This is a genomic window from Brevibacillus parabrevis, from assembly GCF_022701015.1.
GTDB lineage: Bacteria > Bacillota > Bacilli > Brevibacillales > Brevibacillaceae > Brevibacillus > Brevibacillus parabrevis.
In genome coordinates this window covers 4,739,865-4,796,192 of the sequence record NZ_CP064090.1, presented here as the reverse complement: position 1 = coordinate 4,796,192, position 56,328 = coordinate 4,739,865, and the positions used below count along the sequence as shown (strand labels likewise).

Below are 56,328 nucleotides of genomic sequence, written 5' to 3'. Positions count from 1 at the left end.
AGATGAGTCAAAGCCTCGATGGGCACAGCGGCAAGGTAACCTTGCTCTGCCATGCTTTGCAGTTGGGCTTGCAGCAGTTGCATGCTGTGTTCCTCGTCCATTTTCCGCCAAGCTTCCCAGCCGAGAACGGAAGGGCCGTCAATGAGCAAAATCCGTCTGTTGCGATGTTCGACGGCTGACGTGACAAAGGCGCGGCAACCGTTCAACAGCTGTTCCCACGGGTCCTGGCTTTTGGCAGCTTCCGTCTCTACTTGTTCTGCGATTTCTTTTTGCACGGATTCGAGCACGGCGCGGAACAGCCCTTCTTTGTTGCCAAAATGATGGTACAAGGCTCCTCGCGTCAGTCCCGCTTCCTTGACCATGTCCTCTGTTGCGGCATGGGCGTACCCTTGGGTGGAAAAATGCTCCCTCGCTATTTCCAGCAGCTTCGCGATCGTTTCTTGCCTTTGTTGTGCTTTCGATACTTTCATGCTGTTTCTCTTGCTCCTATCTGATCTGATCGAGGATGAGGCCAACCGTCAGTTTTGATCGACGTACTGGCTGCTGAACGCTTCCGTGGGAGGAATGACGGTGATGACGTCGATCAGGACGCCATTTGGATCAGAGGTAATGAAGTGACGCTGCCCAAACGGTTCATCCCGGATATCCAGGTGCACGGGAAGCCCGGCTTTTTGGATGAGTTTGTCATATTCCGCATCAACATCATTTACTTCGAAGTTGAGAATCAGACCTTGGGTAGAGGTTCGATACCCGGACGGTATAGTGTCGTGATCGGGATGCAAAATAGCCAGCTCAAAAGGGAAGTCGCCCTTGCTGTGCTTCAAGCTCACGTACCAATCCGCTTCAAAAACGAGGTCAAATCCAAAGTGTTCCACATAAAAACGGGCACTAACGCCCACTTGCCGAGACAGGATAACCGGATAAAAACTGGATACTTTCACAACAATCTCTCCCTTCCGTTCGTAATGAAAATTTAACATACAGACTGTATGTATGTAAAGTTGTTATTGGCATTTCCTCTGCACTTTGCCCGGGGGAAATCGGCTGCGGACAAACCCTCCTGTGGTATAATAAAGAAATCTTGGTATTAAAGGAGCTAGGGAATGGCAGAAGAATGGTTTGAACGCAGCTTTCGCGAAGATTACGTGCTTGTCTACCAGCATCGGGACGATTCGGCAGCCGATGAAGAGATCGCCAACCTGTTGGAGCGATTGCCTGTCAAAGACACGGGACGCGTACTGGATCTTTGCTGTGGGAGCGGGCGGCATTCGCGTGCGTTGGTTCGCAGGGGATACGAGGTGGTCGGAGTCGACTTGTCTCCTGTATTATTGCAGCTGGCCGAAGAACAAAACAACGATCCGCGGCTCAGCTTCGCCCGCTGTGACATGCGCAATATTCCCTATCGGGACGAATTTGATATCGTGGTTAACCTCTTTACCAGTTTCGGCTACTTCTCTTCTGATGAGGAAAACGCGCAGGTCATTCGCAATATGGCGCAAGCATTGAAAACGAACGGCGAGGTCGTCATCGATTACTTGAATCCAGCCTACGTCACGAGCCATCTCGTCCCGCATTCCACGAAGCACGTCAATGGAATGTTCATTGAGGAAAAACGGTGGATCGAGGACGGAGCCGTAAAGAAACGGATATGGATTACAGACGATACGGACAAAGAAAAGCGTGAATACTTGGAGCAAGTCCGGCTTTTTTCTGTCGAACAGATGATCGCGATGTTGGAGCAGGCCGGATTCGGACAGATTCAAGTTTTTGGCAACTACCAATTCGAACCGTATATAGCCAGTCAATCGCCACGCATGATTTTTTATGCGATCAAGCAATAAGTCGTGCGGATAAGCGTGACTAACCTTTCTGTCAGGTGAATATGATGGTGTTACAACCGTTCATCGGACAAAAGGGGGGCGATGTGAGTGAGCAAGCTGTCTTTGGAGCAGGTCAAACTGTATTTGAGCAAGGTTCCGGGCTGGAAGCTGGTAGAGGACAGGATGGCGCTGTCGCGCACATACCACTGTAGAGACTTCGCCACGGCCGTAAGCTTCGTGAATCGCGTGGCGGAGATGCTTGAGCACGACAGTCAGCATGTGGAGATTCATTTGGCTGGCGGGACTGTCACCTTTACGCTCGCGACCCGTGAAGCAAAAGGGCTGACGGGCAAGGACTTCGCCCTGGCACAAACGATCAGCAAAGTAAGCTAGAACGGGACGACACACGACCGCTTCTTCGGGGAAGCGGTTTTCTTTTGGCATTTTCGCCTCACTTTGCTATGATGGGCAGTAATGAAACTTTCGGAGGGATCAAGAAATGGACATTCAACAACACGAGCAATTGCTGCGCTTGCTGACAGACGAATTTGCCAGCAAAACGGCATCTGTCACATTTACACAGTGGGATACAGACAGCGAAGAGGAAGAAGAGGTAACACAATTTCAGGGACAACTGACAGAAGTCAAGTTGACTGATAATGAATTTGAGGAAAAAGACTTGCTGCTGGTGTTTGTGTCGGAAGCGGAAGGCGAGCTGGAAATTTTGATGGAAATCCCTGGCGATGAAGTGGACCTCGCCACATTTGCAGACGGAAAGCTGAGCATTTTCGGTACGGAAGCGGAGATTGTTTTGGAGAAATGAAGAAAAAGCATTCCTTTCGCTACGTAGGCACCCCTGATCCGATGAGCGACAAAGAGGTGTACTGCTGCGAAAAATATATAAAAAAGCACAGAGCGGCGATGATCAGGGCAGGTCAGTATATAGTCGACGTCCCGGCCTTGCTCGCCCTGTTTCATCTTGACTGTTGGAACTGCCGTGCGGTTCATCGCGAGACTTGTTGCGAGGGTGGACAACCTTACGCGGTGGAGCCGTGGCAAATTCCGATCATGGAAAAAGAACTGCCGGAAATCACAGCCCGCTTGCAGTCAGCAAGCGAACGGGAAAATTGGGAGCGGCACGGCGTCTGGGACCGGGGGCAGCTGCCAGGCACGATCCGCATGCGCCACGGCAACTGCCTGTTTTATCAGGAAAACAACGGCCGCCTCGGCTGTGCGATCCATGCGTACGCCGAAGAGGCAGGACATGTGGTGGAGCCGCTAAAGCCGTTCAGTTGCCAGTTGTATCCGCTTGATCTGATCGATACGGGCGAGGCGATTTTGCTGACGGCGGTGACGGAGGAGACGTCGTCCTTTTCGCGCTGGGGAACAGACTATTTGGAGCAATTTTACTGTGCCAGCCCACAGCGCAGGAAACTGGCAACGCATCTGGATGAAAATGTGTTCGCACTCGCCGGGTACCGTCCGGCGTATGAGTGGAACTTGCCGATGCTGCGCTATTTTTTGCAGGAGGAAGCGCACGGGGTGCTTGAACACTTGCAAGCACACAACCAACTGGGAACTGTCAGGATGTAATTGGAACAGTGGATGCCTTGTGATATGATGGGGAAGGCATGAACATGATTGACAAAGGAGCAACAGTGATGAACGTCAAGACTACTCAAGAATCCCGCACGATTCAGGCATCCCTGGTTCAACCGTCCGATACCAATTACCACGGCACGATTTTTGGCGGCACGATGATGGCTTATATAGATGAGGTTGCGGCAATTGCTGCGATGAGACATTCCCGCAGGCCCGTCGTGACTGCTTCCATAGACTCCATCGATTTTCTCGCTCCGGTGAAAATGGGGCACTCGATTTGCCTGGAAGCTTTTGTTTCTTCGACAGGGCGCACTTCGATGGAAGTGTTTGTCAAAATCGTTTCGGAAAACTTGCAAACAGGGCAACGCGTGCTGACAGCTACTTCGTTTTTGACTTTTGTCGCCCTGGATGAAGCTGGAAATCCGACCGAGGTTCCTGGCATTGTCCCGCAAACCGAGGAAGAGCAAAAACTGATGGCCTCCGCAGAAGAGCGCAAAAAAATGCGCAAGGAGCGAAAAGGAAGCCTGCAAGCTTTTGTCAGCCAGTTGAACGTGGAAAAAACGATTTGATTTTCGCATGCTTTCTCCCTGAGCGACAGTTCGCTCAGGGGCTTTTCTACATAGTGGCACGAGGAGGAATCGGCGATGAAGTACCGCAGACTAGGCAAGACGGAACTGAATGTTTCGGTCATCGGCGTGGGAACGTGGCAGTTCGGCGGAGAGTGGGGGCAAGACTTCACTCAGCCTGAGGTCGACGCGATTTTGGACACGGCCAAAGAACTTGGAATCAACTTGATTGACACGGCGGAATGCTACGGAGATCATCTCTCGGAGCAACTGATCGGGGGCTATTTGAAAAAGGGCGGTCGCGCAGACTGGATTATCGCAACGAAGTTCGGGCATCATTTTCACGACAAGTTTTCCCGCACGGACGAGTATGGGGCAGCGCAAGTACAAGTGCAGCTAGAGAACTCGTTGCGAGCTTTGCAGACGGACTACATCGATTTGTACCAGTTCCATTCCGGGCCGGACGCAGCGTTCGACAACGACGAGTTGTGGACGTATTTGGACAAGCAAGTACAGGCAGGAACGATTCGCCACCTCGGTTTGTCGATTGCGAAAAATGACAACATGCATCAAGTTGCGAATGCAAGCTCCGTGCAGGCGAAGACGATTCAGGTCGTGTACAACCGACTGGACCGGAAGCCGGAGGAAGCGGTTTTTGCTTCGTGTACCGAACAAGACTTGGGCGTACTTGCGCGGGTGCCTTTGGCAAGCGGATTTTTGAGCGGCAAGTACAAGCCCGGTGTCGTTTTTGCCGGAAACGATGTGCGGCATCGCCGCGACCCGCAGCAAGTGGCGGAGTTGCTTGCAGAAGTAGCCAACATCAAGGAAACCGAAGTGCCGGAAGGAATGGACATGGCGCAGTGGGCGCTTGCCTGGTGCCTGAAGCATCCCGCCGTCACGGCGGTAATTCCGGGCAGCAAAAGTCCGGCGCAAGTGGAAGCGAATGCGAAAGCGGCAGCATACGCCGCGGACGACCATCCGCAAGCGCAAAAATAACAGCAAAAAGAGGAGCCGACGCCAAGTGCCGGCTCCTCTTTTTTATGGGCGGTCAATCGAGAAAACGCGCCTTGATTTCGCGGGTCGGCAGCATGCACTGCTCTTGCTTGCCAAACCAGCGGTAACGATTCCGGGCGACCCAGTCGTAAATGAAATCGCGGGCAGGACGGGGGAGGAAGCGGCTGAGGTAAAAGCACAGCGGCCACGCTCCAGACAGTTTGCGCGCGACCTGCGAAACCGCGTCCGATTTGGTATACAAGCGACCGTTGGCCAAAAAGACGACAGATGAAAGCTGCGTGGCATCGTACTGATGCGACGACAAAATCTGTTTCGCCGTCTCTGACTGCAAGGAAGCGAAGTGAATCGCGCCGGACGAGTCGCGTTTCAAAACAAATTGTACGGCGCTGTTGCACATATGGCATTCGCCGTCAAAAAACAGCAGATTGTCAGGGTGTTGCAACGGCGTGGATATCGGTTTCATCAGCCAGCCCTCCATGCTTCAAAGGCGAGTGAGTTGGAAATCACTCTTCTCTCTTAGGATAGCAAAGAACGGAGGGCATTCCCAGTGGCATGATGCTTTTTAGGAGCGTGGATGTGACCCGCTTGTGGTAAAAGCTCCTGTCTCCCAAAGCGGGTACAACGGTCAACGCTCAACAGTCGTGCCCCTTTTGTTTACACGATCACGAGTGTCCCTTTTTTGATCAATTCTTCGGCCTTGACCAAGTCCGGGTGCATCTCGCGGTCTTCGTGGAGACGAGGGATGACGCGGCGCAGTTCCGCGTATGCCTTGCTTGTGCCTGCTCCCAGATCGCCTGTTCCGAAGTCGATCGCTTGCGCTGCGGCCAAGTATTCGATGGCAAGCACCTTTGTTACGTTGGAGATCACGGTGCGCAGCTTGCGGGCAGCGGTAGTGCCCATGCTGACGTGATCTTCCTGGTTGGCCGAGGATGGAATCGAATCGACAGACGCAGGGTGGCACAGCACCTTGTTTTCGGACACGATGGAAGCGGCTACATATTGGGTGATCATAAAGCCGGAATGGAGTCCGCCGTTTTCAGTCAAAAACCCGGGCAAACCGCTAAGCTGCGGGTTCACAAGCCGCTCTGTCCGACGCTCGGAAATGTTCGCCAGCTCTGCCATGGCGATGGCGAGAAAATCGGCAGCGAATGCCATCGGCTGACCATGGAAGTTCCCGCCAGAGATGACATCGCCTGTCTCGGTAAAAAGAATCGGGTTGTCGGTCACGCTGTTGCACTCCCGGCTCACCGTCGTCCAGACGTACTCCAGCGTGTCGCGTGTCGCGCCGTGAACTTGCGGGAGGCAGCGCAGGCTGTAAGGGTCCTGGACGCGCAGCTCGCCCTGCTGCGAGGTGCGCTGGCTGCCGGACAAGTGTGCGAGCAGTCGTCTGGCCGATTCCTGTTGTCCGGGATGAGGACGAACGAGGTGCAGCTGTGGATCGAATGCTTTCGGGATTCCGCGCAAAGCTTCAATCGTCATCGAAGCGATCAGCTCTGCGCTTTCCAGCACTACCCGGGAATCATACAGCGCCAGGCAGAGCTGCGCGGTCATGGCTTGCGTGCCGTTGATCAGCGCGAGTCCTTCTTTCGCTTGCAGGCGAATCGGGGCCAGACCGACTGCTTTGAGCGCTTCGCTACCGCTCATTTGTTGCCCGTTTACATAAGCTTCCCCTTTGCCGAGCATGACCAACACCATGTGGGCGAGCGGCGCCAGGTCACCGCTGGCGCCAAGCGAGCCTTGCTGCGGGATGACCGGATGCACGCCGCGGTTGCACAGCTCTACAAGCTGGAGCAGCGTTTCTTCGCGGATGCCGGAATAGCCTTTTGCCAGAGCGTTGATGCGCAGTGCCATCATGGCGCGGACGACTTCTACCGGATACGGGTCGCCCATGCCGCACGCATGGCTCATGATCAAGTTTTCCTGAAGCTTGCTGACATCTTCGCCTTGAATCATCACATCGGAAAATTTGCCGAAGCCGGTAGTAATTCCGTACACGACTTTTTGTTGCTGGACCATCTCTTCCACCATGGCCCGGGAACGGCGCACATTTTCCAGTGCTTCCGAAGTCAATTCGATGTGGACGAACTCTCTGGCGATCAAGGCGACATCTTCAATGCGCAGTTGATCCCCGTTCATTTGGATAAGTGTTGGCTGATTCATGGATAGTTTCCTCCTTTAACAGAGCAGAGAACGAAAAGAGCGAGGGGTTAGGATACTAATATCCTAACCCCTCGCTCCTGGGTTCTATATGTGATTGAATGAAACGTGTAAGCCTGCTCGGCGGCTGCATACGTCTGTCCTCACTTTCGCTCTACAACTGTCAGATAATTTTTGTTATTAGTATTATTGTAACGGAAGTGAGCGCGCAGTCAAGAGCAAGATTGTCACGGCGGCTTCCCCAGGATAGAAAAAACGGGCTCAATCCATTTTTGGAAACTGGGCGAGTGTCGTTTCTTGAGCGGGATAAATGTCATACCATGTACTGTGTTATTTCATCAGAAAGGACGTGTTCGTTTCCGTGGAAAAGCGACGTAAGATGCCGCCAGTGCCGCCATCTTCTCCAAGGCGTCCAAAAGAAATGCCAAAACCGCCTTCCTCGATGATGCCGATGCCATCGCCATCGTTGCCGTCACCGAATGTGCCATCACCAAACGTGCCATCGCCGTCCAAACCAAATCCGCCGCAAAGCTCGGAGAATCCACAGCACAACATTCCGGCACGCCCGATGCCACAACGGCCAATCATGCCTTCGCCTAACCAGAATATGCCGAACATACCGAAGCCTATGCCACCAAAAGCGATGCCGTCGAATCCGATCCCGCCAAAAGCGATGCCGCCGAATCCAATGCCGCCAAACCGGATGCCAGCGAACCCGATGCCGCCAAACCGGATGCCAGCGAACCCGATGCCGCCGAACCGGATGCCAGAAAACCGGATGCCGGCGAACCCGATGCCGCCAAACCGGATGCCAGCGAATCCGATGCCGCCGAATCGCAGACCAGCGAATCCGATGCCGCCGAATCGCAGACCAGCCAATCCAATGCCGCCGAACTCCATGATGCCAAATCGGCGTCCGCCCAATTCTTCGCCGAACATGCGCCCGCCATCAGCGGAAAATGCACGTCCCGGAACGGAAATCGAGCTTTATTTGTTCAAATTCCATTTCCATATGGACCGGATGCAATACTTCCGCCACAAATGTGAGCAATACCGCGATCATCGCAAAAAGTACAGCGAGTACCGCAAGTATTACAAACACCATCAGCGCAGAATGAAGCATTATCACGATCGTTGCCAGGTTTGGCATCATAGGGGCGGCAGCAGTTCTTTTGGACGTGGCAGCTCCTCGTCTCATGGACATAGAGGATCTTCTTCCGGACATGGATGCGGCTGCGGTTGCGGCTGCGATTAAGCAAAGCCAAAAGGACGCCTGTTTCACCAGGGGCGTCCTTTTGTTTGTTGTTTCGCACGGAAATGGAAAGAACAGGCGTACTTTCTGGCGATCAAGGAGCGGAAGCGAACGCCTCGACTTCCAGCCCGCGCTTTTTCAAATGATGACGGAGCGACAGCAGGGCATCATCTTTGTTTTTGCATTCCAAAACAATGTCGACATGGTAATCGGCAAGGGCGCTGACAAAAGCGATAAACTCGTCGGGGTCAATATTGTCGGCATGGGCGCGAAATTCTTTGGCTGATTTTGGCGAGGACATATGCATTTTCGGAGTGCGCTTTCCCCATGTCTGGATGATGCGCGGAAGGTACTCCTTCCAATCTTCTCCATCCGAATGGCATTGATGGTGATGCATGTCAAACACCATAGGCACTCCGATTCGCTCGCATAGCCCCAGCACATCGAGCATCGTAAAAGACGTATCGTCGTTCTCGACGACCAGCCTGCGCTTTACGTGCTCGGGAAGACGCTCGAAGTTGGCGGCAAATCGATCGAGCGAAGACGCTTTATCCTCGAATACGCCGCCGACATGGGTGACCAGCACCGAGTTGTCGTCAAGCCCGAGCAGGTCGAAAACTTTGGCATGATAGGAAAAATCAGCGATGGTCGCTTCTACGACAGATGGCTTCTCGCTGTTTAAAATGCTGAAGTGGCCGGGATGCGCCGTCATGCGGATGCCGTTGTTGCGAATAAACTCCCCGGTTTTTTGAAAATCCCAGGCAAACTCTTTGGCCCAATCCCATTCTGCCGCAACCGGGTGAGTGGCGAGCGGTACAAACTCGGAAGGGAGGCGGTACAAAAAAATGCGGTTGTCCACGTTGTAGGCGAGCAAATCCATCAGGTTAAAGAAATTCGTCTGCAAAACTTGGCGAAGCTTTTTCAACCGCGCCTGCGGCTCCAGCTTGTTGATTTGGGCGACGGTCGTTTTTTTGTTCGGATTGTTTTTGAGCTTCACGCTGATGCAGGCATAGCCCAAACGGATCAAGGAAATCACCCCTAGGATCGTCGTCTTTCTGTAGTATCTCCCAAAAGCAGTCCCAAGGTCGGGATGAAAACTTCCCAGTGAAGGGAAACGAACCATGCAAGCAATCCCCCAAAGAAATATGTATGTGAGCAAAAGCAGACAGTGACTTGTTTCCGTCTGCTTTTTATGGAGAAAAAAACTTGGACGAGCCGTTAAACGGTCAGGTCGTCAAACATGTCCGCGATCAAGCCGATAGGTCTAGCTGTCAAACTGGCACGTAAAATGTACTGATCCTGTCATTTGTTATGAGTAGGAAGGGAGGTGACGAAGACATGCTGGTACTGGGCATCATCCTGATTTTGCTGACGGTTGCCGTTGCCATTGCCATTGGCTACAGGGCGAATGAAAGCGTGCGGAAATTTGACGAAAACGAGCATGAAAGCTTTATCGGTTCCAGGACTAATTCGTGACAGGGGGAAGGAGGGAGGCAATATGCAGCAGGATAAAGAACATCAGTTGCTTGAGGATAAAAAAGACTTGAACAAGTTCGGCTATGCCCAGGAGCTGCTGCGGGATATGGGCGGATTTTCGAACTTTGCGATTTCTTTTTCGATCATTTCGATTTTGACAGGGGCTGTTTCTTTATACGGGCACGGGCTGTTGTACGGCGGGCCAGGCATGATGGGGTTTGGCTGGACGATCGTCGCCTTGTTTGTCATCCTCATCGCGGCTTCGATGTCAGAGCTGGCATCCGCGATTCCCACAGCAGGGGCGCTGTATCACTGGGCGGCTATTTTGGGCAGCAAACGCTGGGGCTGGTACACCGCCTGGATCAACCTGATCGGACAAATCGGAATCGTAGCGGGAATCGACTATTCTTTTTCCTTGTTTGCCGATCCGCTGTTAGCCAGCGCGTTTGGCTATACTTCGACCGAGACGACCACCTTGATCTTGTTTGGCATCACTTTGCTTTTACACGGCATTTTCAATCATATTGGCATACGGCTTGTAGCGAGATTGAACGATTTTTCCGCCTGGTATCATATTGGCGTTGTCGTTGTGCTTGTAGGCAGTCTTGTGTTTTTCTCGCGCAATGAGTTGCAGCCGCTCGACTATTTGTTTCAGGTCGGACAAACGTTTTCCGACAAACCGTACGCCATCGCATTCCTGATCGGACTGTTGCAGGCGCAGTGGACGTTCACGGGCTATGATGCTTCTGCCCATACGATCGAAGAAACGATCAACCCAAGGGTTCGCGCCGCTTGGGGCATTTTCACTTCTGTGGCCTTTTCCTTTATTTTTGGCTTTATTATGCTTGCTTTTGTCACGCTGTCCATTCACGATGCAGCAGCTGCCAGCGCCGCGGACAATGCCTTTATTTACGTGATCAGCGCCGCGCTGGGTGGAACGTTCGGTTCCGTTGTACTGTGGCTGGTCACCTTTGCGATGTGGTTTTGCGGCCTTGCTTCGATCACTTCCTTTTCCCGCATGCTGTACGCTTTTTCCCGGGATAAAGGCATGCCGTGGAGCAGACAGTGGGCCGAAATCTCCAGGAAATACAGAACGCCTGCAAAAGCGATCTGGCTGGTGGTCATCCTCTCGTTTGCCCTTGCCCTGTTTGACTACATTTTGAAGCGGATCAACCCTGATGCCGAATACACGACGTTGGCTTTTCTCACCGCAGTAAGCGTGGTCGGACTGTATGTCGCTTACGGAATCCCGCTCTATCTCAAGCTGCGCGCCGAGTCGCGAGGGGTGTTCCAGCGAAAGCATTTTGGCCCGTGGAACCTCGGCAACTGGAGCAAGCCAATCAACGTGCTCAGCTTGCTCTGGATCGTGTTTATTTCGATCATGATGGTAATTCCTCCGAACCAGACAGCAGCGTATGCGCTGATCGCCATGTTTGTCGTCCTGATCATTATGGATCTCGCTTACTACCGCAAACATTTTGCGGGTCCGCAGGCGGCGCTCTCGACTTCGGCAGAGGAAATCAAACGCCAGGAAGCGAAATTCCGCGAGTAACTCGCGCCGATTCCAATGGAAAATCGTTACGAATATCAGCAAGCCCCCGCTCATGTGCGAGCCGAGGGGCTTTTTTGCAATCATCAGCGCTCATAACGGACGCACGCAGGAGAAAAGCTAGTTGTATCCCGGCAAAATGAATGAAAAGGAGCAGCAGATCATGCAAAAAATGAAAAGCGCGATAGCGACTGTGACGGGGATCGTCATTTTGGCCCAACTGTCGGTACCAGCAGCAGCGTGGCAAGGCATGGAGATGGGGAAGCGAGCCATCCATACGATGATCAAACAAGCTTCGGAGAAAGTGCACAACCGCTATGAAGCCGCTGGCATTACCGATCCGGTTGCCTTTGAAGCCTTTTTCCGAAAGCTGCAGGAGGCAGTACAGGCGGGAGATAAGCGCCAGGTAGCCAAAAAAGTACACTTCCCGCTGCGGATCAACAAAGACGGGAGCAGCCGCTACGTCCGGGATGAGCAGCAATTTTTGGCGGAGTACGACCAGATTTTTGGCGATAAAGTCAAAAAAGCGTTGCTCGCGCAAAACGTCCAGGAGACGTTCGTCAACGCGGAGGGCGTGATGGTCGGCAACGGCGAGTTGTGGCTGGGGCAAATCGGCGGGAAATACGTGCTGTTTGCTGTCAATGAATAAACGGAAGGAGGAGGGCTTTTTTGCGGAAAAGCCCTAAAGTTTCATCAAAAAAATTTTATTGAACATTGTGTATATTTTACGTGGACATTATAGATAGAAAATTCTAAAATAACTAATAAATAGACAAGGATTGGGGTGGATTCGACAGAGAATGTCCGCTCCGAATGGACATTTGTAATTTTAGTTAATACGTGGTAAGATTCACGAAAAGCTGATTTGTTTAATTAAACTTAACTGAACATGAACGTAGAGAGAAAAGGAGTGGTTACAGTGAGTTTGGATACAAAACGATTGGCGGACGAGCTGGCAGAACAGGTCGTTGCGTGGCGCAGACATCTCCACCAACATCCGGAATTGTCATTCGAAGAAGAGCAGACGTCTCAATACGTCTATGAAACGTTGCAATCTTTCGGAAATTTGGAACTGTCGCGTCCGACAAAGACGAGCGTGGTTGCCCGTTTGATTGGTTCCCAGCCAGGGCCAGTGCTCGGGATGCGCGCCGATATGGACGCCTTGCCGATTCATGAGGAAAACGCAGTGCCTTACGCTTCCGGCAAAGCTGGCGTCATGCACGCATGCGGACACGATGGACATACGGCCATGCTGCTTGGAGCGGCCAAAATATTGTCGCAATACAAAGACAAAATCAAAGGAGAAGTGCGCTTCTTCTTCCAGCACGCAGAGGAACTGCCGCCGGGTGGTGCCGTGGAGATCGTCCGGGCTGGAGCAGCGGACGGGCTGGATTCCATCATCGGCATCCACCTGGCCTCGTACATGCCAGTAGGAAAATTCGGTGTGCTGTACGGAGCGCTTACCTCTTCCACAGACCGGTTTGATATCAAAATCCAGGGCAAGGGCGGGCACTCCTCGCAGCCAGAGTCGGCGATCGACCCGGTTGTCATCGGCGCTCAGGTGATTACGGCCCTGCAACAAATCGTGTCCCGCAATGTCAGCGCGTTGGACAAGGTGGTCCTGTCCGTCACGATGCTGAATGCAGGCACAGCGTACAACATCATCCCGGATTCGATGACGCTGACTGGCTCAACCCGTTGCTTCGACGCCAAGATTCGCGAAAATCTCCCGGTATGGATCGAGCGGATCGTCAAAGGAACGACGGAAGCGCACGGAGCCAGCTACGAATTTTCGTTCTCCCACGGCTACACATCGGTCGTCAACGACCAGCAAGTGACCAAGCTGATGGAAGACACGATTCGCGAGAGATGGGGCGAGGAAGACATTATTTACATCGATCCGCTGATGCCGGGCGAAGACTTCTCCGAATACTTGAAAAAAGCGCCAGGCTGCTTCATTCAACTGGGAGCCGGCAATCCGGAAAAAGGCTTTGTTTACCCGCACCATCATCCACGCTTTGATTTCGATGAAGATGCACTTGCTCGAGGTGTAGAGTTGTTTGTTCGGGCCGCACAAAAAGTAGTCATGGAATAACAGACAGGAACGAGACCGAACAGGGGGAAACATTATGACTGAGGGACGCGTGAATGTGTTCAAGCTGCATTTCTTGGTGCTTATACTGGTTGCTTTGACAGAGTTTATCGGCACGAAAAAAATTAACATCGGTATCGGGGTAATCGCTTTGTTTCCAATGCTGTACGCACTTGTTTTGGGCGGTGTGATCAGTTGGCCTTCATTTAAATTTTTGAAAGAAAAAGACATGAATGTCGCTGCGAATATTTTGGGAGTTTCGTTCTTGCTCTTCGTATGCAAGCTGGGTGCGAATATTGGGCCGGAGCTGCCAAAGCTGTGGGGAGCGGGTGTGTCTCTGCTCGTGCAGGAGGTAGGGCACATCGTCGGAACGATCATTTTGGGCTTGCCGGTAGCGCTCTTGCTTGGACTCAAGCGTGAATCGATCGGGGCCACTTATTCGCTCGACCGCGAGCCGAACTTGGCCATTGTTGTGGACAAGTTTGGCGCGAGTTCTCCTGAAGCGCGCGGCGCGCTGGGCGTCTACATTTGCGGTACGCTGTTCGGCGCGATTTTCATGTCGCTTTTGGCAAGCATTTTGGGAAGCAGCGGACTGTTCCATCCGATTTCCCTCGCGATGGGCGCGGCAGTTGGCTCAGGCAGCATGATGGCCGCAGCGACAGGATCACTGGCTGTTATTTTCCCGGAAGCACAGCAAGACATCGCCTTTTACTCAGGTGCGGCCAACCTGATGATGAGCATCATCGGCACGTATGTATGTATTTTCGTGTCGTTGCCGCTGACTCAGCGCCTGTACGCATGGCTTGAACCGATTATTGGGCGTAAAAACGCTTCTTCGGAAACAGAAGGGGGGCAAAGAAGCGCATGAACCAAGTCCTGACGATTCTCATCATTGGTGCCATCACACTTGTCGGAAACTGGATCGGCTACAAGGTTCCCATCCTGGAATCCTTGCCAGGCATTGCGCTTTTGGCGGTCATTACCTTGATCGGGATGGGCTTCACGAAAATATTGCCGTTCAAATCTCCAGTCATCGTCTGGATTTCCTTGTTTGCCATGATTGCCACTTCGCCTTTTTTCCCAGGAAGCGCGTATACGGCTGCGGCGATTGCCAAAATCAATTTGCTGGCTCTCGCTACCCCGATTCTCGCCTATGCAGGTTTGTCGCTGGGCAAAGACATCCATCTGTTCAAGCAACTGAGCTGGCGGATCGTCGTCGTGTCCCTCGTTGTTTTCACTGGTACGTTCCTGTTCGCAACCTTGTTCGCGGAGATCGTATTCAAAATTCAAGGCAAGTTTTAACGCACAAAGCATGACCGAAAACCTTCGTGGCACATAGCGCGAAGGTTTTTTCGTCTCTACCCGGGGTGTACAAAAGAATTGATCGATCAGGATTAGACAGGTATACTCTTAATAATCAGAAAGATTACGGCATACGACAAAAAGAGAGAGTGGAGGCAGCACATGATCATTGACGTAAATCAGGTCACCTGGCAGCGGGACGACACAACGATCTTGAAAAACATTGATTGGCAAGTGCAAGAAAACGAACATTGGTGTCTTGTCGGCTTGAACGGTTCCGGCAAGACAAGCTTGTTGAAAATCATCTGCGGGTACACATGGCCGACGAAAGGACAAGTAAGCGTTCTCGGCGATTTGTACGGGACGGTTGATTTGCGTGAGGTGCGAAAATCGATTGGTTGGGTAAGCACGGCCTTGATCGCGCAGCTCCACGAACACGAAACGGCTTTTCGCGTGATTTTGAGCGGGCGGGAAGCGACGATTGGCTTGTACTCTGTTCCGAGTGAGGCAGATGTGCAAAAAGCGCAAGAGCTGCTGGAGACGTTTGGCTGCGCCGAGCTGAAGGACAGGCCGTTCGGTGCGCTGTCCCAGGGCGAGCGGCAAAAGATTTTGATTTCGCGGGCACTGATGGCATCTCCGCGTCTCTTGATTCTGGATGAGCCATGTACGGGGCTTGATTTGCTCTCCAGAGAGCAGCTTTTGTCGATGATTGAGCAGATTGCCAAACAGCCGGAGGGACCGACGCTTTTGTACGTCACCCATCACATCGAGGAGATTTTGCCGTGCTTTACTCACACGCTGCTGTTGAAATCAGGTGAGGTAGAGCGGGCTGGACGAACCGATGAGGTATTGACAGCCGAAGGGTTGACCCGCTTTTTCGGCGTTCCTGTCAACATCGCCCGTTCCCAGGGACGCTCCTGGGTCAGCCTGGGAGAAGAGGCATCTGTGCGTTAGCAGTCCATCATTTGGCAAGGATCGGCAATGTCGTGTATCATTGTGTATAATAATATCAATAGGAATAAAAAACTGGGAGGAGAGGAGAGATGGAAGCATGAACAACGCGATTGCGCCAATCACAGACTCCACCTGGGCGATCATCACTTATGAGGACGCATGGAACAGCTACGTGAACAGTTATGTGATCAAACAAGGTGACTCGTTTGTACTGATTGACTCCCATCAGCGAAAGCAACGGGCATATTTTCAACAGGCATTGGAGGGAATTGGCGCCAAGCCTGAGCGGATTGACTACGTGTACTTTACGCATCGACACGCTGACCATATCGGGAATGCCGACATGTTCCCGTCTCGCAACAACTGGATTCATCTGGACGATTACTACGAACTGGACGATTTTTCGCAGACGCTGTTCGGACACACCTTCACGGGGAGCGGAGGAGATTTGCCGTCCTTGCGATTTCGTCAGCTGGCCTTTCATACGGAAGGCTCTGTCGCTTTTTTTGACCCGCAGAGCAAAATTTGCTTTGTCGGCGATCATATTTGCTTTGAGAAAACCGAGCTGGGCGAAGTGATCGGGAAGGAAAGCGAATGCCGGGCCGCATATAGGCAGCAGCTCAAAACATGGGCAGGGGAAGAACCGGATCGCGTTCCTGAATATGTAGAAAGTCTCGAAGCCTTGCTGGATTGGCCGATTGAATTTTTGGCGACCGGACACGGCCCGATTTTGCAAGGGGAGATTGCGGATTACTTGCACGAGCTGATTGGGGTGCTCCGCACGTAATGGTCGGAAGCGAAGACGTGCAAAAAGACTTGTGAAGCCAGGAGGCGACACAAGTCTTTTTGCTATCCCGATTGGCGTATGGGAACTATTCTTGCTCCGGTTCGATCAGGACAGGGTCGGAAATTTGCACATTGTATTTTTTCTTGAGTTGAGTGATCCACTCGTCGACGTTTTTGCGCTTGTTCCGCTCTTGCAGCTTCTCGGCAATCTCTGGACGGGCTTCTTCCAGCGATTTTCCGAGTTTTTCCTTGTTTTTCTCGTAGTATTCCTTGATTTGCTCGTCTGTCACCGGATACGCTTTTTCAAGCAGCTTGTCGCGCAGCAAAATCATTTTGATACGTTCGCGCAGCTCTTTTTCGTTCGTAAAGTTTTTTTCCTTCAAGTATTGTTGGAATTTTTCCGGCGTTTTCAGCTTGTCCTTGATCGGATTGACTTTTGCGTCAACCTCCTGCTCGGATACGGTAATGCCTTGTGCGGCGCCTTCCTGTCGGCACAGCTCGATGGCGACCAGATCGGACATGACACTTGCGCCGGACTCTTTTTTCATCTGCTCGTACAGTTCGTGTTGCGAGATGGAGACGTCGCCGATCTTGGCTACTGCATTTGTATCGAGTGCAGCGGAATCTTTTGCTTGGGACACTCCGATGACTGCCAGCCCGGTCAGGAGCACGGCTACAGTCAGGATGGAAACATCAAACTTTTTCATAAAGAAACCTCTCTTTCTGGCGTACCTATGTGAAAATAGTATAGAGCAGCGATGCGGGGGAAAAATGGAACGACTTTTTACGAGAATCCCACATTTGCCTGCCAACCATGCCTAGAGCTTGGGGCGAAAAGGCGGCAATAGAAAACCGCACACCTGAATCATGTGCGGTGTTTGGTAAAATTCATGCAACGGCAAGGAGTGTTTAGCTGACGTGGGTCGATGCCTTTTGCCACTCTTCCAGGCGTTTTTCCAGCTCGGAACGGTTGAAGTGCAAGGAGCTGGCCGATTTGTCCAGCAGCTGGCGAAGATAGGTCAAAGCGTGTTCGTAATTCCCTTTGGCCGCCTCGATTTCAGCCAGGCAAAACAGCTTCCATTCCTTGGCGGAGCGCTTGCTGGCGATCAACTGGTACGCTTCCAGCGCGCTTTCGATTTCGCCCAGTCTGGCGTGCGAGCAGGCGATGAGCGCCAAAGAATCGGTCATTCCCTGGTCGCGCTGGTAAATGCGGAAAGCCACTTCGAGCGATTCGTTGTATCGGCCGGAAGAGTAGTACACGACCGCCAAATTGTAGAACAAGTAGTGAATCATCGCTTGGTTGAACAAAGAAGGGCGTTCCTTGCACACATTGATGCCGGAAACAATATATTTTTCAGCCAGTTCGTAATTGCCAATCATAATTTCATGAGTCGATTTATCCAGCATGGCTACTGCACGCGAACGGTTTTTTCGGTAGGAAGCCTCCAACCAGCTAAGCCGTACATCCAAACGGCGTTTGTACAAATTCGCCATATATTGAAAACGGAAGGGCCAGTGCAGGCGAATGAACATGACCAACAGCACGGCTGCCAAACCCGCCAGTGTCGAGGTCAAATTAAGACTCAAATACTCCACGTAGTGACACCCTCTCTTTTTGCGCTGCCTCTATTACCCCATCTTAGCACAGAACCTGTCCGGGTGACAGACCATTCCCTTTATTTCGTCAGAGTGAGTGTCCGCCCTGCTTTTGACCCGTCAAGCTGCTGGGTTTTGAGGATGTCGTCCGAGACGGTGTACAGCGTGCGGTCAATCGTCAGGATGCGTTTGATGTTTTTGCTGTTTTCGTACCAGCCTTCTCCAGCTTTGTTCAAATCTTCTTGGCTCAGGTGCGTGATCTTGTCGGTCAACGTGAAGCCTTTGGCCAAATCGAGATGATAGACGTAGGCGCCCTGGAAGGTGAAGTGGCCGTAATCGCGTATGTCCGGGCTTTGCTTTTGCTCCTCCGTTAATTCAAAGACAGTGACAGGGAAAGCGAGCAGTTCCTTTTCTTTGGAGAAAAGCAGCGCCTTGTGATTGTACAGAAGCTCGGAATCGGTGCCTCGGTCGCCAATCACGGTTTTGAACTTTTCTTTTGGCTTGCTGACGTCGCTGACATCGAACAGCGCGATTTTCATCCCTTGGTAATAGGCTCTGTCCTTGTCAGATTCGGCTTCCTTGCCAAACCCGATAATGTGATTCTCGTCGTACGGGTGCAAGTAGTCGCTGTAGCCGGGAATTTTTAGCGCTCCCAAAATGCGGGGTGCTGCGGGCTTCGACAAATCAAGTACAAACAGCGGGTCTACGTTTCTGAAAGTGACCATGTAGGCGCGCTTGCCCATGAACCGGACCGAGTAGATTCGTTCGGTAGGCGCGACGCCTTCCAGCTTGCCGTGCAGATCGAGCTTGCTGTCGAGGACGTAGACGTTGTTTTGCGAAGTGTTTTCATCGGTGCGCCAAATGTTCCCGCTCGTCGTCGCGAGCCGGAAATAGCCGTCGTACTCATCCATGGAAAACTGGTTGAGGATGCGCCCCGGCACGCTGCCTTTTGCTGCGTAGGTCACTTCCCCTTTGTTCATGCCAAAGCGATAGATGGTCGTGTCGGTTTGCATGGGCGGCGGAGTGAAGCTAGGGGCGATTGACTCTCCTTGCTTCATTTTCGTCGGCAGCACTTTTTGTTCGGTCACGGCAACATACAGACTCGTTGGCGAGGCGTAAATGTTCTCGCCTGCCCCCAAATAGGCGGACAGCGACATTTTTTGCTTCGGATCGTCGAGATTGACGCCTGCGACCATCAAGTAACTCGGCTGCACGTTTTCGGGAAAATAGCGGATGTCGTCATACGGGACTGTCAGGAACTTGTCGCCCGAGGCGCTGTCGCGATAGGCAGGGCCGGGCAGTTCATTGTTTTCCTGCAAAATCCGGTACGTGTCGATGTAGCGGTTCGCTGTCAGGTACAAGCTGCCGCCGATTTTGCGGGAAGACAAATACTGGCCTTCCACATCCAGCTGCCGGATCAGGCGAGGATGCGCTTTGTCCGCAATGTCGTAGACAAACGCTTTGACCAGTTGATTGTTTTGATAGTACGGAATGCCGCGCTTGGAAGCAGGGAGGGGGGCCATTTCGACGGTTTCATTCGCCTGGCCGATCACGATCAGCCTGCGGTCGTCGACGAACATTTCCAGCGGGGTGAACAAACCGTTTTCGTAGCCGATTCTGCTCACGACATGCATCTCGGTTGCAGGGTAAGCCTTGACGATTCGCACTTCCCGGTTCGTCGACTGGTACAGGTAGGTTCCGTCGGTTTTGACGATGTCGGCTTCATCTACGCCTTGTACCTGCGTGTTCGTCGTCGAAAAATCGCGGGATGCACCTGCTGCTGCATTGTCCGCAACCGCTTTCGACATCGGGGCTGCTGTTGGCATGCTTAAAGCCGATTCTGCGATGGCGTAGTTGTACTCCGTTGCTTTGAGCAGCTTTTTCAATTGCCCGTAGCTGCCGACGAGTGGCAATCCGTCTTTTTCTGCGGCCGCAGTCACTGTCGGCTCGTGGAGCGTGCCTGCCGGGAACAAGAGCGGCATGGCGCAAAGCACGATGACTGTCGCGAGCAGCCCGGCTGCTTTTCTCTTCATTTTCAATCCCCCGTTTCTCTATCTGGTCAGGATGTGGATTCAGTAGTAAGACGTGGCAAAAGGCAAGAACGTTTCACGGATGATGAAGTCTTTGCCCAGCGGTGTACGGACAGGGGGGAGAGCGTGTGCTATAATAATAGGCGGTTTAAGCTACCATTCACACTTACGTCAAAAGGGGCGTCTTAGATGGAAAACTTGAAGCAAAGCATTCTGGAACTGATCACGGATACTTCTACGAACTTGCCGCCAGACGTGCGTCGCGCCGTCAATGCTGCCAAGGTAAAAGAAGATCTCGGAACACGGGCAGCACTGTCTTTGTCCACCATCGCGCAAAACGTCGTCATGGCAGAAGAAAATGTTTCTCCGATCTGCCAAGATACGGGAATGCCGACATTTGAAGTGAAAACTCCGATTGGCGTTAACCAGCTCACGATCAAAAAAGCGATCAAGGAAGCGATTGTAGAGGCGACCAAAACAGGCAAGCTGCGTCCGAACTCCGTTGACTCTTTGACAGGGGCAAACAGCGGCGACAACCTGGGGCCAGGTACGCCTGTCATTCACTTCGAGCAATGGGAAGAGGATGAAGTTGAAATCAAGCTGATCTTGAAAGGCGGCGGCTGTGAGAACAAGAACATCCAATATTCCCTCCCCTGTGAGCTGGAAGGTCTGGGCAAAGCAGGCCGCAACCTGGATGGCGTGCGCAAGTGCATCCTGCATGCTGTTTACCAAGCCCAAGGCCAAGGCTGTAGCGCCGGCTTCATCGGCGTAGGGATCGGTGGCGATCGCACCTCCGGCTATGCGCTGGCGAAGCATCAACTGTTCCGTTCTGTGGACGATGTCAATCCAAACCCGGATTTGGCTGCCCTGGAAAACTACATTATGGAAACAGCCAATCAACTGGGCATCGGTACGATGGGCTTCGGCGGAAACTCCACTTTGCTCGGCTGTAAGGTGGGCGTGGAAAATCGCCTGCCAGCAAGCTTTTTCGTTTCCGTCGCCTACAACTGCTGGGCATTCCGCCGTCAAGGGGTTCGTCTGCATGCAGAAACAGGCGAAATTTTGCGCTATCTGTACAAGGATGAAGCTGTGGCAATGGATTTGGCTCCGACCGCAGCTGCGAGCGAAGCGGCTGAAGAGCGCCGCGAGGTTGTGCTCCAGGCGCCGATTTCCGAGGAACAAATCCGCAGCCTGAAAGTGGGCGACGTGGTCATCATCAACGGGGAAATGCACACAGGCCGCGATGCTTTGCACAGCTACCTGATGGACCATGACTGTCCGGTCGACCTCAATGGGGGCATTATTTACCATTGCGGTCCGGTAATGCTGAAAGACGAAGCAGGCGAGTGGCATGTAAAAGCGGCTGGACCGACAACCTCCATCCGCGAGGAGCCATACCAGGGTGACATTATCAAGAAATTCGGAATCCGCGCTGTTATCGGAAAAGGCGGAATGGGCGCAAAAACGTTGAAAGCGTTGAATGAGCATGGCGCTGTGTACCTGAATGCCATCGGCGGTGCCGCGCAATATTATGCGGAGTGCCTGGAAAAAGTCGAAGGCGTGGACTTCATGGAATTTGGAATCCCGGAAGCGATGTGGCACTTGCGCGTAAAAGGCTTCGCCGCGATTGTCACGATGGATTCGCACGGAAACAGCCTGCACGCAGATGTCGAGCAATCGTCTCTGGAAAAATTGGCGCAATTTGCCGAACCGGTATTTAAATAAGAATAACGAGATAGCCAAAAAAGCCTCTGGCGCCGCATTGTGCGCTGGGGGCGTTTTGCTTTTTTGCCGTGACTGTACGCACGCTGTACGCCGAGCTTTTGGCTCTGGCTGCCTTTAGCCTTTGCCGTGTTTTTTCGAGCCTGTCACGGCGAATATACTGGGTGAATGACCATTTTCGCAAAGATAGGTATTGGTTTATTTCCGTTGCTTGCGGGCGGGCATAGGTTAGTAACGAACAAAGAAACGATAGGAGGAGTGAGATTCGTGAACTACACAGTTCGTGCGGGAGATACATTGAACAGTATCGCGGCCCGCTTTGGCGTGCCGGTACAGGAATTGATCCGAGTGAATAACATTGCCTATCCGTACTACATTTACGTGGGTCAAAACTTGTACATCCCCGTCAGTACAACACCTGCCCCCACAAGCGATGTCGAGCGGAGACTGACTCGCGTGGAAAACCGGGTGGACGCGTTGCGCGACGATTATACCAAGCTCGACGATCGGGTAGATCGCCTGGAGACGCGCATGAACCGCCTGGAAGCCCGTGTAACCCGTCTGGAGCGAATTGTCCCGGCACCTCCGCCGACACCAACCGTCAGACCGACACCAAGACCAACTGCGACCCCGCGTCCGCGTTGATTGAACAAATAGCCCGGCTATCCTTTCTTTGCAAGGGGCAAAGAAAATTCCCGCTTCGCCATTTCCTCTTGGCCCCGATCTGCATAAGGTGGTACTAGAGGATTACGAGGAGGTGCGGCCATGCTAGGGTTTTTCAACGGTAAAAACGTCAGACACCATTTCATGGGCGTCTATGGGAAAGTGGTGCAAATTCGGGAGCTGGTAGAAGTGATCGACCAAGTGTTCGATTCCTTCCACAAAGTGAACAGCATCAGCAAGACGATGCTCGGGCCCCGGAAGCCGAGTGCGAAAAAACTCGACAAACTCAGATGACGACCAGCTATGAAGCTGGACAGCAAAAAAACCGCCTCCAATCTCGGGGCGGTTTTTTTTGTAAACAAGTATTCAGCGAGGCTTTTGCACGGAGTGTTTTTCTCCGGGATGCTCCTGATCCTCATCAGCCAGTCTGCCAGTCTGCTTTTGCTTTTGGGCAAGGCGCGGCTAATCGAAAAAAAGAACCCCGCCGCTTGATTTCATCAAAAGGCAGGGTTCCCAAAGCGTGAGACTGTTATGATTTTGGATTCATCGCTTGCGCAGCCATCCGCACCATTTCTTTGACCATGCTGCCGCCCAGTCTGCCGCCGATCCGGCCTGCATCGTGCGAAGTGAGCTGGCCGTTGTATCCGCGCTGCAAAGGGACGTGAAGCTCGGATGCCACTTCGTACTTGGCCTGGTTCGGGTCAGCGACATGGGCGACTCGTGCTTTCAACGCATCCAGCCCTTCTTGGGCACCCGGGACGAGAGGACGTTTTCGTCTGCTCATGGATCATCACCTCTCGTCTTAGCGTGCCCAACTAGACGAGTGCCTTGCGCATCGTGAAATTCGTCTCCGGGTAGTAAGTGTTGGCAACGAGCAGGTTTGGCCCTGCGCATTTGGCCGCTGGACAGAAGCAGTTGATTTTCTGGTTCATGGAATGTCCCTGCCAAGTGTCAAACATGCGTTGCAGCTCGTCTTTTTGAATATTGCCGAGCGGTTCCACGTCTCCGAAGTCTGTCACGATCACGTCGCCCGTAAAAATGTTGATATTCAAGCGATTCCGACCATCCGGATCGTTGCGGGTCGTGACATTTTTCGCCGTACGGAGCCGCTGGATCAACGCCCTGTCTGCTTCGTCCGCACTGCAAGCGAAAAACGGCAGCGTGCCGAACAGCATCCACAAATCTTCGTTACGGACATCGAGCATCCGGTGAATGGCTTGGCGCAGCTCATCGAGAGAAAGCACGTCGAGATCGCGGGCAAAATCACTCGCGTACATCGGGTGCACTTCGTGCCTGCGGCTGCCCATTTCCTGGATTTGCCGATGGAGCGTATCCAGCTTGGGCCAGGTGCGATGATTGAGCATCGTCTCCGCCGAGACAAACACGCCGGCCTCCGCGAGCTTGCGCGCGTTGTCCATCATCCGCTCAAACTGCACTTCTGCCTGTTTGCCTGAAACCGGCTGCTTGGCTTTTGCGTAAACAATATCATGAAACTCCTCCGGGGTAGACCAGTTCCAGGAAATATGCATGACATCTATGTAAGGCAAAACCAGTTCGTAGCGGGAAAAGGGCATGGACATGTTGGAGTTGATCTGGGTCCGCAGCCCGCGATCCGCCGCGTAGCGCAGGATGGGCTGGATGACTTCCTTGACAGTTCGTTCGCTGTACATCGGTTCTCCGCCTGTTATACTTAGCGTAAGCAAATCTTTGGCTTCGTCCAGGCGACGAAGGATGAGATCGACAGGCAGAGCGGGATCGTCTTTATATCGCAATGTATCGCCAACCGCACAATGCTCGCAGCGGAGATTGCACAGATTCGTTACAGTAAACTCGACGCTGGTCAATTTATAGGCGGGGGGTGTCGCATTAAACAACGGCTCCCATGGATCGTGTATCGGTGTTAGTGGTGTTGTTGGAACCATGCGGATCAATTGTGGAAACCTCCTTCATTCTGCGTACAACTCAACCTATTATAACGACATTAGAGCGGAAGGAGAATAGCTAACGACATGATTATGGGGATGTCTTTTGGGCGCGGTGTGCTTTTTCACGATCGCAATGTGCTGGCTTGTGCGGAAGTAAAAGACGGCGTTATCCACATGTGGGCGGAAAAAATCACACTCAAAACGATTGGAAAGCTATGGTATCGTATTTTTTTCTCCTTTCCCTGGTATTATCAGCTTTTTCACCTGCTCCTCGCCTGCTATGTAGTGGCGGCTCTGGTGCATCCGGCCTGGGCAGTCGTAGACCCGATGTGGGCGGCTGTCTATATCGGCGGCTTTCACTTTGTTTTTCCAAAAATGATGAAAAAGTTTCACGGTGCAGAACATAAAGTATTCAGCTATTCCGGAAGAAAATCGCTGGCCGCCTTGCCGCAAATTGCCAAGGCTGACATCGTCAATGACGGTTGCTCGACTAATCTGGTCGTCTGGTTTTTCGTTGGCTTTCTGCTCTCTGTCTGGTTTTTGCCGATGGAGTGGAGCATCGTCTGCGGCGTCGGCGGACTTTTGGTGGGAATGTTCGGAGATCGCTACGTGCGCAAATATTGCGGAGTTGTTTACAAGCTCTCGGCCTTTTTCCAAAAGCATTTTACGACGAAAGAACCGGATCGGCTGCATCTGGAGACGGCTATTCGCTCCTACATGCTGTTTGAGCACATACGCGATATGGAACGGCAGCACTCGGCATGAGAAGGAAAGAGAAGTGAGAAGCAACAAGCCTCCTGGGCAAAGGGGGCTTTTTGGGTCACGACAACGAAGGAGGCAGAGGGATATGAAAATAGCACCGCGAGATTTTGCTGGAAAAGGACTCGCTTATACGCTTCGTTCGGCCCAAGAGGAAGACGCGAGCGAGCTGGTAGCCGTACGACTGCAAATCGATGGGGAAACGGAAAATATGGACAGAGAAAAAGGCGAGGGGTTTCTGGATGAAGCTGCCTTTCGCGAATTGATCCGGGCTGACTCGGAAAGTGAGCGCAATCTGTTCCTGGTCGCGGTGGCGAACGGTCGCATCGTTGCCTTTTCGCGCTGTCAAGGAAGCTCGCTCAAGCGACTGGCGCACCGGGTTGAATTTGGCGTAGGCGTTTTGCAGGAATATTGGGGATACGGCATCGGGAAGCAGCTGCTTCAGGAAGCGATCGCCTGGGCAGATGAACAGGGCGTGAAAAAAATGACGCTGCAAGTTCTGGAGACGAATGAAAAGGCGATTGAGCTGTATCAACGGCTTGGCTTTGAGACAGAGGGCGTGCTGAAACAGGACAAGCTGTTATCGGACGGCAACTATTACAGCACGATCGTGATGGGGCGATTTGCAAAATAAAAAAGGTCGAGGGCATACGCATTGTCCTCGACCTTTCGCTTTATCTCTCCAGCGGGTTTTCTTCCAGCTGGCGGTACGTTTTTCCTTTGTCCACATAGGACTGGCGAATGCGCACCAGTTCCTTGAAGTCGGCTTCGGTCAGCTCGCGCTTTACTTTCGCGGGATTGCCGACGACGAGCGTGCGCGGTGGCACTTTCATTCCCGGAGGAACGAGCGCTCCGGCGGCGACCATCGCCTCTTCGCCGATTTCGGCCCGGTCCAAAATGATCGCTCCCATCCCGATTAACGCGCCGCGGCGCACCACGCAGCTGTGCAGGACGGCATTGTGCCCGACGGTGACTTCATCTTCGAGGATCAGCGGATTGTTCGGGCTTTGGTGCAAGGTGCTGTTGTCCTGCACGCTCACCCGTTTGCCGATCACGGTTGGCGCGATGTCACCGCGAATTACGGTGTTGTACCAAATGGAAGAGTCTTCGCCAATCTCAACGTCGCCTGTTACGACAGAGCCTTTGGCCAGAAAAACGCTGGGATGAATGGTAGGCTTGATGTTTTCAAAGGGAAGCAGTAGCATAAAAACCTCCTGGTCAGTGAGTAAGCGTGCAGCTGTTTTCTTGCGGACGGGGATGATGAATCGAGAATCGCCCCGTGACAGGGTCGCAGTCAATGACGGTGCCAATCAGCTTGTCCACATCTTGCGGTTGATAGAAGAAGCGGATGCTGTTGATTTCCTCAATCTGGTCGCGCTTGTCCGCTTCGGTAATGGCAATGCTGTAGGTGAAGCTGCCGCATCCGGTCGTGGTTGGAACAAGCTTGATTCCGAGCTTGTCTGCGTCGTGTTCTTCCGCAATCATCAGGGCAAGGCGCGCTGCCGCCTGCGAGGTAATGTTTATCACAATCAACCCTCCTTGTAGCCTCTCTATTGTACTACAGGTTTGCGATTGGATCGAATGCGAACATTCCAGCTTCTGTTAGTTGACCGCAAACGGCGCATGTGATAGAGTATGTAGTACTGATTCGTGAATGTGGGAAATGTGGGTAGTCGCTGCCGCAATCGCTTCGGCGGTTGGCGGTAGAGGAAAGTCCAGGCTCGCCCAAGCTGAGATGCTTGGAGTGTTCGTACCTGGCGCAAGCCAGGGCAGTGAGGCGCAAGCTTTGCTGACGGCGTGGAAAGGGCTCTCTCTGAGGCCCGAGTACGCTGAAAGTGCCACAGAAACGTAGCTTTTCTGGCGACAGAAAAGATGGAACGCGGTAAACCCTGCGAGCGAGAAACCCAAATTTGGTAGGGGAACCGTCCTGAAGGAACCAAACGGAAGGGACGGATGGCATCTTTGGATGCCATAGATAGATGGCTACCGCTCTTGGTGCGAGGGCTTGGCCCGTTTGAAGCACGGGAGAGACAGAACCTGGCTTACAGCATTTCCTGCTGGATATGATTGGAATACCGGGAGGCGCCAAGCTTTGGCGACGTTCCGGTTAAAAAGCAAAGACCGCCTTCATGCGAGGGCGGTCTTTTTGCATGCCAAAAGCAAGCGGCACAGCGGCAAGTGTGCTTTGGAGGAGCAAAAGACAACCTTCTGTGATAAGATAAAGGTATGTTTCTCGATCTGCTTACACGGAAAAAGGCTCGGGTGAGGGATCGAAGGAAAAAAGCGCAGACGAAAGAGGGATCGATCGTGAGCTTCACGACAGAGGAAAATGGGATTTTTCCAGCCGTTTGTTCGCTGGATTGTCCGGATCAATGCGGGTTGTTGCTTCACAAGCAGGATGGCAAGCTGGTCAAAGTAGTAGGCGATCCGAATCATCCTGTGACAAAAGGAAACATTTGCAACAAAGTGCGCAACATGGCGGCGCGATTGAATGATCCCAAGCGTCTGGCCTATCCGCTCAAGCGGGTCGGGAAAAAAGGCAGCGGCGAATTTGTCCGCATCAGCTGGGAGGAAGCCATCGATACGATCGTCTCCCGCTGGCGCAGTCTGATTGCCACAGACGGACCGGAAGCGATTTTGCCGTACAGCTTTTACGGGAACATGGGCAGAATCAATGTGGAGGGAATGGATCGGCGCTTTTTCCACCGGATGGGAGCGAGCCAGCTTGACCGGACGATTTGCAACAGTGCTGGCGGAGTTGGCTACAACTACACGATGGGCGGAGCTTTCGGGACCGACCCGGAGGATACCGTTCACGCCAAGCTGATGATCATGTGGGGGATCAACACGGTCAGCACGAACATGCACCAGGTAGTCCTGGCTGAACAAGCCCGGAAAAATGGCGCGAAGATCGTCGTCATCGACGTGCACAAAAACCAGACAGGGCGTTGGGCCGACTGGTTCATTCCGATCTTGCCGGGCACGGACACGGCGCTGGCCTTGGGACTGATGCATGTGTTGTTTGCAGAAAACTTGGTTGATTCCGCCTTTTTGCAATCGTATACGGTTGGACACGAAGAATTGCGAGAGCATGTGAAGGCATACGATCCGGCAACAGTCTCTGCCATTACAGGCGTTCCGGTTGACGATATTGACAAGCTGGCCAGATGGTATGGGGAGACGTCGCCTTCGTTTATTCGCATTGGCAACGGCATCCAGCATCATGACAACGGAGGAATGTGCGTCCGGGCGATTTCCTGTCTGCCGGCGCTCACCGGACAGTGGCTGGTCCGGGGCGGCGGCGCGATCAAAGGGAACAAAGGCTTTTTGGAACACAACAAAACGGCCGTGCAACGGCCCGACTTGTTAGCGAACAAAAACACGAGAGTCATCAACATGAATGAACTGGGCAAGGTGCTGCTTGAAGTACAGCCTCCCGTGAAGTCGCTGTTTGTGTACACGAGCAACCCGGCTCTTGTCGCACCGGAAGGCAACAAGGTCAGACAAGGGCTGGCAAGAGAAGATTTGTTCACGGTCGTGCACGATCTGTTTTTGACCGAGACAGCCAAGTATGCGGATATCGTTTTGCCCGCCACGTCTTCCTACGAAAACATGGACTTCTACACGAGCTACTGGCACCATTACATCCAGCTGCAACAGCCCGTCCTCGCCCCGTATGAAGAGAGCAAGTCCAATACGGAGTTGTTCCGGTTGTTGGCAGCCGCCATGGGCTATGATGAACCTGCCTTCCGCGATTCCGACGAAGACATGATTCGCCAGGCGCTGGAAGGGCACGGCAATCCGCATATGGAAGATATCACCTTCGAGTCGCTGGTGGAGCACAACTACCGCAAAGCCAAGGTCGACTCGTACTTTACGGGCCGCCTGTCCACGCCGAGCGGAAAAATCGAGCTGTACTCGCAGACGATGGCGGACAGAGGGTATCCGCCGTTGCCGACCTACTCGCCGCTCGCAAAAGACGGCGATTATCCGTATCAGTTCGTGCCCGGGCCGAACCATAACTTTTTGAACTCGACGTTTTCCAACAACGAGAAGCACATGAAGATGGAAAAAATACCGAAGCTGCACATGAACCAGGCGGACGCCCAGCAAGTCGGGATTGAGGATGGGGATACCGTCCGGGTGTGGAATGACCGCGGAGAGTGCGAACTGGTTGTCTCTGTTGGCGAAAATGTGCTGCCGGGCGTGGTTGTCAGCCAGGGCTTGTGGGCAGATGGACCAGAGTCCAAGCATTACGTGAACGCGTTGACCCCGGATCGGATTGCCGACATGGGCGGTGGAGCGACATTTTTCTCCGGACGGGTGGATGTAGCCCGGATCGCGCGGTAAATCGGGCGTAAAAGGGCGTACTAGCATAAGCCCTTCTCCATACGGTTTATGGAGGGGGTGAAAACGTTGGATGAATTGCGTATGTTCAAGCAGTTTATCAGTTCCGCCGAGCAAGTCTGGACGCAGATTGCCACCTCGCCCCGAGGGAAGGTTGTCTACACCGTGAACGGCGTCGATTACACGCCGTTGCCGGATAAGTACAACACCAAGCGAAAAATCTCCCGCATTTTTCGCAGGTATTGGGGAAAGCAGCTGACAGAAACGATGATCCGCAATCTCCAATTACGGCTGCTCAAAGGAAAGCTGTGCATCCCGTGTGGAACCATCCCTTCCGTACCTTGCGCGGTGCAATCCTTGCAAGTAAAGGCCAATCTGCCGAATCAGCGGACGATTGCCGCTACTTTGGTCGGGGGAGAAAAGAAGACAAAAGTAGACTATCGGTTGATCCGTTCGGGGGAGACGCAATCGTTTACGATCATGAAGCGCTCCGGTCGTGAGCTGGATGTGCGATACCGTCCGCCAGTCGCTCCCGCAACCGCACCGAAAGCCGCCGCAAAACCTGTTGCCAAGCCAGCGGCGAAAAAAGCAGCGCCGAAACCGTTGCTGAATCCAGCCGTGAAGCCGGAAGCAAGCTCAAAGCGGAAAAGCAAAGGCAAAGGGAAGCAAAAGCTCCTCAAAACCCCATGATGATGGGGTTCGGGGAGCTTTTGCCTTTTCCAAAAACGATTATGCCTTGATCGTCACGCGATATTCGCGCAGCCAGTAATCCATTTGGCCGAGGTAGGCGAACAGCTGCGGCGTGCTCATGAGCTGGCCGAAAAACGGAATGCTGGAAGCCTGGGCGTCCGACTCGGCGATTTTGCGAATGACCGGGACGTCAATCAGTTGCAGCAGCGGGGAGCTGGGATCGTTCAAAATGTCGAGCAGCCACGTGCGAACCGCTTTTGTATAGGAAGGATTGTGCGTTTTCGGATACGGGCTTTTTTTGCGGTACAGCACTTCGTCCGGCAAAATGCCCTCCATCGCTTTGCGCAGAATGCCCTTTTCGCGATTGCCGTGCGTTTTCATTTCCCAGGGGATATTCCAGACGTATTCCACGATCCGGTGATCGCAAAAAGGGACGCGCGCTTCCAGGCTTGCAGCCATGCTCATCCGATCTTTGCGATCCAGGAGCGTATTCATGAACCAGGTGATGTTGAGGTAAAACATTTCTCTTCGCCGTGCTTCAATCGGGTCCTCACTGGGCAGGTGCGGCACTTCGTCCAGCGATTCCGCGTAGCGCATCGCGACGTACTCCTCCGGCTTGACCCAGGCGCGCAGCTCGGGCGACAGCCACGAAGCCCGTTCCTTGACCGCCCGCGACCAGGGGAATGTCCCTGCATGCAGCAGCTCCTCGCGGTAAAACCACGGATAGCCGCCAAATACCTCATCCGCGCATTCTCCTGAGAGAACGACGGTTGTCTCTTTTTTGATTTCCCGGCAGAACAAGTACAAGGAAGCGTCGACATCGGCCATTCCCGGCAGGTCGCGGGCGAGTGTCGCTACCTTCAGCGCATCGACCAGTTCGGCTGTGTCAAACTCAATCGTATGGTGCTGGGTGCCCAAGTATTGCGACACGAGCTGGACGTAAGGCGCATCTTCATTTGGCTGAAAAGAGCTCGCTTGAAAATGCTTGTCGTTGTCCACGTAATCAATCGAGTAGCTGTGGAGCGTTCCCCGGCCTGTTTCCTTGAAATGCTCGGCGGCTACCGCCGTAATGACGCTGGAATCAAGCCCGCCGGACAAAAGCGTGGCAACAGGGACGTCCGCGACGAGCTGCCGCTTGATCGAATCGACGACAAGCTCTCTGACCCGTGCCGCTGTGGTTGGCAAGTCATCGGTATGCGGACGGCTCGCAAGCCGCCAGTATGTTTCCTGTTTGACACGGTCGCGAGTTACGGTCAAAAAGCAGCCGGGCCGCACCTCGTGCACTTGATGGAAGACGCCGTGACCAGGGGTGCGAGCGGGGCTGATGCCGAACACTTCCGCCAGTCCTTCCCGCGAAAGCTCCGGTTTGACGTCTGGATGCGCCAGCAGTGCTTTGAGTTCGGAGGCGAACAAGAAAGAGCTGCGTCTTTGCGCGTAAAAAAGCGGTTTGACTCCCATCCGGTCGCGGGCGACAAACAGGCGCTGCGCCCGTTCGTCCCAGATCGCAAAAGCGAAAATACCGTTCAGCTTGGCAAGGCAGTTCGTCCCCCATTCGAGATAGCAGTGCAAAAGCACTTCGGTGTCGGAGTGGGACTGAAAAGTATGACCGCAAGCAAGTAGCTCTTGCCGGAGGTCTTCCGTGTTGTACAGCTCACCGTTGTAAATCATCGTGCAGGCATGTTCGCTTTTGAGAGCTGTCATCGGCTGCTGCCCGCCGGCAGGGTCTACGACGACGAGGCGGCGATGGCCGAGGGCGGCGCGCGGAGTCAGCCAAAAGCCTTCTGCATCTGGCCCGCGATCTTTGAGGCATTGCGTCATTTGCTGGAGTACCGGACGCTCCTGGGAAAGGTCTTTTTCCCAATCAATCCAACCTACGATTCCACACATGTTCTGATCACCCTTCCCATGAAGCATTGCACACTCAGCGTATGCAGGACGCCCAGTTAGATTGCCTGTCCAGCAGGGAATTGGGAGTAAAATGCGGAATTTATAGAAGATTTCAACAAGCAAGCAGGAGGACGCCGTGGACAATCTCACGCTGTTGCTCATCGAGAGAATGGGCATTCTCTTGACTCTCGGGTTTATGTTGACGAGGATTCCGCTGTTTCGGCAGCTGCTCGATCGGGAACTGCACGTTGGCACGTCTGTTGCCTTTTCCATGATGTTTGGCTTGTTCGGTGTGGCAGGTACATATGCAGGCGTAGTGGTGCACGAGGATGGATACGTTCCGAGCTTCTGGATTTTTCCGCTTTCCGGAGACGAGATTGTGGCAAATTCCACGCTGGTCGGCGTCGTGATCGGCGGTTTGCTCGGCGGGCCAATGGTCGGGATGGGAGCCGGAATCATTGCGGGCTTGCATCTGTATGATCTCGGCGGATTTGCAGCGCTTCCGATGGGGCTGTCTGTTCCGCTCACTGGATTTTTGGCAGGCTATGTGGCGCGGTTCTTTTCCCAGGAGCGGGTCATTTCTCCGTCCAAGGCATTGTTTATCGGAATGTTCGCGCCTGTGATCCAGATGTCGCTTTTGCTGATCATGTCGGGCCCGCCTGATCTCGTGCGCACGATGGTCAATGTGATCGGCATTCCGATGGTCTTGACCAACAGCATCTCGATTGCGATTTTTACGACGATGATTCGCGTCGCTTTGCAAGAAGAGGAGCGTTCTGCTGCGCTGGAGGCTGAGCGTTCGTTCACAATTGCACAGCGAATTTTACCGCAGTTGAAAATGGGGCTGAATCCGCAAACAGCCCAGGCGGCGGCGCTCGTGCTTCAGCGGGAGGCGAAGGCGATCGCCGTAGCGGTGACCGATCGGGAGCGGCTGCTTGCCCACGTCGGAGCGGGTACGGACCATCACGCTCCGGGAGAGCCGATCCAGAGCGACCTCGATCAGCGGGCGATGGCGAGTGGTTGCATTGAAAAAGGTCATGGCCGGGAACTGCTTGGCTGCCGACAAAAAAATTGCCAGCTGCATGCAGCCATCCTCATCCCCATCAAAGAAGGGGGCAGTGTCGCCGGACTGATCAAGCTGTACTTTCGCCGCCCCCAGCAAATCGGCAAAGTCCAGGAAGCATTGGCCAAAGGGCTGGGAAATCTGATCTCCAACCAGCTGACCATCTCGCTTGCGGAGCAGATGAAAGGGTTGATGAAGGACGCAGAGCTGCGAATGCTGCAAGCCCAGATTCATCCGCACTTTTTGTTCAATACGCTTAATTCAATCGTGACCTTGATTCGCATCGATCCGAAGCTCGCCAGACACATGACGATTCAACTGGGAGTGTTCATGCGCTTCAACCTGAAGCTTACGTCAAGCGCACAAGTAACGGTCGGTCAGGAGCTGGAGCATTTGCACGCCTATTTGGAAATTATCCGCATTCGCTTTTCCGAGCAATTTGCTGTGCAGACGCTGGTTGATCCCGGTGTGGAGGATGTGCTTATGCCGCCTGGCACCCTTCAGCCGTTGATCGAGAACTGCATCCACCACGGACTGCGCGATATGGGCGCAGGCGGAGAAATCAGGCTGTGTGTGCAGCGACAGCCAACCGCCGTTCATTTTACGATCGAAGACAACGGCAGAGGATTCCCGGAGGAACTGCTTCCTCTGTTGGGCAAAATTCCGATGGAGCGCAAGGAAGGAAACGGCATCGGGGTTCATAATGTCAATCAGCGGCTGATCAGCTTGCAAGGCCCGGATGCCCAGCTTCATTTTGCCAACAGGCCAGAAGGCGGTGCTTTGATCACATTTACGATCCCGATCAAACAGGAGGTGAGTGCCTGATGCCGATTCGCATCATGATTGCCGAAGATGAACGACTGGCACGCGAAGAGCTGAGCTATTTGTTGCAGCAGGAGGAAGATGTCGAGCTGCTTCCCTGTGCCACCAACGGAAGAGAGCTGTTGGAAATGGTAGACGAGCACGAGCCGGACGTCGTTTTTCTCGATATGAAAATGCCGGAGCTGGAAGGGGCACAGGCTGCCCGAATGCTCGCCGCCAGAAAGCCGCAGCCGCTCATCGTGTTCTGTACAGCGTACGAGGCGTTCGCGGTGGATGCCTTCAAGCTGAACGCGGTCGATTATTTGCTAAAGCCGACCGAGCCAAAAAGACTCGTGGAAACGATGCAACGCATACGCGAGCGACTGGTCAAGCCGAAGCCGGAGCCTGCGACTGCCAAGCGCTCCAAGCTGCTTGTCGAAGAAAACAGCAGGCTGGTGGTGATCGACCCGGCGACGATCGTCTACGCGGTGCGGGAAGAACGGCTCGTTCGTATCATCACCCAGTCGGACGCTTACTCCACGCGGATGACCTTGACGCAGCTCGCTGACAAGCTCAGTGGCTACGATTTTTTTCGCACGCACAAAAGCTATCTCGTCAATCTGAACTACGTGAGCGAGCTTGAGCCGTGGTTCAACGGCGCGTACAACCTGCTTTTGAAAGGAGAGGCGAAAACGCGAATCCCCGTTTCCCGGACTTCCGCCAAAGACTTGCTCAAACGACTCGAAGAAACGTAAACCGCAGATCGCGATGCAAAACTTGCCATTGGCGCACGCCCCCAGACATCTTGCGCGCAAAACCACACGAATTACCAATGATTCCCTACAATAGAGGAAGCGCTTACATTTTGTTTGAAGAGGGGGAGGTTCCCATGAGCAATCCGCTATCGGCGAAAAAAGCCGGCAGTCAAAAGCAGGACGCTACCGATTACACGGCGATTATCCAATCAGCCACCTTCAAGGAACTTTTGCGAAGCAAAAGGGCGTTCATCCTGCCATCTTCCATTTTCTTCTTCGTGTTTTACTTTACTTTGCCGATCCTGACTTCTTACTTCACGGTGCTCAATCAGCCGGCGTTCGGGGCGATCTCGTGGGCGTGGGTGTTCGCCTTTGCCCAATTTATCATGACCTGGGGGCTCTGTATTCTGTACACCAAGAAAGCGGAACGTTTTGACGAGCTGGTGGAGAAAGTCAAACAGGAGACAGGGGGCAGAGGCTGATGAATGTAACGGCATTTTTACTGTTTTTAGGAATTGTTCTGCTTACGCTTGTCATTACGTACTTCGCTTCGAAGCGGACGAATACGACGAGCGAGTTTTACACGGCAGGCGGCGGGCTGACGGGGTGGCAAAACGGGCTGGCGATCGCCGGAGATTACATGTCGGCCGCTTCCTTCCTCGGAATCGCCGGAATGATCGCTCTCAGCGGGTTTGACGGGTTCTTTTACAGCATCGGCTTTCTTGTCGCTTATTTGGTCGTGTTGTACCTGGTGGCGGAGCCGCTGCGCAACCTCGGCAAGTACACGATGGCAGACATGATTGCCGCGCGTTTTGACAATAAGCAGGTACGTGGTGTGGCCGCGCTGAACTCCATCGCCATCTCGATTTTTTACATGATCGCCCAGCTGGTCGGGGCAGGGGCGCTGATCAAGCTGCTCCTGGGGCTGGAGTACAGCACTTCGGTGTTGATCGTCGGTGCGCTGATGACGGTCTACGTCGTGTTCGGCGGCATGACGGCAACCTCGTGGGTGCAAATTGTCAAAGCGGTGCTGTTGATGCTCGGGACGTTCGTGATTTCGCTCATGGTGTTCGCCAAGTTTGATTTCAATTTGCTGACGATGTTCGAGCAAATGAAAACAGCGACACCGCTCGGGGACCAATTTCTCAATCCCGGGAACAAGTTCAAAGTCGGGCTGGATACGATCTCGCTCAATCTCGCGCTCGTACTGGGAACAGCGGGTCTGCCGCACATCCTGATTCGCTTCTTTACCGTAAAAGATGCGACGACCGCGCGCAAGTCCGTCGTGTACGCGACATGGATCATCGGGATCTTTTACGTCATGACGATCTTCCTCGGGTTCGGAGCAGCCGCTTTCGTCGGCGCTGCCAACATGGATGCGGCTGGCAATATGGGCGCTCCGCTGCTTGCCCAATCGCTCGGCGGCAACTTCCTCTTCGCTTTCGTATCGGCTGTAGCGTTCGCGACTATTTTGGCGGTCGTGGCAGGACTCGTACTGACAGCGGCTTCGGCATTCGCGCACGATTTTTACGGCCATGTGATCCGTCAAGGCAAAGCGACGGAAAAAGAGCAGATGAAAATGGCAAAATGGGCTTCGGTCGGCGTCTCGATCGTTTCGATCTTGCTCGCGCTGTTTGCCCAGAAGCTGAACGTGGCCTTTCTCGTTGCGCTCGCCTTCGCGGTGGCAGCAAGCGCGAACTTGCCCGTCATCTTGTTCACGATTTTCTGGAGAAGGTTCAACACGACAGGGGCGATCAGCGGCATGCTCGTCGGACTGTTCAGCTCACTGATTCTCGTGGCGTTGAGCCCCAACGTCTGGAACCCGGTTGCCGGAAAAGCCATTTTGGTCGGCGAAGCGCTGTTCCCGCTGCCGAATCCGGGGATCGTCTCCATCCCGCTCGGGTTTTTGGCAGCCTGGATCGGAACGCTCCTGTCCAGCTCGCGCAACGATGCGAAGTACGACGAAATTTTGGTGCGGGCCAACACAGGAATGAAAGATTCAGCGTAGAAGCAATTAACGCAAGGAAGCTCGTGCCAGTTCAAAGGCTGGGGGTCATCCCCGGTCTTTTTCCATTTGTACGGGAGAGGGGGCTTGTCGGTGACGACGATCATTTTCTTTTTGGCTGTCATCATCGGGACGATGGCGATCACGTATTCGGCGGCGAAACAAACGGGAACGACCAAAGATTTTTATGCGGCAGGCAACCGCCTGACAGGGCTGCAAAATGGCATCGCGATTGCGGGCGACTACATGAGCGCCGCGTCGTTTCTCGGCATCGCCGGGACGATTGCGATGTACGGCTTTGACGGCTTCGTCTACGCTATCGGCTTTTTCGTCTCCTACTTGATCATTTTGTTCCTGATTGCCGAGCCGTTGCACAATCTCGGGCGCTACACCTTGGCAGACGCCATCGCGGTGCGGTTTGACAGCTTGTGGCTGCGCGGAGTGGTTGCCTGTACGACCTTGCTGATCACGATTTTTTACATGATCGCCCAGCTCGTCGGGGCGGGGGCGCTGATTCACTATTTGCTTGGGGTTCACTACGATACGGCGGTGATGATCGTCGGCAGTCTGATGACTTTTTACGTCGTCTTCGGAGGGATGGTCGCTACTTCGTGGGTGCAGATCATCAAAGCGATCTTGCTTTTGACCGGGACGCTGGTGCTCAGCCTGATCGTCTTTTCCCGTTTTGGCTGGAGCCTGTCGGAAATGTTTTCCCATGTCAGCACAATTACGCCTTTGCAGGAGCAATTTTTGCATCCGGGCAACCAGTTGAACGACCCGTTGGAAACGATCTCGCTGCATCTTGCGCTCATCCTCGGGACGGCCGGGCTGCCGCACATCATCTCCCGCCTGTTTACGGTCAAGGACGCAGTGACAACCCGTTCCTCGATCTACACCGCTACGTGGGTGATCGGCGCGTTTTATTTGCTGACGATTTTTCTCGGCTTTGGTGCAAGCACGTTTGTCGGGTATGAGGCGCTGAAAAATGTAGGCTTCGGAGGCAATTTGACGGTGACGCTTTTGGCGGACGCGCTTGGCGGCGAATTTTTGATGGCATACATCGCGGCTGTCGCTTTTGCCACGATACTGGCTGTCGTGACAGGGCTGGTGCTGTCCGCCTCGTCGGCTTTTGCCCATGACGTTTACAGCCACCTGATTCGCCGCGGGCTGGCTTCGGAAAAGGAGCAGGTCGTCATGGCGAAATGCTCGTCCGTTGCGGTCGGATTCGCCTCGATCTGGCTGGCGATCGGCGCGGAAAAAATGAACGTGGCGATTCTCGTCGGCTTGACTTTTGCCGTAGCCGCTTCTGCCAATTTGCCGCTGCTGTTGTTCACCCTGTATTGGCGCCGTTTTACCGTGCGCGGGGCGATTTGCGGCGTGCTTACCGGACTGGTTGCATCTGTCGTGCTCGTCATGGCCGGGCCGACTGTGATGAATCCCGATACTGGCTTCATCCAGGCGCAGCCTTTGTTCCCGCTGACCAATCCTGGCCTGATTTCCATTCCACTCGGCTTTTTGGGGGCGGTGCTCGGGACGCTGCTGGATCGGCGCGACATACAGGCCGAGACACATTACGACCGCGTGCTGCTCCAGGCTTTGACCGGCATTCGCGCCCATGGACCAAAAGTGGCGAGTAAGGCCGACTCTGCATAAAAAACGGCTCCTGCTCCAACCTATAGGGGAAGGAGGAGGGGCCACTTGTCGAAGAAAAAAGCAGCAGATGCCGTTTCCACTGATCAGCCGGATGTGTACGAACGGGCGCGAATCGCGCTGGATGAGTTGATCGCAGAGCTGTGCGAAGCATTGGATGAAGAAAATACGGAAACGTTCAAGCGAAAAGGCTATGAAATGATCGGGCATTATTTTCGCACACCAGTCAATACGGGAGATTTGACGTTGATCGTCGCGTCTGTGCTCTCGGATATCCTTTACAAACTGGAGCTGACCCAGCAAGGGGATGACGTCTCCATGGTCCGCGATGAATACAGTGTGATGCGAAAAGAAGAGTAAGGAACGGCGACCCGTGCAAAAGGGTCGTTTTGTTTTTTTATCGGGGGATTATTTGATCCCCCCTGATCCAAGCAGGTCGATGTTCACCTTGATGTTCCAGTCGAGCCGGGGGTAGATGCTCAGCCATTTTTCCCAATCTTGATCCCGTTGGTAATGGGTTGCTCGATAGCGTAGCCCGAATCCGATCGGATCGACTTTCAGCGACTGGAGCTTCCGCAGCACATGAGCGTATCGTTTCGCCGCCTCTTTTTCCGCTTCTGCTTTATAGCGATCCCAATTCGAGTTGTAAAAAGACTGATTCGATTCCTCTGACAATCCTCTGATGTGGACGTTCATTTTCAGCTTTGGTTCCGCTTCGTTGCGTTCATCAAACTCGTACGAATAGCGGAAAGAGGTGACATTCAAGGCAAAGCGGGCCTGCTCCGTCCTGGTTTCGATATCAAAGTTGCTGATTTTCTTGGACAATTCATTGAAGATCCGCGTTTCCTCGGGACTTAATACCGCTTTGATTTTTTCTTTGTCAAAAACGGCGACTTGATCGATCAAATACGTGTCTTTGAGCGGGCGGATGACGGGCATGTACGGGTCCAGACCCTTTTCGCTCAACCGCCGATGAAAATCAAACAAAAAAGCGGTGACGATAAAAGACGATTCCGTTCCTTCCTGATCAAAGCTCAGCATCAGGCTGTCAGCAGGCATGCGTTCGGACTTGGGGCGGACGCCCAGCACTTGTTCGGCCGTCGGGGAGCCTAGCGCCATGAAGGCGATGCCCTGAATTTCCGGCTTCCGCAAAAACCAGTCGATAGTTGTCTTGTCCAACCGTTCCTCGGCCAGCTTTGTCCCGAAAACGAGAATTTTCGTCTGCGAGAAATCGAGGTCTTTATCGACTTTTGATTTCAAATGCCGCACCGCTTCGGTTATCGTCGGGGCATCGTCGCTGATGAGATGAAACGTATTCGACTGCCCGGGTCTGATTTGCGCTGTCGGAATCGCGAGCTTCAACGATACGCGATAAGGCTTGTCTTTCAGCTCCGACTTATCGACGCCGACCGCCATGACTAAATAGCGCTTGTCAATATCTTTAAAGCCGCAGCCCGTAAACAGAAACAAGACCGCGAGCCACATCCAGACATGTTTCACAAAGCTTGCCTCCACCTGCTCAAGATATAAACGGAAAAGACCACACAAATATCGAGTGGGGATCGTATCATCATCCAATACGAGGATACCGAAAACAGGTCGTCTTCACCGAGCCAATTGCCGACGATCACGGTTCCGATCCCGAATACGATACAACTGATCGCGTTCGGCAGCACAGAGTTGATGGACGACGTGTTGGGCTGGTAGTGGGAGAAACAGCCGCGTATGAACTCGGACCCGACATGCCAGGTCGTCATGGCGAATAAGTAAGAGATGCCTAAATAAACGAGCAGAAAAATATAAACAACGCGTTCAATAAAGGCATACTTCATCCGAATCGCATCTGCCGTCGAAACCCAGGTGAAAATAAATTCGTTCACGCCATCTGTGCCCAAAATGCCGATCGGCACAAAAAAGGCGGTAAACAGGATGCTGAAGCCGATGCAAGGGACGGCCCAACGGTGCTTGAGCTTGGGGATATCGGCAAACACGCGGTTAAAAATCGACAAGCTGATGTATCCTGTAACGGCGTAAGTGGATACGGACAAGCTTTTCCAGCTGGGCAGGATGTTCGAGTAGTCGATCATGGCGCGGATTTCATCGTAATTCATGTTTTGATTCGTATACGCTTTGAAAATGGAAAACAGGAGAAACGGCAAGCAGAGAACGAGAATCATTTCCGTGCTGTACAGCACCGTTTGCGACGATTGCATGGCGCCAAAGCTCGCTACGAGAACGAAGAGAATCAGCACGACATAGATCGGGGTGTTCGGAATTAAATATCTGGACACGATAAAGGCGTAATTGATCAACACGAGCGCTCCCGAGATAAACGACACGCTGCCCATCAGGAGCAGGAGCGGAACCACAATGCTTTTGGGCAAAGCCTGCCGCATGATTTCCGGCAACCCTTGACCGCGAAACTTGAACATGGAGCTGGTAAACAGGTACATGAGTGCGCCGCCGATGATCACCCCGAACAGCATGGACGAAATCGCTCCGTCATAGCGCTCGTCGATCAAAATGCGCGGGACAAACAGGATGGCATTAATCAGTATGGAAAGCGTCACAAAATAGAGAAAATAACGGGACAACCGATTCACCTGCTCTTCGGCGGGATGGTGTTGCTGATTCCGTCGCTGTTCCTGCTTATGCGCTTGTTTATTTTTAACGCGAAATACGTGAAAGGGAAGCTGAGTTAACGGGGTGCGAATGAAAAAAAGTTGGATTTCCCGCCAGATTCGGTGCTATAATGGACCCATAGCCGATCATTGATGATTAGTAATGCGAATTGCTGAATCATCCTGATCACTTCCATAGTTTATGGCGGGACGGATAATGGGCATCAGTTGATGCTTGATCATTAGCCCACCATAAAACAATTTGTGCATGTATTTGCCCAGATTGTTTTATGGTGGGCTTTATTATTTTTGCTGGAGGTTTTTGGGAGATGAAAAAAGTAAGCTTCGTATTAAATCAGGAGCAGCATGAGGCAGAAGAAGGGACGCGAATCCTCGATTATTTGCTGGAACATGGCATCGAGCATCCGCACATCTGCTATTCGCCGATTTTAGGCCCGATCCAGACTTGCGATACGTGCATGTGCGAGATTGACGGCAAAATCATGCGGGCCTGTTCGACTGTGATCGAGGATGGAATGAACATCCTGACTGCTTCCGAACTGGCAAAAGGCGCTCAAAACGAAGCGATGGACCGCATTTTGGAAAACCACATGCTGTACTGTACCGTGTGCGACAACAACAACGGAAATTGCCGCGTGCACAATACGGCAGAGCTGCTGGAAATCGACCACCAAACACGCCCGTTCCGCGGAAAAGAATACGAAGTGGACATGTCGCATCCGTTTTATCGCTATGATCCGGATCAATGCATTCTTTGCGGACGTTGTACAGAGGTTTGTCAAGACTTGCAGGTCAATGAAACGCTCACCATCGACTGGGAACGGGAAATCCCGCGAGTTATCTGGGATGACAATAAATCAATTAATGAATCCTCGTGCGTGTCTTGCGGTCAGTGCGTGACGGTTTGCCCATGCAATGCCTTGATGGAAAAATCGATGCTGGGCGAAGCGGGCTTTATGTCCGGGATCAAAAAAGATTTGCTGAACCCGATGATCGATCTGATCAAAGAAGTCGAGCCTGGTTACAGCAGCATTTTCGCGATCTCGGAAGTCGAAGCGGCGATGCGCGAAACGCGAACCAAGAAAACAAAAACCGTGTGTACGTTCTGCGGGGTAGGCTGCACGTTTGAAGTATGGACGAAAGGCCGCCACATTTTGAAAGTGGAGCCGACGGAAAACTCTCCGGTCAACAGCGTCTCCACATGTGTCAAAGGCAAGTTCGGTTGGGATTTTGTCAACAGTGACCAGCGTTTGACGACGCCTTTGATTCGCAAGGGAGATGCATTTGTACCGTCTACGTGGGATGAGGCGCTGTCCCTGATCGCCGAGCGAATGGGCGCAATCAAGCAAACGTATGGCGGAAAAGCTCTTGGATTCGTCAGCTCCTCCAAAACGACAAACGAAGATGCGTACCTGATGCAAAAACTGGCGCGTCAAGTGTTTGAATCGAACAATGTCGACAACTGTTCCCGCTATTGCCAATCGCCTGCCACGGACGGATTGCTCGCCACTGTAGGACACGGCGGTGACTCAGGCACGATCAAAGACATCGCCAGTGCCGGACTGGTCATCATCGTCGGGGCGAACCCGACCGAAGGCCATCCTGTTTTGGCAACACGGGTGAAACGGGCGAAAAAATTGCACGGCCAAAAACTGATTGTCTCTGATTTGCGCAAGCATGAAATGGCAGAACGCTCCGATCTGTTCCTGCATCCGAAACAAGGAACCGACTTTGTCTGGCTGACGGCGGTTGCGAAGTACATCATCGACCAAGGCTGGCACGACAAGGCGTTTATCGAGCAGCGGGTGAACCAGTTTGACGAATATCGCAAGATGCTGGAAAAGTACACCTTAGATTACGCCGTCGAAGTAACCGGACTGCCCAAAGAACAGTTGATCCAGACAGCGAAAATGATTCACGAAGCGGATGGCACTTGCGTCTTGTGGGGAATGGGCGTGACGCAAAATGTCGCTGGCTCGCATACGTCTGCCGCGATCTCCAACCTGCTTTTGGTGACCGGAAACTACGGCCGACCTGGTGCCGGAGCCTATCCGTTGCGCGGGCACAACAACGTCCAGGGCGCTTGCGACATGGGCACGCTGCCTACATGGCTGCCAGGGTATCAGCATATTACCGATGACGCAGCGAGAGCCAAATTTGAACAAGCATACGGCGTAACGATCTCCAATAAACCTGGTTTGACCAACATCGAAATGCTGGAAGCAGTCGAAAAAGGCGAGCTGAAAGCCATGTACCTGATGGGCGAAGACATGGCTTGGGTAGATTCCAACGCCAACCACGTGCACGATACGCTCGGCAAGCTTGACTTTTTCGTGGTACAGGATGTATTCCTGACCAAAACGGCGCAATTTGCCGATGTCGTCTTGCCCGCGTCTCCATCGCTGGAAAAAGACGGCACCTTCGCGAACACAGAGAGACGTATCCAGCGTTTGTATCAAGTGTTGGAGCCGCTGGGTGAATCCAAACCGGACTGGGCGATCATCCAATCGATCGCACAGCGCATGGGAGCCGATTGGAACTACCAGCATCCGAGTGAAATCATGGACGAAATTGCCAGTCTGGCACCGCTGTATGGCGGAGTATCCTACGAGCGCCTGGAAGGATGGAACAGCCTGCACTGGCCGGTACAAAAAGACGGCACGGATGAGCCGCTTCTGTACAAAGAGCGCTTCAACTTCCCGGACGGAAAAGCAAGACTATCCACAGTGGAATACATTCCGCCAGTCGAGTATCCGTCGGAATTTGACCTTACCTTGAATAACGGACGTTTGCTGGAACATTTCCACGAAGGCAACATGACGAATAAATCGAAGGGAATCCAGTATAAATTGCCAGAAGTATTTGTGGAAGTTTCCCCTGAGCTTGCGCGCGAACGCGGTGTGCAAGACGGTTCATTGGTGCGTCTCGTCTCGCCATACGGAGCGATCAAGCTGCGGGTGCTCGTGACAGATCGGGTAAGCGGCAACGAATTGTACGTGCCGATGCACTCCGTCAGCCATGAAAATGCGATCAACTTGTTGACAGGCAGCGTGGGAGACGTTCGCACACAGACACCTGCTTACAAGCAAACGAAGGTGCGCATGGAGTTCCTCAAAGAAAAAGGCATGACTCCGTTGCCTATGTACAATCCGCGCTATGCGAAGCGCAACCCGCAAATGGGCGTCCAGGTCGAGCGCAAGTGGGCGAGAGAAGATTATGTACCGATTGCGGAAGTAAACGTTGCGGGAGGCGAAAAATAATGGCAAGACCGATCACGAAAATCGTAAAACCAGAGGTTACCGAGGAAGAAAAGCAAGCGCAAACGGTAGATCGTGTCCTGGAATCTCTGGCGCAAAACCCCGAGGGCATTCAGGCGACGATCAAGCTGCTCCAGGAGCTGCATGACAGCGGCATCCTGGGAGCGCTCAACGCCGCCGTCGAGGCGAAAGAGGATATTGCCAAAATCGTCGTCGGACAAATGGTGCGTCCGCCTGTCACGAACATGATCAATAACGCGATGGCAGCAGCGGGAGGCTTGACAGAGCTTGATCCTGACATGACGAAAAAGCTGATGTCCGGTGTGACCAAAGGGTTGCAACGGGCTGACGAAGCGCTGCAATCGGGAACCAAGGTCGGCATTTTCGATTTGATGAAAGCACTGCGCGATCCGGACATCAACCGCGCGATGGGCTTTGGCATCAACCTGTTGAAGGGGATAGGGGAAGGGCTAAAAGAATGAGGAGAGCCGCAGCAATCCTGATCAGAAGGAGGGCAGAAGCTTGGATGCGAACAAATAAAAACGAAGCGTCAATCGTACGCTTCTATCAAATGATGCTAAACGCGTCTCTGATCATTCTTGGATTGGTACTCAGCTTTTATTTGTTGCGTGAGCTGTACGCCATCGTAGTAGATGCGGTGCAAGGCAATACTAATGTCCATGATATTTTGGAAAAGGTTCTGGCCTTTTTTCTGTATTTTGTCTTTGTTTCGATGATCGTCAAATATTTTCATGAAGCGTACCACTTTCCCCTGCGCTATTTGATTTATATTGGAATTACGGGTACCGTGCGCTTTATTATCGTCAACCGCGACGATGCCATGAACAATCTGATTTTGTCGCTGGTCATTTTTATTCTGGTGATCAGCTATATCATGCTGGCCCCCCGGCAAAACAAGGCGGGGGAAGCAAAGGAGATAATCGAATGACGAAAAACCTGGAACATCAATTCAGCATGCTCGTCCGCGAAATCCGCAAAGAACACGTCGGCAACGGCCCGCGGGAAATTCTCACCCGCTTTTGCGGCCCCTGGGTCATCTGCGAGATGAAGGGAAATCTGACCAACGTAGAAAAGTTCATGATTCTTTCCGAAGACGGCAAGCGCATGGTCCACGAGGCGCGCACCAAGCTGGTCAAGAACATTTACCACGATCAGGCGGTCGTAGCGAAGCTTGAGGAATTGATTGATGCCAAGATTTTGCGGATTTTTTCGGATATCAGCTTGGAAGAGGATATCGCCATGACGGTCTACGTATTGGACCGTCCTCTCGCATGATCGAGACTTGGAGGAAAGGCAGGGAGCTTTCGTGATCCAACCCGTCTTTGTTTTGTCGCCTGTCCTGCACTATGAAAACGGCTCTATGCAGGAAAAAGAAGATTCAATCGTGACAGAGTCGCCCATTACGATCGTGCTGAATGACGAGGAATTTGCGACTCTCGTATGCAGCCCGGAATACATCGAGGAGCTTGTCATCGGGTTTTTGGCGTCCGAAGGGGTGATTCAGAGCTATCAGGACATTACGGACCTGTTCATTGACGGGCCAACCGGATTCGCTTACGTTCGCGCTAAAAATGTAAACACGTATAACCAGATGTTTCATTCGAAAAGGTACGTGACTTCCTGTTGCGGAAAAAGTCGGCAAAGCTTCTACTTTTACAATGACGCCCGAACGGTGAAAAAGCGGGATGACACAGCCGTGACGATCTCGGCGGCTGACTGCTTTCGCTTCATGCAAGCGATGCAGCAATCGGCTACGCTTTTTCAGGATACGGGAGGGGTGCACAATGCTGCCCTGTGCGATCCAAACGGGATTGTCGTCTCCCGAATGGACATAGGCAGGCATAATGCCCTCGATAAACTGTACGGCTACAGTTTGATGCATGCAGTGTCCGTTCATGACAAGGTCATGGTGTTCAGTGGCCGGATTTCTTCCGAAGTATTGCTGAAGGTAGCCAAGATCGGCTGCAGCATCGTTTTGTCCAAGTCAGCGCCGACCGAATTGGCGCTTCGTCTGGCAGATGAGCTCGGCATTACTACCGTTGGCTTTATTCGCAATCAGTCGTTTAATGTGTACACCTGGCCTGAGCGAATCGTGCAGGAAAAAGGGGGGAAGTCCAGTGATTCCCAGTGAATTAGTGGACTCGTTTGGCCGGATTCACGATTATTTGCGCATTTCCGTGACAGATCGCTGCAACTTGCGGTGTGTGTACTGCATGCCTGCTGATGGCATGGAATTTGAACCCGCAGAAAACATTCTGTCTTTTCACGAGATTACCGAGGTTGTCAGAGTTTTGGCCGAAATGGGCGTGAAAAAAGTGCGGTTGACCGGCGGAGAGCCGCTCGTCCGCAAAGGATTGGAAGAGCTGATCGAGAGCGTAGCGGGGATACCGGGAATCGAAGATATTGCGCTGACGACCAACGGCATTTTTTTGGCGAAAAAGGCCAAGAAGTTAAAAGAAGCGGGCTTGAAGCGCATCAACATCAGCCTGGATACGCTGAAGCCGGAGCGTTTTTCGCTGATCACCCGCGGGGGAGACGTCAACCGCGTCCTCGACAGCATAGCGGCGTGCCAGCAAGTCGGGATTCAGCCGATCAAGCTGAACGTCGTGCTGATGAAGGGAATCAACGATGACGAGATTGCAGATTTTCTGCGGCTGACCATCGATGGTGCTCTGCAAGTCCGCTTTATCGAGTACATGCCGATCGGCCACAACGACACGAGATGGAAACAGTCGTATTTGCCGTTGTCCACCGTGCTGGATCGTTGCAAGGAAATGGGCTGGAAAGTCGCAGAGACGCATGATGGCTGCGGCAACGGGCCTGCGCAAACGTTTCGCATAGCAGGTGCCAAAGGCAGCTTTGGGCTGATTCATCCTGTGAGCGAGCATTTTTGCGAAACGTGCAATCGGCTGCGCTTGACGGCAGATGGCAATATTAAGCCGTGCCTGTACTGGTCAGATGAATTTAACGTCCGCAAATGCATCGGCGATGACGAAGCGGTTCGTCAGCTTTTTTTCAAAGCGCTGAGCATCAAGCCGCAAAATCATGAAATGGCCTTGGCTTTGGCGGGGGAAAGTCAGTCGCACGTACCAACCGTAAGACGTATGTCGCAAATCGGAGGATAGTCGACATGGAAAAAGGGGCAAGCGTCAACCGTTTTCGTCGAAATACCGTCCAGGTGGAGGAAGCGCAGCGCAGAATCGAGCAGCATCTGCGTCCGCTTGGCGTGGAACAAGTTTCGTTGGAAAATGCCTACGGCCGCACATTGGCAGAGGATGTGTTCGCGCCTTCGCACATGCCGCATTTTCGCCGCTCCGGGATGGACGGTTTCGCTATTATGTCCAGTTCTACCAAAGGAGCGTCGCCTGAATCTCCCGTCTGTTTGGAAGTGATCGAGCATATTCCGTGCGGCTTTGTCCCGACGAAAGCCGTCTCGCCCAAAACGGCTTCGCGGATCATGACAGGGGCGATGGTACCCGAGCAAGCAGACGCCGTGATCATGCTGGAAATGACGGAGGAGAGCGAAAAAGAGGGCAAAACCTGCATTTCCATCCGAAAAGAGATTCCGCCCGGCAAAAATCTGACTCTGATCGGTGACGAAATCACGCAGGGCGATTGTGTGTTGCAGAAAGGAACAAAAATTGGCGCAGGTGAAACGGCGCTGTTGGCTACATTCGGTTTCCACCATGTCCACGTATGCAAGCGTCCGACGATTGCGATTTTCGCAACGGGCTCGGAGCTTTTGCCTGTGGAAGCGCCACTGACGCAGGGGAAAATTCGCAACAGCAACTCCTATATGCTGCAAGCGTTGATCCGCGAAGCAGGAGGAATCCCTTTGCTGATGGGCGCCATCCCGGATGAAGCGGCGAAAGCGCAGTCGCTTGTCTTGGAAGCATTTTCTCAAGCGGATTTTGTCGTGACATCCGGTGGGGTATCGGTAGGCGACTACGATATTTTGGTAGACCTGTTTCAAAACTGGGACGGAGAAATGCTGTTTAACAAAGTAGCGATGCGTCCCGGTAGCCCGACGACGGCAGGCGTTTGGAACGAGCAGTTTTTATTTGCGCTGTCAGGCAATCCGGGAGCGTGTTTTGTCGGTTTTGAGCTGTTTGTCCGCCCGGTTATTTTGGGGATGCAAGGCCAGTCCCAGAGATACCGGCAGGAATGTACAGCCTTTTTGGGAAAAGAGTTCAGCAAAGTCAATGCCTATCCGCGCTATGTTCGCGGCAAGTCTTATGTAAGCGAAGGCAAGCTATTCGTTGAGCCTGTCGGAATGGATCAGTCAAGCGTTACCGTATCGATCAAAGATTCCGATTGCCTGATCAAGATTCCCGCTGGCGGGAAAGGAGTACAACAAGGAGAGCTTATCTCCGCTCTCCTGCTCAAAGGGTAGCGAGCGTGCCGACGCATTTTTTGGATCGAGGAGGCACCATTGCAAAAACTGTTAAAAACAATGTTGTATTGTCATCAAGCCACGACGAATCTCATGATCGACACGATTCATTCGCTCATCACCAGTGTGAATGCTCGCGATCCGTATACGTACCAACACTCGCTCAACGTCGGGTTTTACGCCTGGAAAATCGCCAACCAGTTTCAACTGGGCGAAGAGGAATGTGCCAATATGTATATCGCTGGCCTGCTGCATGACATCGGAAAAATCGGTACGCCAGATTCGATCTTGCGGAAATACGGCGAGCTGACGAAGGAAGAATGGGAACTGATCAAGAAACACCCGGAGACAGGGTGCGCGATCGTGCAAATGATTGGCCCGCTGCAAAATCGGGGAATCGATCAGACGATTCTGTACCATCACGAACGGATGGATGGGCAGGGCTATCCCCATGGCCTTTCTTCAGCAGAGATTCCGCTCGGCGCCAAAATCGTCTCTGTAGCAGAAGCTTTCGATGCGATGACAACCGTTCGACTGTACCGTCCCGCTCTCCCATACGGCGAAGCAGTCGAGCAGTTGATCGACGGCAAAGGAACGCAATTTGACCCGATTGTGGTTGATGCCTTCCTGAAAAGCATGGCTGATCGCAGCTGGTGGGACTGATTCCTTTAAAAAATAACGACACGAAAGACTTTTGTGCAAAAAGTACCGGATCAATCAGGTGCTTTCTGCCCGCAAAGGTCTTTTTTGTGTGGGAATGTTCATAAAAACAGCGGCGAAACATGTTTTTTCAATGCTAATATAGGGAAAAAGCATCAGGGGAAGAGGAATCAGGAGGATTGACCCCATGAAATATGTGAGTGTGGATCAAGTCGAGCCTGGAGATGTGCTGGCTCGCAGCATTTATACAAGCGAGGGCTTGACGCTGTTGCAGACGGGCGTGCAGCTGACCGTCGGAATGATTAACAAGTTGCGTCGTTTCGGGGTGACGATGCTCAGTATCAAAGACCCTTTTTTCGACGAGATCAAAGAACAGGAAGTCGTGACAGAGACGACGAGAAAAGATGCGATCCGCAATCTGTCCGGGGCGATTGCATGTGTCCAGTCGGGCAAGCAGTTCGACGTGCGCGGCATCCAAAAGTCGGTCGGAAATATCGTCGAGGAGACGCTGCGCAATCGCAAGGTGCTGCTCAATCTGGGGGAAATTCGCACGACCGACAACGCCCTGTACATCCATTCACTCAATGTTTGCATGATGGCGACGGTCATGGGCGTGGGTCTCGGGTACAACACGACGCAGTTGAAAGAACTGGCGATTGGCGCCCTTTTGCATGACATCGGCAAACTGTCGGTCGACAAGGAAGCGCCTGCCTACAAGAAAAACAACAAGACCAATCATCATACATGGCTAGGGTTTGATATATTGCGCAAAAAACACGAGATGAGCATCGTGTCTGCGCACGTTCCCTTGCAGCACCACGAATGGGTCGACGGGACAGGCGTGCCCCGCGGCCTCAGCGGAGACGAGATTCACGATTTCGCCAAAATCGTCTCGATTTGCAATTACTACGACAATCTCATTTCGCCTTTTTCCGAAGAAGAGGAGACGATGGCGGCCTATGAAGCATGCGAGCAGGTCATGGGATTGGCGGAAAAGCGTTTCGATCACAAAATGGTCGTTCATTTTCTGCGCTCGATTGCCATGTATCCGACCGGAACGTCACTCAAGCTGAGTACAGGCGAAGTCGGCGTCGTCATCGACCAAAACCGCGGCTTGCCAGCCCGCCCTGTCGTCCGGGTCATCCGGCGAGAGCAGCAGGCCAATCGGCGGATGGCAGAGGATCACGAGATTTGCGACATCGATCTCGGCGCAGAGCCTACCATTTTTATTACAGGGGTGATGGAATAGCGCACAGCCAGTCCTAAGGGTTTTTGGAATGCCAAGATCAGGGAATTCCCCTACATACATAACTAGGGAGCAAGTCTACAATGAAAGCAGGCAAAAAGTCGTAAGAATCGACTTTTTGCGACGAAGAAGAGGAAAGGACGTGTCCTTATGTCCCGTATTCTAGTACCAGTAGATTTTTCTGCACAGTCGATCCAGGCGGTTCGCTTCGCTCTTGCGTACGCCAAAAATAAGCATGAATTGACCTTGCTTCATGCCATTCCTCCATTTCCTTCACGCAATGTCGTAAGAAAGCTCGGACAACAAAGCGTGGAAGATTTTCAATTGGACGAAGCAAAAGAAGATTTGAAAAAGTTCCTCACGATCGTAGAAGAGGCAGGCGTTCCTTACGAGCTGGAAATCGAGTTCGGAGAGCCGCATGAAGTCATCTCCAAGCACGCTACGAACGGCGAGTATGCCGCGATCGTGATGGGGACGCACGGATATGGCCGGATTACCGGATTCTTGCTGCAAAGCGTCAGCTACCCAACCATTCACGATGCGCAGTTGCCTGTGTTCCTCATTGCCGAGGAGACAGATGCCGACAGCTTCCCATGGCAAAAAGTTTTGATCACGGTGGACGGCTCGGAGCAAGCGAAAAACGCGGCGCAAAAAGCAATCGCTTTGAGCGAGGGCATTCCTGGCGTTTCTTACCTGCTCCTGAGTGTCGTCACTCCTCCTGTTGCTTACGCTGGTGTGTACGGTGTAGGCTGGGAAGACACAGCGACTCTGGAAAACTGGGGAAAAGAAACCGTTCGCACTTGCGAAGAAGTGCTGGAAGCAGCGCAAATCCCTTATGAGAGCAAAGTCGTGATTGGCGATCCTGCAACAGCGATTCGTCAAACAGCCGAAGAGGAAAACGTTGGCCTGATCGTACTCGGCCACCATGGCCTGGGCGGCATCGCGGGCACTTTGCTCGGCAGCGTCACCTTCAAAACGATCCACCGCACCAAAACACCGCTGTTGATCGTCAAATCATAAGCTCATTTATGAACTGGCAAGCTGTCCGCACTGCGGGCAGCTTCTTTGCTTTCCAGGGCGGCGGCATCCGAGGCGGTTTCCCACGGAATCCGCGAGCATCCCCAGGCAGCGACGAGGACGATGGCACCTGCGATTACAAACACGCTGATCAGCGAGGTCATCTGCATGAGCGGGCCGGCTGCGAACGAACCGATCATCATCAATCCGACGAGCAGCGGGGTAATCGTTCCGTTTACCCGACCAACGTACGCCTCGTCGACGAACTTGATCATGCGCATGCCGATCACGATTTCCAGAAAAGCCATCCCGATTCCGGTGAAAAAGCGCATGGAAGCTGTCACGACAACCCAGACAGACAAGGCTTCCACCACGATGGAAAGCGCGAAGAAGATCAAGCCGCCCGTGATGACAAAACGGCTGTTCAAGCGTTGCACGGACAAGGAGGCGAATACGCCGCCCACAAGCATGCCCAACCCTTCCAGGGCGACAAACCATTGGACCGATTCTTTCGGCAGCTGGAGCCGCTCCGTGACCAGGAACACTTCGAGCGGGTTGATCAACCCAGAGGCCAGGCCGAGGCAGGCAAAGGCAAGCGCAATTCCGCGCAAGGACGGGTGGTTTTTGACGTAGGCGAAACCTGCCTTGATCTCGGAGAAAAGTGTGCCGTTCTGTTCTTCTGGAGCTGTTGCAGCGTTAGGAAGCAGGCTCAAAATGAGCGTGGAGAGCAGAAACAGAGCTGCCATGGCTATCAGCGAAGGGTAGATGCCCCATTGTTCGTAAAAAAAACTGCCGATGACCGGGCCGCCAAGCAAAAAGAGTGCGCTCATGCTTTGCGAGATGGAGACGGCCACTCCGACGTGTTCTTCCGGAATGTGTCTTTTTAACAGCTTGGCAGACGACGGCTGGGAAAACTGGGACACGACTGCCGAGATGAAAGTAGCGAAAAAGACGGCAACCCACATCCCGTGCCAGAGCAAATACACGATCAGCAGCACGGACAAGGCACTTAACAAGTTGCCCGTCATCATCGTCCGCTTCGGATTCCAGCGGTCCGCAAGCGCCCCGCCGATGATCGAAAACAACAAGATCGGCACAAGCTCGATCGCGGTTAACAGTGACACGGCGGTCGGATTGTTGCCGCTCGTTTCCATGACGTAGTACAGCAAAGCCATATTCCTGATCCAAATCCCGATATTTTCCAAAGTATCGGTGACAAAAACGGTCAAAAAGATCCGGTTTCCCCAAATCGATTTCATTTCAACCACTCCCGCAAGAAATTAAACCGAACGTTCGGTCTAAATAAACCTGAAAAAAAAGCTACTTGGCGGCGATACCATGCAGCAAAATATCAATTCCTCTTTTCATCAGGTCAAAAAGGTTTTCTTCGCCCATATTCAAGCCGACATTGATCAGGCCCGTTATGTACCCTTCCAAAATCATCGCCAATTCCCGAGGGTCGCCATCAGCAAGTTCCCCGCGCGCGATGCCCTCCTCAAAGATCGGGATGTACAGCGTGTAGGAAGAAGACAGCATCGTCAGGACCTGTTCCATGATGGCTGGATCGGCAAGCTGGCTTCCGGCAAACTCTTCTCCTGCTCGGCGAAGCGGGTGGGACAAAAAGTCTTCCAGCAAAAAAGCAGCCAGGGCATACAGCTTTTCGACAGAGGTGGCGTGCTGTTTTTCTTTTTCTTGCCACAGCCCTGACCATTCCGTGTACTGCTTCTCCAGCAAATACAAAAACAAATATTCCTTGCTTTTGAAGTGGTAGTAAAGGCTTCCTTTGCTCGCACCAGTCGCCTGGCAAATATCTTCAATGGAAGTCGCCAGGTAGCCTTTTTGCGAAAACAGCTCGGTTGCTTTTTCGGCGATATGTTGTTTCGTTTTCTCCCCATCTAGGCGGCGTCTGGACATGATGCAGTAAACTCCTTTTTATAAACTGAACGTTCGGTTTAATAAAAGTGTAGCGGAAATGCGCAAGAAGTGCAAGGGCTGTTTGCCGGAAAGGACGTGTGAGAAAGCAGGAGCCAGGGAAAAATGAAGGGAGCGTACGAGGGGGGAAGAGCGATGCAAATCGGGTGTCACGTCAGCATTCGCAACGGTTACGAAGAGGCTGCCAGAACGGCGCACAAGGAGGGGGGCGCTTCTTTTCAGTTTTTCCCGAAAAACCCGCGCAGTCTGGGAGTCAAGTCGTTTGCTTCCCGCGATGCTGCGGCTTGCCGGGCGTTTTGCGAACAGCACGGCATGCTGGCGATTGCCCATACCGCTTATCTCGTCAATCTGTGTGTCGAGACGGCCGATTTGTACGAGGTAACGGTCGCTTCGGTGCGCAACGATCTGGAGATTGCGGAGGCGTGCGGGGCGCTCGGCGTCGTCGTCCATTTCGGACAGGACAAAGGACCGGATGTGCTTGCCGGATACAGACGCATGATTCAGATGATGAACGAGATTCTCGCTGGCTGGAGCGGACAGGCCAAGCTGCTAATTGAGAACAACGCGGGGCAGGGAAACCGGATGGGCATTACGCTGGAAGAATTGACGCAAGTGCGGCAATTGCTCGCGGAACCAGAAAAGGTCGGGTTTTGTCTCGATACGTGCCACGCGTTTGCCAGCGGGCTGTGGAACGGGGAAAACTGGTGCGAGGTTGCCGAGCGGATGCGCGAGCTGGACTACTTTTCTCATCTGCGCGCGGTGCATTTGAACGATTCGGTCTATCCGAGCGGCTCGTTTCGGGATCGGCACGCCCCAATCGGAAAAGGGATGATTGGTGACGAGGCTTTCGCGGAGTTTCTGCGCACGCCTGAGCTGCACGGCTTGCCGATTGTTCTGGAGACAGCGAGAGGGACAGACGGCGGGCACCGGGAAGAAATCAGACATGTGCGTCAGTTGGCGGGTGAGTGGCAGGCTTGACCATATTGTGATACAGTGTGAAATGATGTGATGTGTGGTCAATGAGGGAGGAGTTACCAATGGCAAAACGGATCAAAGTGACGATTGCTGACTTTGCTTCGCTGAAAGAAGTGTTGAACAACCCTGAGGAGCTGGCGCTTTACGAGACAGCGAACGGGAATACATACGATGCCGATATCCAGCACGACGGGTTCGCTGTCATCGATGTGACAGAGGACGACTATATCGAGCTGGCACCAGGCGAATACCAGCTGATGATCGAGGAATGGACAAACGCGGGACAAATCGGGGATTTGACGCTGCAAACGAAGTCCGATCCGGCTGACGACACAGCTTTGCTCTACCGGAGCGTGGATGCGGCGGGCAATGAAGTGCAAGCGCCGCAATCGCTGCCGAAGCAAGTGGTGGAGCTGGTCGCGAAGACGTGGTTTGGCAAAACCGCCAAGAAAATCGAGGAATAAGTCAGACGAAAAGGTCACAGAAAAGAGCGCTCACGTGTTGAGCGCTTTTTTGCTGTTCCGTGGATGGGCTGCGAACAGCTGACAGCCCGCAGACAACTGTGTAGCTGTGAACGGAATGTCCGGCATGCTTTTTTCGCGAGTGCAAGTGGTCAGCCCTTTTACCAGCGACTTGCAGCAGGTTTCGGCTTGTCCACGGCCGCTTTTCTCAAGCGTCCTCCTCGTCTTCCAAGGCAATCCCGTATTTCTTGATCCGCCGCATCAGCAGCGACTGTGTAATCCCCAAAGCGGCTGCCGTCTTGCGGGTTGTCTTGTGAATGCGCAGCGCCTGCATAATAAACTCCACTTCGATTTTTTCCATGCGCTCCGTCAGGGACAGCGAGCCTAACGTGAGGATGCCTTCCTCCAGCTCGCGAATACTGCGTTGTTCTTCCGGCAAATCGGTGACAGAAATCTCGTCGAGCTTGGAGGTGATGACGATGCGCTCCACCAAGTTTTCCAGCTCGCGCACATTTCCTGGCCAGTCGTACTGGTGCAGCACATCCAGCACATCTGACGTAAACCGCCGCTTCTGGTTATGCTTGGCGTTGAATTTTTGCAGGTTGTGGTGCAAGAGCGGGAAGATGTCGTCTTTGCGCTCGCGCAATGGCGGCACGTTGATCGGCAAAATGTTCAGTCGGTAGTACAGGTCGTGCCGGAACTTGCCGAGGCGCACCAGCTCCTGCAAGTTCGTGTTCGTGGCGGCGATGATGCGGATGTCGGCCGTGTAGGTTTTCGTGCCGCCGATCGGCATGAATGTTTTGTTTTGCAAAAGCAGGAGCAGCTTCGATTGCAGGTGATAGGGCAGCTCGCTGATCTCGTCGAGAAACAGCGTGCCTTTGTCCGCCATTTTGACCAAGCCGATTTTGCCTGAATGGTTGGCTCCGGTAAACGCCCCTTTGTGGTAGCCGAACAGCTCCGACTCGATCAACGTTTCCGGGATGGCACTGCAGTTCACATGGATAAAAGGTCCGGTGCTGCGCTCGCTCAGCTGGTGGATTTGCTCGGCGAGATGGCTTTTGCCCACGCCGGTTTCCCCTGTGATCAGGACAGTCGTATCAGCCAAAGCGACTTTTTTGATCAGCTCCATCAGCGCCAGATAGGAGCGGCTGTTGCCGATCAGCGTCTGCGACGAGCTTTGATTCGCCTCGCGCTTCATCAGTTGCAGCTCCTCGCTGTAGCGTTTGAGCAGGGCCACGGTTTCTTCGAGCTGCGAGCTGGC

At 53.1% G+C, this 56,328-nt stretch carries 59 protein-coding genes and 1 other RNA gene (2 of these 60 running past the window's edge); 40 read left to right on the top strand and 20 right to left on the bottom strand.

What is annotated here, in order from left to right:
* Positions 1-470, bottom strand: the 5' portion of a protein-coding gene (locus tag IRJ17_RS22005) for a TetR/AcrR family transcriptional regulator (RefSeq protein WP_173595597.1). 121 nt of this gene lie to the left of the window's left edge; only the first 470 of its 591 coding nucleotides appear in the window; it begins with the start codon at positions 468-470; its stop codon lies off the left edge, out of view.
* 48 nt (positions 471-518) lie between these two features.
* Entirely contained in the window at positions 519-941 is a 423-nt protein-coding gene (locus tag IRJ17_RS22000) for a VOC family protein (protein WP_122965668.1), read from the bottom strand.
* A gap of 162 nt (positions 942-1,103) precedes the next feature.
* Between IRJ17_RS22000 and IRJ17_RS21995 the strand changes: the two genes are divergently transcribed.
* The 6 genes from IRJ17_RS21995 to IRJ17_RS21970 all read left to right on the top strand — a co-directional run bounded on the left by IRJ17_RS21995 (position 1,104) and on the right by IRJ17_RS21970 (position 4,984).
* Positions 1,104-1,841 carry a class I SAM-dependent methyltransferase gene (locus IRJ17_RS21995; protein ID WP_173595598.1) on the top strand — a complete coding sequence of 246 codons (738 nt, stop codon included), beginning with the start codon at positions 1,104-1,106 and terminating at the stop codon, positions 1,839-1,841.
* An 87-nt stretch (positions 1,842-1,928) separates the two neighbouring features.
* Positions 1,929-2,213 carry a 4a-hydroxytetrahydrobiopterin dehydratase gene (locus IRJ17_RS21990; protein WP_122965670.1) on the top strand — a complete coding sequence of 95 codons (285 nt, stop codon included), beginning with the start codon at positions 1,929-1,931 and terminating at the stop codon, positions 2,211-2,213.
* 106 nt (positions 2,214-2,319) lie between these two features.
* Positions 2,320-2,643 (top strand): hypothetical protein, encoded by a 324-nt coding sequence (locus IRJ17_RS21985; RefSeq protein ID WP_122965671.1) that lies wholly within the window; start codon positions 2,320-2,322, stop codon positions 2,641-2,643.
* The gene (locus IRJ17_RS21980) at positions 2,640-3,413 is read left to right on the top strand and encodes a DUF3109 family protein (protein WP_122965672.1); all 774 of its coding nucleotides are present in this window, start codon (positions 2,640-2,642) and stop codon (positions 3,411-3,413) included. Before IRJ17_RS21985 ends, IRJ17_RS21980 begins: the two co-directional genes overlap by 4 nt.
* Positions 3,414-3,481: 68 nt before the next feature.
* Complete coding sequence (locus IRJ17_RS21975; protein WP_173595978.1) at positions 3,482-3,991, top strand: acyl-CoA thioesterase; 510 nt, start codon at positions 3,482-3,484, stop codon at positions 3,989-3,991.
* Between the two features lie 75 nt (positions 3,992-4,066).
* Positions 4,067-4,984 carry an aldo/keto reductase gene (locus IRJ17_RS21970; RefSeq protein WP_173595599.1) on the top strand — a complete coding sequence of 306 codons (918 nt, stop codon included), beginning with the start codon at positions 4,067-4,069 and terminating at the stop codon, positions 4,982-4,984.
* Positions 4,985-5,036: 52 nt separating this feature from the next.
* On the opposite strand, the gene IRJ17_RS21965 is transcribed toward IRJ17_RS21970, so the two are convergent.
* The 5 genes from IRJ17_RS21965 to uvsE all read right to left on the bottom strand — a co-directional run bounded on the left by IRJ17_RS21965 (position 5,037) and on the right by uvsE (position 9,438).
* Entirely contained in the window at positions 5,037-5,465 is a 429-nt protein-coding gene (locus IRJ17_RS21965) for a thiol-disulfide oxidoreductase DCC family protein (RefSeq protein WP_242771913.1), read from the bottom strand.
* A 191-nt stretch (positions 5,466-5,656) separates the two neighbouring features.
* On the bottom strand, positions 5,657-7,162 hold the full coding sequence (hutH, locus tag IRJ17_RS21960) for a histidine ammonia-lyase (protein ID WP_122965676.1): 1,506 nt from the start codon (positions 7,160-7,162) through the stop codon (positions 5,657-5,659).
* A gap of 327 nt (positions 7,163-7,489) precedes the next feature.
* On the bottom strand, positions 7,490-8,083 hold the full coding sequence (locus tag IRJ17_RS21955) for a hypothetical protein (protein ID WP_242771910.1): 594 nt from the start codon (positions 8,081-8,083) through the stop codon (positions 7,490-7,492).
* Positions 8,084-8,108: 25 nt separating this feature from the next.
* Positions 8,109-8,441, bottom strand: coding sequence for a hypothetical protein (locus IRJ17_RS21950; protein ID WP_173595601.1), 333 nt, complete (start codon positions 8,439-8,441; stop codon positions 8,109-8,111).
* 64 nt (positions 8,442-8,505) lie between these two features.
* Positions 8,506-9,438, bottom strand: a complete 933-nt coding sequence (uvsE, locus tag IRJ17_RS21945; RefSeq protein ID WP_122965678.1) for a UV DNA damage repair endonuclease UvsE — start codon at positions 9,436-9,438, stop codon at positions 8,506-8,508.
* Positions 9,439-9,749: 311 nt separating this feature from the next.
* On the opposite strand from uvsE, the gene IRJ17_RS21940 reads away from it, so the two are divergent.
* The 8 genes from IRJ17_RS21940 (at position 9,750) to IRJ17_RS21905 (ending at position 16,571) form a co-directional block, all read left to right on the top strand.
* Positions 9,750-9,887 carry a hypothetical protein gene (locus tag IRJ17_RS21940; protein WP_167470353.1) on the top strand — a complete coding sequence of 46 codons (138 nt, stop codon included), beginning with the start codon at positions 9,750-9,752 and terminating at the stop codon, positions 9,885-9,887.
* Positions 9,888-9,909: 22 nt separating this feature from the next.
* Positions 9,910-11,439 carry an amino acid permease gene (locus tag IRJ17_RS21935; protein ID WP_122965679.1) on the top strand — a complete coding sequence of 510 codons (1,530 nt, stop codon included), beginning with the start codon at positions 9,910-9,912 and terminating at the stop codon, positions 11,437-11,439.
* A gap of 121 nt (positions 11,440-11,560) precedes the next feature.
* A complete protein-coding gene (locus IRJ17_RS21930) occupies positions 11,561-12,085 on the top strand; it encodes a hypothetical protein (RefSeq protein ID WP_242771907.1) in 525 nt (174 codons plus the stop codon).
* Between the two features lie 270 nt (positions 12,086-12,355).
* The gene (locus IRJ17_RS21925; protein ID WP_122965680.1) at positions 12,356-13,531 is read left to right on the top strand and encodes an amidohydrolase; all 1,176 of its coding nucleotides are present in this window, start codon (positions 12,356-12,358) and stop codon (positions 13,529-13,531) included.
* Between the two features lie 34 nt (positions 13,532-13,565).
* Entirely contained in the window at positions 13,566-14,396 is an 831-nt protein-coding gene (locus tag IRJ17_RS21920; RefSeq protein ID WP_217021667.1) for a DUF3100 domain-containing protein, read from the top strand.
* Positions 14,393-14,830 (top strand): hypothetical protein, encoded by a 438-nt coding sequence (locus IRJ17_RS21915; protein WP_122965682.1) that lies wholly within the window; start codon positions 14,393-14,395, stop codon positions 14,828-14,830. The genes IRJ17_RS21920 and IRJ17_RS21915 overlap by 4 nt, the downstream gene beginning before the upstream one ends.
* A gap of 162 nt (positions 14,831-14,992) precedes the next feature.
* Positions 14,993-15,784: an ABC transporter ATP-binding protein gene (locus tag IRJ17_RS21910; protein ID WP_122965683.1), complete on the top strand. Its 792-nt coding sequence runs from the start codon at positions 14,993-14,995 to the stop codon at positions 15,782-15,784.
* 97 nt (positions 15,785-15,881) lie between these two features.
* Entirely contained in the window at positions 15,882-16,571 is a 690-nt protein-coding gene (locus IRJ17_RS21905; RefSeq protein ID WP_122965684.1) for an MBL fold metallo-hydrolase, read from the top strand.
* Between the two features lie 85 nt (positions 16,572-16,656).
* Here the strand turns inward: IRJ17_RS21905 and IRJ17_RS21900 are convergent, their stop codons facing one another.
* The 3 genes from IRJ17_RS21900 to IRJ17_RS21890 all read right to left on the bottom strand — a co-directional run bounded on the left by IRJ17_RS21900 (position 16,657) and on the right by IRJ17_RS21890 (position 20,199).
* Positions 16,657-17,277, bottom strand: a complete 621-nt coding sequence (locus IRJ17_RS21900; protein ID WP_173599748.1) for a peptidylprolyl isomerase — start codon at positions 17,275-17,277, stop codon at positions 16,657-16,659.
* Positions 17,278-17,479: 202 nt separating this feature from the next.
* A complete protein-coding gene (locus IRJ17_RS21895; RefSeq protein WP_173595605.1) occupies positions 17,480-18,166 on the bottom strand; it encodes a tetratricopeptide repeat protein in 687 nt (228 codons plus the stop codon).
* An 80-nt stretch (positions 18,167-18,246) separates the two neighbouring features.
* A complete protein-coding gene (locus IRJ17_RS21890; RefSeq protein ID WP_242771904.1) occupies positions 18,247-20,199 on the bottom strand; it encodes a beta-propeller domain-containing protein in 1,953 nt (650 codons plus the stop codon).
* 186 nt (positions 20,200-20,385) lie between these two features.
* On the opposite strand from IRJ17_RS21890, the gene IRJ17_RS21885 reads away from it, so the two are divergent.
* From IRJ17_RS21885 to IRJ17_RS21875, 3 genes are all read left to right on the top strand, one after another.
* The gene (locus tag IRJ17_RS21885; protein ID WP_173599746.1) at positions 20,386-21,921 is read left to right on the top strand and encodes a fumarate hydratase; all 1,536 of its coding nucleotides are present in this window, start codon (positions 20,386-20,388) and stop codon (positions 21,919-21,921) included.
* Positions 21,922-22,185: 264 nt separating this feature from the next.
* Positions 22,186-22,563 carry a LysM peptidoglycan-binding domain-containing protein gene (locus IRJ17_RS21880; RefSeq protein ID WP_122965689.1) on the top strand — a complete coding sequence of 126 codons (378 nt, stop codon included), beginning with the start codon at positions 22,186-22,188 and terminating at the stop codon, positions 22,561-22,563.
* A 120-nt stretch (positions 22,564-22,683) separates the two neighbouring features.
* On the top strand, positions 22,684-22,875 hold the full coding sequence (locus IRJ17_RS21875; protein ID WP_063227780.1) for a hypothetical protein: 192 nt from the start codon (positions 22,684-22,686) through the stop codon (positions 22,873-22,875).
* Positions 22,876-23,110: 235 nt separating this feature from the next.
* Here the strand turns inward: IRJ17_RS21875 and IRJ17_RS21870 are convergent, their stop codons facing one another.
* Positions 23,111-23,365: an alpha/beta-type small acid-soluble spore protein gene (locus IRJ17_RS21870; RefSeq protein ID WP_122965691.1), complete on the bottom strand. Its 255-nt coding sequence runs from the start codon at positions 23,363-23,365 to the stop codon at positions 23,111-23,113.
* Between the two features lie 31 nt (positions 23,366-23,396).
* Complete coding sequence (gene yfkAB / locus IRJ17_RS21865) at positions 23,397-24,512, bottom strand: radical SAM/CxCxxxxC motif protein YfkAB (protein WP_242771901.1); 1,116 nt, start codon at positions 24,510-24,512, stop codon at positions 23,397-23,399.
* Positions 24,513-24,590: 78 nt separating this feature from the next.
* Here yfkAB and IRJ17_RS21860 point away from each other — a divergent pair, with 78 nt between their 5' ends.
* Both IRJ17_RS21860 and IRJ17_RS21855 read left to right on the top strand, forming a co-directional pair.
* Positions 24,591-25,271 carry a DUF1385 domain-containing protein gene (locus tag IRJ17_RS21860; protein WP_173595610.1) on the top strand — a complete coding sequence of 227 codons (681 nt, stop codon included), beginning with the start codon at positions 24,591-24,593 and terminating at the stop codon, positions 25,269-25,271.
* Between the two features lie 82 nt (positions 25,272-25,353).
* Positions 25,354-25,899 (top strand): GNAT family N-acetyltransferase, encoded by a 546-nt coding sequence (locus tag IRJ17_RS21855; RefSeq protein ID WP_242771900.1) that lies wholly within the window; start codon positions 25,354-25,356, stop codon positions 25,897-25,899.
* A gap of 40 nt (positions 25,900-25,939) precedes the next feature.
* Here the strand turns inward: IRJ17_RS21855 and IRJ17_RS21850 are convergent, their stop codons facing one another.
* Positions 25,940-26,470 (bottom strand): gamma carbonic anhydrase, encoded by a 531-nt coding sequence (locus IRJ17_RS21850; RefSeq protein WP_217021676.1) that lies wholly within the window; start codon positions 26,468-26,470, stop codon positions 25,940-25,942.
* Positions 26,471-26,483: 13 nt separating this feature from the next.
* The gene (locus IRJ17_RS21845; RefSeq protein WP_122965696.1) at positions 26,484-26,792 is read right to left on the bottom strand and encodes an iron-sulfur cluster biosynthesis family protein; all 309 of its coding nucleotides are present in this window, start codon (positions 26,790-26,792) and stop codon (positions 26,484-26,486) included.
* A gap of 134 nt (positions 26,793-26,926) precedes the next feature.
* Between IRJ17_RS21845 and rnpB the strand changes: the two genes are divergently transcribed.
* From rnpB to IRJ17_RS21830, 3 genes are all read left to right on the top strand, one after another.
* Positions 26,927-27,315, top strand: an RNA gene (gene rnpB / locus IRJ17_RS21840) — RNase P RNA component class B.
* Between the two features lie 257 nt (positions 27,316-27,572).
* A complete protein-coding gene (locus IRJ17_RS21835) occupies positions 27,573-29,615 on the top strand; it encodes a molybdopterin-containing oxidoreductase family protein (protein WP_242771898.1) in 2,043 nt (680 codons plus the stop codon).
* Between the two features lie 66 nt (positions 29,616-29,681).
* Complete coding sequence (locus IRJ17_RS21830) at positions 29,682-30,302, top strand: hypothetical protein (RefSeq protein ID WP_423751928.1); 621 nt, start codon at positions 29,682-29,684, stop codon at positions 30,300-30,302.
* Between the two features lie 39 nt (positions 30,303-30,341).
* Here IRJ17_RS21830 and asnB read toward each other — a convergent pair whose 3' ends face one another.
* Complete coding sequence (gene asnB / locus IRJ17_RS21825) at positions 30,342-32,189, bottom strand: asparagine synthase (glutamine-hydrolyzing) (RefSeq protein WP_173600093.1); 1,848 nt, start codon at positions 32,187-32,189, stop codon at positions 30,342-30,344.
* Between the two features lie 136 nt (positions 32,190-32,325).
* On the opposite strand from asnB, the gene IRJ17_RS21820 reads away from it, so the two are divergent.
* From IRJ17_RS21820 to IRJ17_RS21795, 6 genes are all read left to right on the top strand, one after another.
* On the top strand, positions 32,326-34,077 hold the full coding sequence (locus IRJ17_RS21820; protein ID WP_242771895.1) for a LytS/YhcK type 5TM receptor domain-containing protein: 1,752 nt from the start codon (positions 32,326-32,328) through the stop codon (positions 34,075-34,077).
* Positions 34,077-34,808 (top strand): LytR/AlgR family response regulator transcription factor, encoded by a 732-nt coding sequence (locus IRJ17_RS21815; RefSeq protein ID WP_122965701.1) that lies wholly within the window; start codon positions 34,077-34,079, stop codon positions 34,806-34,808. The genes IRJ17_RS21820 and IRJ17_RS21815 overlap by 1 nt, the downstream gene beginning before the upstream one ends.
* 134 nt (positions 34,809-34,942) lie before the next feature.
* A complete protein-coding gene (locus IRJ17_RS21810) occupies positions 34,943-35,290 on the top strand; it encodes a DUF485 domain-containing protein (protein WP_122965702.1) in 348 nt (115 codons plus the stop codon).
* Positions 35,290-36,816, top strand: a complete 1,527-nt coding sequence (locus tag IRJ17_RS21805) for a solute symporter family protein (protein WP_217021693.1) — start codon at positions 35,290-35,292, stop codon at positions 36,814-36,816. Before IRJ17_RS21810 ends, IRJ17_RS21805 begins: the two co-directional genes overlap by 1 nt.
* A gap of 84 nt (positions 36,817-36,900) precedes the next feature.
* A complete protein-coding gene (locus tag IRJ17_RS21800; RefSeq protein ID WP_371736896.1) occupies positions 36,901-38,466 on the top strand; it encodes a solute symporter family protein in 1,566 nt (521 codons plus the stop codon).
* A 45-nt stretch (positions 38,467-38,511) separates the two neighbouring features.
* Entirely contained in the window at positions 38,512-38,823 is a 312-nt protein-coding gene (locus IRJ17_RS21795; protein ID WP_122965705.1) for a hypothetical protein, read from the top strand.
* Between the two features lie 48 nt (positions 38,824-38,871).
* Here IRJ17_RS21795 and IRJ17_RS21790 read toward each other — a convergent pair whose 3' ends face one another.
* Positions 38,872-39,963 (bottom strand): Ger(x)C family spore germination protein, encoded by a 1,092-nt coding sequence (locus IRJ17_RS21790; RefSeq protein WP_122965706.1) that lies wholly within the window; start codon positions 39,961-39,963, stop codon positions 38,872-38,874.
* Positions 39,960-41,057: a GerAB/ArcD/ProY family transporter gene (locus IRJ17_RS21785; RefSeq protein ID WP_173595618.1), complete on the bottom strand. Its 1,098-nt coding sequence runs from the start codon at positions 41,055-41,057 to the stop codon at positions 39,960-39,962. The genes IRJ17_RS21790 and IRJ17_RS21785 overlap by 4 nt, the downstream gene beginning before the upstream one ends.
* Positions 41,058-41,413: 356 nt before the next feature.
* Here IRJ17_RS21785 and fdhF point away from each other — a divergent pair, with 356 nt between their 5' ends.
* The 10 genes from fdhF (at position 41,414) to IRJ17_RS21735 (ending at position 51,702) form a co-directional block, all read left to right on the top strand.
* Positions 41,414-44,365 carry a formate dehydrogenase subunit alpha gene (fdhF, locus tag IRJ17_RS21780; RefSeq protein WP_173595624.1) on the top strand — a complete coding sequence of 984 codons (2,952 nt, stop codon included), beginning with the start codon at positions 41,414-41,416 and terminating at the stop codon, positions 44,363-44,365.
* Positions 44,365-44,844, top strand: coding sequence for a helical membrane plugin domain-containing protein (locus tag IRJ17_RS21775; protein ID WP_173600090.1), 480 nt, complete (start codon positions 44,365-44,367; stop codon positions 44,842-44,844). Before fdhF ends, IRJ17_RS21775 begins: the two co-directional genes overlap by 1 nt.
* A 44-nt stretch (positions 44,845-44,888) precedes the next feature.
* Positions 44,889-45,311 carry a phosphate-starvation-inducible protein PsiE gene (locus tag IRJ17_RS21770; RefSeq protein WP_122965717.1) on the top strand — a complete coding sequence of 141 codons (423 nt, stop codon included), beginning with the start codon at positions 44,889-44,891 and terminating at the stop codon, positions 45,309-45,311.
* Positions 45,308-45,658 (top strand): Na-translocating system protein MpsC family protein, encoded by a 351-nt coding sequence (locus IRJ17_RS21765; protein WP_122965718.1) that lies wholly within the window; start codon positions 45,308-45,310, stop codon positions 45,656-45,658. Before IRJ17_RS21770 ends, IRJ17_RS21765 begins: the two co-directional genes overlap by 4 nt.
* A 34-nt stretch (positions 45,659-45,692) precedes the next feature.
* Positions 45,693-46,514, top strand: a complete 822-nt coding sequence (fdhD, locus tag IRJ17_RS21760; RefSeq protein ID WP_242775318.1) for a formate dehydrogenase accessory sulfurtransferase FdhD — start codon at positions 45,693-45,695, stop codon at positions 46,512-46,514.
* Positions 46,504-47,508 (top strand): GTP 3',8-cyclase MoaA, encoded by a 1,005-nt coding sequence (gene moaA, locus IRJ17_RS21755; RefSeq protein ID WP_242775316.1) that lies wholly within the window; start codon positions 46,504-46,506, stop codon positions 47,506-47,508. Before fdhD ends, moaA begins: the two co-directional genes overlap by 11 nt.
* Positions 47,509-47,513: 5 nt before the next feature.
* Entirely contained in the window at positions 47,514-48,776 is a 1,263-nt protein-coding gene (locus IRJ17_RS21750) for a molybdopterin molybdotransferase MoeA (protein WP_242771893.1), read from the top strand.
* 39 nt (positions 48,777-48,815) lie between these two features.
* On the top strand, positions 48,816-49,439 hold the full coding sequence (locus IRJ17_RS21745; RefSeq protein WP_242771891.1) for an HD-GYP domain-containing protein: 624 nt from the start codon (positions 48,816-48,818) through the stop codon (positions 49,437-49,439).
* Between the two features lie 184 nt (positions 49,440-49,623).
* Positions 49,624-50,685 carry an HD-GYP domain-containing protein gene (locus IRJ17_RS21740; RefSeq protein ID WP_122965722.1) on the top strand — a complete coding sequence of 354 codons (1,062 nt, stop codon included), beginning with the start codon at positions 49,624-49,626 and terminating at the stop codon, positions 50,683-50,685.
* A gap of 147 nt (positions 50,686-50,832) precedes the next feature.
* Positions 50,833-51,702, top strand: coding sequence for a universal stress protein (locus IRJ17_RS21735; RefSeq protein ID WP_122965723.1), 870 nt, complete (start codon positions 50,833-50,835; stop codon positions 51,700-51,702).
* Positions 51,703-51,704: 2 nt separating this feature from the next.
* Here IRJ17_RS21735 and IRJ17_RS21730 read toward each other — a convergent pair whose 3' ends face one another.
* Both IRJ17_RS21730 and IRJ17_RS21725 read right to left on the bottom strand, forming a co-directional pair.
* A complete protein-coding gene (locus IRJ17_RS21730; protein WP_242771888.1) occupies positions 51,705-52,958 on the bottom strand; it encodes an MFS transporter in 1,254 nt (417 codons plus the stop codon).
* Between the two features lie 61 nt (positions 52,959-53,019).
* Positions 53,020-53,613: a TetR/AcrR family transcriptional regulator gene (locus IRJ17_RS21725; RefSeq protein ID WP_242771885.1), complete on the bottom strand. Its 594-nt coding sequence runs from the start codon at positions 53,611-53,613 to the stop codon at positions 53,020-53,022.
* 153 nt (positions 53,614-53,766) lie between these two features.
* Here IRJ17_RS21725 and IRJ17_RS21720 point away from each other — a divergent pair, with 153 nt between their 5' ends.
* Both IRJ17_RS21720 and IRJ17_RS21715 read left to right on the top strand, forming a co-directional pair.
* Positions 53,767-54,609: a deoxyribonuclease IV gene (locus tag IRJ17_RS21720; protein ID WP_173599196.1), complete on the top strand. Its 843-nt coding sequence runs from the start codon at positions 53,767-53,769 to the stop codon at positions 54,607-54,609.
* 59 nt (positions 54,610-54,668) lie between these two features.
* Positions 54,669-55,070, top strand: coding sequence for a hypothetical protein (locus IRJ17_RS21715; protein WP_063227799.1), 402 nt, complete (start codon positions 54,669-54,671; stop codon positions 55,068-55,070).
* 205 nt (positions 55,071-55,275) lie between these two features.
* Here the strand turns inward: IRJ17_RS21715 and IRJ17_RS21710 are convergent, their stop codons facing one another.
* Positions 55,276-56,328, bottom strand: partial view of a sigma-54 interaction domain-containing protein gene (locus IRJ17_RS21710; protein WP_122965726.1) — the 3' portion only. It continues 372 nt past the right edge of the window; the window shows 1,053 of its 1,425 coding nt (coding positions 373-1,425); its start codon lies beyond the right edge, outside the window — the gene reads right to left on this strand; it ends in the stop codon at positions 55,276-55,278.

Bases quoted from the DNA above. Each gene is read 5' to 3' on its own strand.
- IRJ17_RS21970 (WP_173595599.1), top strand. From the start codon at position 4,067: ATGAAGTACCGCAGACTAGGCAAGACGGAACTGAATGTTTCGGTCATC.
- IRJ17_RS21765 (WP_122965718.1), top strand. From the start codon at position 45,308: ATGACGAAAAACCTGGAACATCAATTCAGCATGCTCGTCCGCGAAATC.
- IRJ17_RS21860 (WP_173595610.1), top strand. From the start codon at position 24,591: ATGATTATGGGGATGTCTTTTGGGCGCGGTGTGCTTTTTCACGATCGC.
- IRJ17_RS21890 (WP_242771904.1), bottom strand. From the start codon at position 20,199: ATGAAGAGAAAAGCAGCCGGGCTGCTCGCGACAGTCATCGTGCTTTGC.
- asnB (WP_173600093.1), bottom strand. From the start codon at position 32,189: ATGTGTGGAATCGTAGGTTGGATTGATTGGGAAAAAGACCTTTCCCAG.
- IRJ17_RS21975 (WP_173595978.1), top strand. From the start codon at position 3,482: ATGAACGTCAAGACTACTCAAGAATCCCGCACGATTCAGGCATCCCTG.
- IRJ17_RS21735 (WP_122965723.1), top strand. From the start codon at position 50,833: ATGTCCCGTATTCTAGTACCAGTAGATTTTTCTGCACAGTCGATCCAG.
- IRJ17_RS21985 (WP_122965671.1), top strand. From the start codon at position 2,320: ATGGACATTCAACAACACGAGCAATTGCTGCGCTTGCTGACAGACGAA.
- IRJ17_RS21815 (WP_122965701.1), top strand. From the start codon at position 34,077: ATGCCGATTCGCATCATGATTGCCGAAGATGAACGACTGGCACGCGAA.
- IRJ17_RS21810 (WP_122965702.1), top strand. From the start codon at position 34,943: ATGAGCAATCCGCTATCGGCGAAAAAAGCCGGCAGTCAAAAGCAGGAC.
- IRJ17_RS21875 (WP_063227780.1), top strand. From the start codon at position 22,684: ATGCTAGGGTTTTTCAACGGTAAAAACGTCAGACACCATTTCATGGGC.
- IRJ17_RS21940 (WP_167470353.1), top strand. From the start codon at position 9,750: ATGCTGGTACTGGGCATCATCCTGATTTTGCTGACGGTTGCCGTTGCC.
- IRJ17_RS21995 (WP_173595598.1), top strand. From the start codon at position 1,104: ATGGCAGAAGAATGGTTTGAACGCAGCTTTCGCGAAGATTACGTGCTT.
- IRJ17_RS21935 (WP_122965679.1), top strand. From the start codon at position 9,910: ATGCAGCAGGATAAAGAACATCAGTTGCTTGAGGATAAAAAAGACTTG.
- IRJ17_RS21965 (WP_242771913.1), bottom strand. From the start codon at position 5,465: ATGAAACCGATATCCACGCCGTTGCAACACCCTGACAATCTGCTGTTT.
- IRJ17_RS21740 (WP_122965722.1), top strand. From the start codon at position 49,624: ATGAAATATGTGAGTGTGGATCAAGTCGAGCCTGGAGATGTGCTGGCT.
- IRJ17_RS21915 (WP_122965682.1), top strand. From the start codon at position 14,393: ATGAACCAAGTCCTGACGATTCTCATCATTGGTGCCATCACACTTGTC.
- IRJ17_RS21770 (WP_122965717.1), top strand. From the start codon at position 44,889: ATGCGAACAAATAAAAACGAAGCGTCAATCGTACGCTTCTATCAAATG.
- IRJ17_RS21850 (WP_217021676.1), bottom strand. From the start codon at position 26,470: ATGCTACTGCTTCCCTTTGAAAACATCAAGCCTACCATTCATCCCAGC.
- IRJ17_RS21775 (WP_173600090.1), top strand. From the start codon at position 44,365: ATGGCAAGACCGATCACGAAAATCGTAAAACCAGAGGTTACCGAGGAA.
- hutH (WP_122965676.1), bottom strand. From the start codon at position 7,162: ATGAATCAGCCAACACTTATCCAAATGAACGGGGATCAACTGCGCATT.
- IRJ17_RS21885 (WP_173599746.1), top strand. From the start codon at position 20,386: ATGGAAAACTTGAAGCAAAGCATTCTGGAACTGATCACGGATACTTCT.
- IRJ17_RS21920 (WP_217021667.1), top strand. From the start codon at position 13,566: ATGACTGAGGGACGCGTGAATGTGTTCAAGCTGCATTTCTTGGTGCTT.
- IRJ17_RS21715 (WP_063227799.1), top strand. From the start codon at position 54,669: ATGGCAAAACGGATCAAAGTGACGATTGCTGACTTTGCTTCGCTGAAA.
- IRJ17_RS21910 (WP_122965683.1), top strand. From the start codon at position 14,993: ATGATCATTGACGTAAATCAGGTCACCTGGCAGCGGGACGACACAACG.
- IRJ17_RS21720 (WP_173599196.1), top strand. From the start codon at position 53,767: ATGCAAATCGGGTGTCACGTCAGCATTCGCAACGGTTACGAAGAGGCT.
- IRJ17_RS21980 (WP_122965672.1), top strand. From the start codon at position 2,640: ATGAAGAAAAAGCATTCCTTTCGCTACGTAGGCACCCCTGATCCGATG.
- IRJ17_RS21900 (WP_173599748.1), bottom strand. From the start codon at position 17,277: ATGAAAAAGTTTGATGTTTCCATCCTGACTGTAGCCGTGCTCCTGACC.
- fdhF (WP_173595624.1), top strand. From the start codon at position 41,414: ATGAAAAAAGTAAGCTTCGTATTAAATCAGGAGCAGCATGAGGCAGAA.
- IRJ17_RS21805 (WP_217021693.1), top strand. From the start codon at position 35,290: ATGAATGTAACGGCATTTTTACTGTTTTTAGGAATTGTTCTGCTTACG.
- IRJ17_RS21905 (WP_122965684.1), top strand. From the start codon at position 15,882: ATGAACAACGCGATTGCGCCAATCACAGACTCCACCTGGGCGATCATC.
- IRJ17_RS21855 (WP_242771900.1), top strand. From the start codon at position 25,354: ATGAAAATAGCACCGCGAGATTTTGCTGGAAAAGGACTCGCTTATACG.
- IRJ17_RS21730 (WP_242771888.1), bottom strand. From the start codon at position 52,958: ATGAAATCGATTTGGGGAAACCGGATCTTTTTGACCGTTTTTGTCACC.
- IRJ17_RS21870 (WP_122965691.1), bottom strand. From the start codon at position 23,365: ATGAGCAGACGAAAACGTCCTCTCGTCCCGGGTGCCCAAGAAGGGCTG.
- IRJ17_RS21725 (WP_242771885.1), bottom strand. From the start codon at position 53,613: ATGTCCAGACGCCGCCTAGATGGGGAGAAAACGAAACAACATATCGCC.
- IRJ17_RS21750 (WP_242771893.1), top strand. From the start codon at position 47,514: ATGGAAAAAGGGGCAAGCGTCAACCGTTTTCGTCGAAATACCGTCCAG.